We start from the raw sequence: 57671 nt of genomic DNA, 5'->3' as shown, positions 1-57671 counted from the left end.
AGCCCGACGGCGCCGTACACAAGCACCGTGATCGCGATCGCCACGACCACCAGGATGAACGCCCGGACCCACAGGGATTGGTCGGCCACCTCGTTCATCGAGATGACCATGATCTCGCAGGACAGGATGAAGTCGGTAGTGATCGCGCCCTTGGTGACCTTGGCTTCCGCCTCCGGGCCCTGTTCGACCGCCGGCGCGTGTTCGGCCTCGTGGTGGCCGCGGACCTTGTGCCAGACCTTCTCGGCTCCCTCGTAGCAGAGGTAGGTGCCGCCCAGCATCAGGATGAACGGGATGGCCCCGGGGATGAAAGCACTGATGAGCAGCAGCGCCGGCAGGATGATCAACAGCTTGTTCCGAAGCGATCCCCAGAAGATCCGCTTGATCATCGGCAGTTCGCGGGACGGGTCTGCTCCGGACACGTACTGCGGGGTAACGGCGGCGTCGTCGATGACGACGCCAGCGGCCTTGGTCCCGGCCCTGGCGGCACCGGCCGCAACGTCATCCACTGAGGCTGCCGCTATGCGGGCCAGGGCTGCGACGTCGTCCAGCAGGGCGACGAGCCCGCCGCTCACAGCACACCCCCGCACTGCACGACGGCGCACTGCTGGGCGAGGGGGACACGGTTGAGACACCTGATCAGCATGCTTTGAGTATATGACGACGGTGAAGCGCGCTGGCCGGTTCCTCGGTATTCCCGCCGTCGGAGACGCAGGCTACGTTCGTGCTGGGAGCTAGCGGATGGTGATACAGGCCAGGCGGTCTCCGGCCTCCCCTGCCTCACCTTCCTGCATGCCGGTGTGCGTCGCGTGGATGACCACAGACCGGCCTTCACCCTCGCGGAACTGCCAGTCAACGGTGCTTTCGACGTCGGCGTTCCCTTGGGCATCGGTGGTGAAATCCAGCCATATTTCGTTCTTGGGGTTTGCATACGCCGGATCCGTCGACGCTACGACGTCCTCACCTTGTGTCGCAGGATCCTGCTGATCCTGATAGTGCGGGCCGGCATCATCCGGATCGGATCCGCACGCCGCGACGTGGACATGCGAGCCGTACTCCGATTCCGGTTCAAACCCCTTTACTGACAGGCTCACCGTCGTTTTGCCGCCGTCGTCATTGACCTTGGCCTCGGCCGAACTGCCCTCGGGTACGCGCTCGTCATAGGTGACGGCGGTGGCACCCTCGGCGTAGGGAGCGAACTCGCCGGAACCTAGCTCGCCCGTAGGTTCCGGTACTTGGCTTTCGGTGGCTGGTGTTGGGTTGCCCGTCACCTCTTCCGTGGGCCCAGGAGCCGGTTCGTCCCCGGCGCCCTCCGGCGCGCCGACGCAAGCGGTCAGGCTCAGGACAAGGGCGGCGAGGGTGGTCGGAACAATAGTGTGCAGCGGTTTCACGATGCAATCCTCCGTGCCGTGGAATGGGCTGATGTAGGTTGGACGAGCTACAGCGAGGGTTCGTTTTTTCAGGGTGGCATGGCGGCTAACGAAGTGCCAGAGAGAACAGCGTTTTGGCAGACTTCAAAGAGTGGGTTCCAGTTGCGCGGCGCCACCCGCTTCATTGGTTGAGGACGTGGTCCTTGAACGGTGGACACAACTCCTGGGCGGTGCCACGATGTATCCACGCTTCAGCCGGCTCAGGTGAATTCGGATTGAAGCCGGAGGCTGGAGGATAAATGACTGGATCCGATTTTGATGCCGCCGTGGAGCAGTACCACCAAGCGGTAAATGCGATCGTCACGGGAGATGCCTCCCCTCAGAAGCAGGTTTGGTCAGGACAGAGTGACGTCACCTTGGCCAACCCGTTCGGCCCGCCCATTCGAGGGTGGAGCGAAGTCGAAAGGGTGATTGGTCGAGCAGCTTCCCACCTCAGGGGCGGCGAACCCAACCGCTTCGAGCGGATCTCCGGGCATGTCGGTACGGATATGGCTTACATCGTGGAGATCGAACGGACCCGGGTGAAGGTAGGCCAGTCGGATGAGCTGTCGCCCGTATCGCTTCGGGTGACGACGATATTCCGGCTAGAGGAAGGTCAGTGGAAGGTTGTTCACCGGCATGCAGATCCGATAACTTCTCCACAGCCAGTTGAGTCCATCATCGACCAGTAGGTTCCTGCTCACCACGCCACGGTCGTATTCTCAACAACCTCGACGATTCTGGTTTCGGGCGTTCCCAAAAGTGCCGGGGCAACTGGGCCTGAAGTCCAAACCTCTTCCTCAAGCCTGGCCAGGAACATCACAGCCGCTTCCTGCGTCTCGAAGTCCAACTCGATCATGACGTAGTCGTCACCTATGGGCCGATAAATCCTAAAGGCACGAACGCCGGATCCGGCGCGGTCGAGCGGGTCGCTGTCGAAAGCCTGCCGCCACATTGAAAAGTCCCGAACCTGATGCTCTATTTGCAGGGTATACATGGGATCATTCCCTTCTCCTCGGCATTGCTGCCGCCCAAGGCCGCGAGGGTACCTAGTGATCCCTATTCTCCGCCGTCCTGCTAGCTCAGACCAGACTTGAGCGCGCTGTTCCGCCCACCATCAGGAAACGTCAGCGGTTGATCCTGTGGAGCATTCGGAGCGCCTGGCGGGCGGTGGGTCTCTCAGCTGGCCGCAGGTCCGTCATGGCCTGCAGCAGTCCTGTCCATCTGCGTCCAAGGGAGTAAGGTATCCGGGGTTTCCTGAGTGTACGCGCGACCATCGTCTCCACTGGGGTTCCCGGGAAGGGTTTTGCGCCTGTCAGGCACTCGAGGGCGACGAGACCCAGGGCGTAGATATCGCTTGCTGCGGTAGCTTCGGTGCCGTGGACCTCCTCGGGACTCAGGTAGTGGGCGGTGCCGGAGAGGGAGGCCAGCGGTGCATACCGTCTGCTGGTCGCGATGCCGAAGTCGGTCAGTTTGGCAAGGGCACCGCTGCACTCGTTCCCGAGCGACGGGATCAGGATGTTCGCAGGTTTGATGTCGTTGTGGACGATGCCCTTGCGGTGGACATATGAAAGCGCGTGCAGAAGGGAGCCCATCCACGCTGCCGTGACAGCAGGATCTGCGGGACCTTTTTGCAGCACCTGCCGAAGGTTCCGGCCTTCCACGTACTCCATCACCATGAACGTACGGTCGGTGGCGCCGGCAGGCGCACCGATACGGCCGTAGTCGGTCATGGGCACGATTGCCCAATGGTCCAGCCGCCGATGGATGCTGACTTCGCGACGAAACCGCTCGCCTGAATGCGCGGCGTCAGAGCGGAAAATCTTGACGGCAACGGTGGATCCGGTGTGCGTGTCCAGGGCCTTGCGAACCACTGCTTCAGACCCATAGCCCAAAACCGGTCCCAACCGGTAGCGCCGCCCGGCAAGGTACGAGTTTTCCCACGCTGCCGCGTCCGGTGCCGGCTTGAGCGCCTCCTCAATGCCGGCGGTGATGGCGGGAGCGGTCACTTCAGTACGTCTTCAAGCTCGGATTCTGTCATGTCGGCCGCCATGCACAGCGCGGTCATGTCCGCGCCGGCTGCGGCAGCGTTCCGGATAGCCTGAACGAGCGTTAACTGCGCCGCGTCGAGTTCCCACTGCAAGCTTTCCTGCTTGGCTGCTGCCAGACGGACCAGGCCCAGCGTGTCAGCCGCTCGGTCCGGGACGGCGTCCATCTTGAAGCCGCAATCGCAGATCCACTTCCGGCAGCCGGCAACTGTTGCTGCCCAGGGCAGGAATTCCGTCGGCGCATCGTCCGCCAACACCATCGGCGCACCGCAATGCAAAGGGGCCGGCGGTACAGCCGCCACGTCGCTCATCCAAGGAAACGGGTCGTCTCCCTGCAAAGAAAACGCGCCGCCACGCAAGGCGTCTTTCCATCCGATGGCGTCGGGGGCATCAACTACTTGCGTCACAGCACACTCCTCAGACTACTGATAATTCGGATAAAAAGTATCTCGCCTGACTAGTTATATGACGGTTTAGCGGTTAAGTCCACACAGCGTTCAATCCTGACTGGAGGGATCGATGGCATCCACCGTGCCGCGCATACGCTCTAGGAAGTCCGCCACCGTTTTGGTCTCTTCCGGCGAGAGCGATGAGGCGATCTCAGCCATCCGGCGGTGCGTGAGGTCCATCATTCCCCGCACTTCCTGGCTCGACCCCGGCGCCGGGCGCAGCAGCAGCGCCCTTCGGTCGGAGGGATGGGGCTCGCGGCTGACGCGCCCGCTCTTGACGAGCCGGTCAATGAGCGCCGTCATGGACGCGGAAGTGACACCGAGCTTCTGCCCCAATTCCTTCGGCCCGATCGGCTTCTTCGCTGCATCAGCCTCGATCACATACCGCAGGGCCAGCAAATCCGTTTCGCCCAGATTCATGGACCCGCGCATGCGGCGCCTCATGGCAACTTCAGATGCCCCATAATCACTCAAGGCATTCAGCAGTTCCGACGCCTCCGGCCGCTGCTCCGTCTCGTCCATTTTTTCCAGGCCGTCTTGGGCCGCTTTGTCCTGCATAAAGCTGATCCTTCGATGGGCATATATCTTGGCTGTCTAGCTACCGCTGCAATTATGCCCGAAGAAGGCGATTCTTGTCAGTCGACCCGTAGATGAGGTGACCTCCGAGGGCAATTCATAGCGCAGATGCCTGGGGCAGCCTTGGAGGCTGTATCGGACCGTTCTGTAACGTCTGTGGTAGAACGGTGAGTCATGGATACCGGTGACACGAGCTCGATGATCGGCGGCTGGCTGGACTTCGAAACCCTCTTCAATCAGTCGCCGGTAGGACACATTGTGGCCGCTACCGACGGAACCATCCTCTTGCTGAACGACACGATCGAGAGCTGGACCGGAACGCCCCGGGAAGAACTACTGGGAACCCCTTGCAGCGACTATTTTCCTGAAGGCGGTTACGGCGAGCTGATGACGAGCCTGACAACGGCTGGCCAGGTATCCGGCCTCGTTGTGCAGTTACAGGCTCGAACAGGGCCCAGCCGATCCGTGGTCGTTTCGGCGGTCAGGAAGTCGAGCAATGACGGTCTCCTGGAGCTGGACCACGTTGTCCTATCTGAGCAAACACCCGCAGTCAGCAGCGCCGCCCAGGTCCGGCCCCTGCAGGGCACACCACCCGCAGCCGAAACTAGAGCGGACCAGGAGGACCGCCGGCATGAAGCCCTGCTCCGGGCTGTCCTGAATACCGTTGGCGTCGGGGTCACCGTCATCGATTCCGCGGGCAATCCCCTGCTCCAGAACGCGGAATTCGCTGCCATAGTCCGGCATGCCTCACCCGGCAATAGCGGCACAGCGAAGGAGTCGGACCTGCTGGTCTACGGCCCGGACGGAACGACGCCCATCCCGCCTGAACGGCGGTTCATACCGCGACTATCAGAGGGAGAATCATTCTCTGAGGAACTGATCTGGATAGGCCCGGAGGGCAAACGGCGCGCCATCAGCGTTACCGGCCGCTCCGCCAGGAATGAAGCATTCGAAGGATCCGTGATGGCCTTCGATGATGTCACCCAGCTAGCGACCGCTCTCACAGCGAAGGATGAGTTCGTCGCGACCGTCTCCCATGAGCTACGAACGCCGCTGACCTCCATCATGGGCTACCTCGAGCTTGCCCTTGAGGAGGATCTTGCCCCGCATCTACGCCGTTCCCTCGAAACCGCCATGAGAAACAGCGAACGGCTCCTGCAACTGGTCGCCGACCTGCTCGCTGTAGCGAGCGGGGCGCGAGAGGCAGAAAAGCAGGACGTCGATCTGGCCGTGATGCTCGCCAGCAGGATTAGAGCGATCGAACCGCGCGCGGTTGACCGGAACATCGGCATCATCCAGGACATCACTCCGCAACTCCCGCTCCACGTTGACCCCAAGGGCATGGCGCGGGCGCTGGACAACGTCCTGTCGAACGCGATCAAGTTCTCCAGTCCGGGAGAGCAAGTCAGAGTCCGTGCTATTCAAACGGGTAACGACGTCGTCATCACCGTCGCCGATACCGGCGTCGGCATGTCCCAGGACGAGCAGCGCAAGGTTTTCGATCCGTTTTTCCGTTCGACCACGGCCGTCAAGACAGCCATCCCTGGAGCCGGTCTGGGCCTGAGCATCACCAAGGCAATCATCGAAGCGCACCGCGGCACCATCTCGGTCACCAGCTCACCCGGGCACGGCAGCACCTTCACCGTCACGCTGCCAGGCAGTAGGCAGTAAGAACTCGCCGGCGTCCGGCCTAGCGGATCCGCTCCCCGCTGACGGCGTCGATAATCACCTCGTTGACGCTGCCATCCTCGGCCCTGATTTCCACTTCCCACACGGGCCTGTCGTCCTCATCCTCCAGTGACGCTTCCGACAGGTTCCCATTGATGACCTGATGGGCCGTACTGATCGCCTCGACCAGAGGAACGGCGGCTGATTCGACCGCAAGCCGGTCTTCCTCGTCCGCCGGGCCCTTTTCCCGCTGTTCCAGCACCTCGCTGCCGTCCGCCAGTAGCAGCACCTCGTACTCCAAGCCACCGCTGATGAGCTCGACTTCCCAGCCCAACCGGTCACTGCTGTAGTCAACCTCGATAGCCGCGCTGCCGGCCACCGCCGCTACCGCAGTTGCGACGGCGGCGTCTCCATTCGTATCGCCGGTCGGCGGAGTTCCGGTCACTCCCCCTGTCCCCGGACTCGTTGGCCCGGGGGACGCACTCGCTGCTGCCGGCGACGTAACCGTGGGCTCGGGAGTAGCGCCAGTAGTTTCCGGAGCAACTTGTTCTTGCGTGCCCTCGCCGGTGGTGGCCGGCCCGTCCTCGACAGAGTCGCACCCGGTCATGACGAAGGCCAGGCCCGCAGCAGCGGACAGGATAGGAAGCGATCTGGGCTTTTTCATGGTTTCATTGTCCGTTGCGCCACTCCACCCGTCGAGGGCCCAGTTCGTCGCTATACGTCGGGGCAGGTGCGCCGAGTGCGGCTACAGCCCTCCGGCAACGCTGATGACTGTTCCGGTCACGTAGCTCGCCTCGTCGGACAACGCCCATAGAACCGCGGCGGCAAACTCTTCAGGATTCCCAACCCGGAGAAGCGGCACCCGCGCCGCAATCCGGCCCGGCCGCTCCGGATCCCCGGCAGCGGCGTGAATGGAGGTGTGGTTGTCCCCGGTGAAACGGCGACCACCCGGATTCCCTGCGGACCGAGCTCTTTGCCCAATCCCCTAGTGAAGGTTTCAACGGCAGCTTTCGAGGCTGCATAGGCCAGGTACTCACCGGGAGCACCCGTCGTAGCGGCAACGGATCCAAGATTGACGACGACGCCGGCCGCCCCTCGTTCCAGCCACCGCTGTACTGCGAAGCGGCTGTAGGACATCGTGCCGTGGACGTTGACGTCGAAGATGCGTCGTGCCGGTTTCTGCATCAGAATCGGCGAACAGCCCCAGCGGACCCGTAACGCCGGCGTTGTTCACCAACAGGTCCACCGGCCCGAACTCCATCTCGGCCTGGTCGAAAAGGAACGGATTAGCTGCGTCCTCACCAGCTTGCAGAGCCTGGACGCGATGCCCCTTCGCTGCCAGTTCCAACGCAAAGGCGTGGCGTTCTCTGCATCGCTGCTGTAACTGAAGGACACGGAGTAGCCCCGCGAAACAGCACCCCTGACAACTGCGGCACCATTCCGCGGCTGCCGCCCGTAACTAGCAATGTTTATCCATGTGACAGCGCCGTCCATTGACTAGAGGTGGCTAATCTTGATGCCAGCGTCCGTACCGAAAAGGAGTTCCTACTCCGGGCAACCAGACGGAATCGAAGCCTGAAGCTCCACGAGTCAGGCCTGCTGAATCGTGGAACTACAGTCCCTACTGCCCAGAACCGGAATCGACGCCACTGCGTATGAAATTTTGGACTCCCATGGCACGGGGCCAACCAGGGATAAGCCCACGGACGCTGACCCTCCAAGCAAGATATCCAACAGCCCGCCACTGTAAGTTGTCGTAAACGTGTCCCCGGACGGGCCGGTAGTTGTTGCTCCGGTTGTGCGCGAGAGTTCACTCGGGTTTGATATCGCTTTGTTTACAAACCAGTACCGTGCATTCGCCAACTGGTAGCCGGACGGCAGCTTCCACGTCAGGACAATGCTCGGGCCGCTGAGGAGCGTATTATGCGCCGTACAGCCAGTGATTACAGGGGCGGATATCACACGCGCCTTAAATGATGACGCGGACATTTCCTGGTCCAACCAAGCCGCTTCAGTTGGTGCAGGCCCCGGAACCAGTCCCATAGTCAACAGGGTCAAAGCGGCAATGACTGCGAAGACCTTTGGCCGCGCGGCTCTTCCCTTCCTGGACCGCGACCCAGGCAAAGACTCAATCATCATCCCCACCTCGTTTCACTACCCGCGCAGTCAGTGCCAGCAGCAACCCGGTCACGATGGCACCAGCTCCCAGCCACAATACTCGTCCGGCTTCCGCTCCCGTTGTAGGCAGGTCTTGAGGCAGCCCACCCTCGAGCGCAACGCCAACCTTGTCCCCGCTGCCGTCGGCATGGATCTTCAGCTCGATGGAGTCTCCGGCCAGCGGAGCGGCTGCTTCGGGCAGGGCCACGTCGAACAGCAGCCAGCGTTCCTCATCGGCGGGCATCGTGGCGACGTGTTGATCGGGACCTCCCTGCTCCAACGTCCCGAACGCCTTCGTCGAAGTAATCCTCCCCGAACAGTTTCCGTCGACCCACGGCTCAGTACAGACAGCGACAGTTGTGTCCACCTGCATCGATTCCGCGCCCGATCCCGCTAGGCCGATCCTCACTTCACCGGGATGGGGAGCGTTGGCAATGACTCCCACCTGCCATTGCACAGGCACACCCGGCACCATGTTTCGAGTCTGCCCCGGGTCGCTGATAGACGTCAGTCGAAGATGCTTCCCTGAGACGACATGCTCGGACTCCGCTGCATGGGCCGGCGCCGCCGGATGGACAACACCGCCGATGACCACGGCGCAGAACACTCCGGTCAGGCTCGCGGCCCGCGCAGTCCGCGCGGAGCGCCGACCGTGCTTCCGCCGCCGGCCGGCGCCGTCTCCGCCGGTGCCTCCGTCGTCCTCGTCCCCATCAGTGTTCTCGTGATCCCGGGGCCAGAAAGCCCAGGTGACCAGTATTGCGGCGCCGGAAGTGAGGCCGCCGAGGATGTATGGGTTGCCGAACCAGACCACAATCTTGGCCAGCTCGGGCACGTGCGCCATCGTGAGACGGACGTTCGCGACGGTATAGGGAGCAGGGTCCTCGGCGTCGTTGGCATCGCCTTTCATGGTGATGATGCGTTGCTCTGCCGCCGGACCATGGGAAATCGAGGTGACGCGGTGCGTTACTGGCAGCATGGCCTCGCGGTCCACCGTGACGATGTCGCCGACGCTGATCTCCGATGCCGGGATCTCCTTTACTACGGCGACGGATCCAGCCGGAATCGTGGGGCCCATCGAACCGGTCTTGAACATGATCAGCGTGATGTTGAAGGCGTAGGCCAACGCGACCAGCACGATGCATGCCATCCCGCCTAGCGCAGCAATGTTGAGTAGCGCGTTGCCGAGGAAGCGGCGGATGCGATGAGTCGCCATCCCCCTCTCCTTCCCGTAGCTAGTTGTCCTGAACCCGAGGGGCTTACGGCGTTGCGGATTCGGCCGCGAAGCCCCACGAGATGGCGCCGGCCTTCCCCTGCATTGCATTGGGGGTCGCTGGGTCCAGACGAACCTCGAAGCAATAGCGGACAGTGTTTGTTGCCTTCGCGGCTACGCCACGAGCAACTTCGGTGGCGGGCAGCGTCCCGGTGCCAAGGTAGGCACCGGTTACCGACGAGGCATTGCAACCGGTCCCCGCCGGCACTAGTGCCACGCGGTAACTCAGATAGGGAGACAAGTCACCCGTTCCCACCGACGAGGCAAGCTTCACGGTGCCGGACATTGTAGATACGGCTGTGGTCCGTAGGTCGAGGTAGGCGTAGTGCAACGACGACGGATACATGACGGTGCCCGTACTAAAGTTCAATGTGGCCGCGAGCTGTCCCGTAGGGTGTTCGCCCCAAACCGTCCCGTTCGGGTTGCCCTCGATGCCAAAGACACCGGCTTCGAAGGTACCGGCCGCATGCTCCTGGTCCGTCCAGGCGGCCAAGGTCAACGCGCCGCCCACGCCGAGGACAAGACCCCCGGCGAGGACGGCGCGCAAACGGAGAAACCAGCGTCGATCGCGCCGGATCGCCACTGAATGGCGGCGCATGGCTGACTAACTTGCAGCGCTGGAGACAGCGTCGAACTGCCATGTGGCGGTGGTAGTGAGGCCCTGCTTGAACTTTGTCGCGTCCGCGGCCTCTACCTCGAGGCAGAGCTGGACCGCAGTCCCTGGGGTCAGGGTTATGTCCTTTACAGCCCCAGGCGCCTGAGTATTGAGGTGTGTCCCGGTAGCGACTACGTCCCCGGCAGGGCTGCTGCTGCGCAAGTGCCGCCGGCAGGAACCCGGCTGATGGTGTATTCAATAGCAGCAGCGTTGGTTCCCTCAGCAACTGCAACGACCCCAATCGGATTAAGTATGCCGTTAGTCGTGCTGTTCGCATCGAGGCGGAGCCAATAGGAAGCATAGGCGGTGTCGCCGGGCGAGAGATTGTTGATGACATTGCCGAAGCTCAAATCCAAGGCATCCTCGGAGATTGCATGCTCGCCGTAGGAGCCCACTGCCCCGCTAGCGCTGCCCTGCAGATTGAACGACCCTGCCGTAAACGTCTCCTGCGCGAACTCGGAGTCGTTCCACGCTGCCAGCGTCACCGCTGCACCCACCCCGAGCACCAGACCGCCGGCCAGGATGGCCCGTACCTTCTTTGACTTTTGCTGCTTCACGAATAATCCCCCAACGTAATTGCCATCCCTCTTTGGGATGCAATCAACACCTTAGAGACTGAACATGATTTGGTTAATCGAATTATCAAAAACTAGAGCAAAGTTATGGAGAAATTGAGCTCTTCTTGAGGTGGCACAGAAATATGGCAGTTGGAGCCACCCGTTCCCCAATAAAAGTCTATTTGGCAGATGCTGAATCCGGAGCGCTTCCCCAGTGATTCTCAGCCGCTAAACAATACGGCACTCACAGCCCTCCGGCAACGCTGATGACTGTTCCGGTCACGTAGCTCGCCTCGTCGGACAACGCCCATAGAACCGCGGCGGCGACCTCTTCGGGATTCCCAACCCGGAGAAGCGGCACCCGCGCCGCAATCCGGCCCGGCCGCTCCGGATCCCCGGCAGCGGCGTGAATGGAGGTGTGGTTGTCCCCGGTGAAACGGCGACCACCCGGGTTCCCTGCGGACCGAGCTCTTTGCCCAATCCCCTAGTGAAGGTTTCAACGGCAGCTTTCGAGGCTGCATAGGCCAGGTACTCTCCGGGAGCACCCGTCGTAGCGGCAACGGATCCAAGATTGACGACGACGCCGGCCGCCCCTCGTTCCAGCCACCGCTGTACTGCGAAGCGGCTGTAGGACATCGTGCCGTGGACGTTGACGTCGAAGATGCGTCGTGCCGGTTTCTGCATCAGAATCGGCGAACAGCCCCAGCGGACCCGTAACGCCGGCGTTGTTCACCAACAGGTCCACCGGCCCGAACTCCATCTCGGCCTGGTCGAAAAGGAACGGATTAGCTGCGTCCTCACCAGCTTGCAGAGCCTGGACGCGATGCCCCTTCGCTGCCAGCTCCAACCCAAAGGCGTGGCGTTCTCTGCATCGCTGCTGTAACTGAAGGACACGGAGTAGCCCCGCGAAACAGCACCCCTGACAACTGCAGCGCCAATTCCGCGGCTGCCGCCGGTGACCAACAAATGCTTATCCATGCTCACGTGCTCCATCTCTTGGGTATTGGCCGCGCACGAAGACAGCAGCTCCCTGCGAGGCCTCTCCTCGATTCTCACCGGAACCTAACCAGAGTGGCGCGGCTCCTCCGGGTTCACGGGCGAGTCCTCGCGCCGTTCCTTCACCAGCTTGCTGGCGCTCACCAGCCGCAGCGCGGTCACCAGCAGGATCCCGCCCAGCACGTTGAAGACCACCACATAGGAAAACCAGCCGAGCCACTCTAGGTAGTCGATGTCCGCACCTGCGTGAATGGCACCGAAGATCAGCAGCGAGTCCAGGATCGAGTGGAAGAGCTGCAGCCCGGCGAGCAGGAAAGCCCCGACGATGGCGGCCGCAATCTTGCCGGTGACGCTGTCCGTCCCGTGCTGCATGCGGGTCATCAACGTGATGGTGCTCCCCCCTAACACGGCAAGACACACGGTTTCCCAGTTGAACCCGGCGTCGAGAAAGTGGTTGGCTGCCGTCGTGGTCGTCTCGCTCCACTGCGGGAACGCCGTCATGATCAACGCCATGAATAGCCAGCCGCCCACCAGATTGGCAATGAGTGTGCCACCCCACAGCTTCCCAAGCTGCGCGTAGCTTGCCTCCCGGGCGATAACGGCGGCAATGGGGACCAGAAAGCCCTCCGTGAACAGCTCGCTCTTGGCTAGCAGGAGCGCGATGAGGCCTGCGCTGAACGCTAGTCCCGCGAGAAGGTGGTTCTCGGTCTCATGGAGAACACCGAGGTAGGCCATAATGCCAATGCCTATCTCAAAACCGCCGAACAAGCCTGTGATGAGTACGTCCCGAAAGGACCGGTTCAACCGCTGCGCGCCTTCCTCAACCGTGCGGTCGAAGGATTCCTCCACCTCCTCCTCAACCGGGCCTGAATTGTCGCCAAGTTCCCGCCGGCGTGCATCGCCTTGGGTGTCGCTCATTGGTGTCGCCTATCCGCCGGGAAGTGTGTGGTCAGTCTACTGTTTCCACGACCACGGACCCGACACCCGAGACCAGAGACGCGAGGCCCGAAACCCGGGGAGACGATGGGACCGCGGCGTGCCCGCCCCGTTACCCGCCCGGCGCTTTCCGGTCCGCTATCCTGTCCTACGGAAAGCTCCTTCCGGCGCCAAATCCACACGACTGCCGGCGGTGCGGAACATACCGACTGCAGCATCCCTGGTTGAGCATCCGCCCACCCATTCGTTCCCCCGCCCAAGGGGTGGCAAGGAGAGACGATGCACCGGCCCCGCACACAACTGCCTTTCGCCGAGAGCTTCCACAGCATCGGACTGCGGGCCCGGGTAGTGCTCTGCCAGCTGCCGCTGGTTTCCTGCATGCTCGTGGTTGCCGCAGTCTTTGCCCTGGTCGAGCCTGCCATGTTCGCCAATCCCTGGTTCCGCCTCTGCCTGCTGCTGCATGCTGTGGTCCTGGCGCTCTGTGCGCTTATCCCGTGGGAGCGGCTGCCGGTTCGGAGTTTCCACATCATTCCGATCATCGATTTCGCCCTGATCGCGCTGTTGCTCCATGCCGACGGCGAGGCGCTCAGCGGCTTGGGGATGCTGCTGGTTTTCCCGGTGATCTGGCTTTCCGTGAGCGTCCTGAAAAGCCGGATCCTGATCAGCTTTGCCGGAAGCCTGCTGGCTGTCCTCGTGCCCGTCCTGCTCTCCGAAGCCGTGAACACACCCCACCTGCTGCGCTTGGTGCTCGCGCCGGTTATCATGCTGGCCATCTCCGTCTCGGTGCACATTGTGGCCAACAATCTGGAGTTCCAGCGGGCTCAGATCGCTGCCGCCGAGGCCGAACTGCACAAGGTGCTGCAGGCCAGCCGGGAACGCGAGCAGCTGCTGCATGCAGTCGTGGACAGCATCGACGTCGGACTGGTCGCCGTGGACTCCCGCGGCGCCGTCACACTGGTCAACCGGCAGCAGGAAGAATTCGCGGTCCGCGCGTCCCCGCCGGGATGCGCAGCGGCGCCGGATCTGCAGACAGAACAGTCCAAGATTTACGACGACGACGGCGTAACTCCCCTGCCGCCCGAGGCTCGCGCCGTGTACAAAGCGTCCAGGTCGGAGGAATTCTCCGGTCAGATCATGTGGCTGGGCGATGGAGCGCAACGGATTGCCCTGTCGGCCACCGCACGCAAGATCTCCGGCCATCAGGCGCGCATACCAGGCCCACGGGCGGACGCGGAGTCGGCAGGATCAGTTGTCTTGTTCAAGGACGTGACAGACCAATTGGCCGCCTTGGCAGCCAAGGATGATTTTATGTCGGCCATTTCGCACGAACTCCGGACGCCGCTGACCTCGATCCTTGCCTACGTGGACCTGGCACTGGAACATCCTGGCCTGCCCGGCCAGGTTACAAAGCACCTCGCCGTGGCTGACCGCAACGCAGAACGGCTGCTGGAGCTGGTTTCGGACTTCCTCTCCTCATCGGCCGGGACGCTCGAAATCCAGACCGAAGCCGCAGACCTGGCGGACGTGGTCAAGAGAAGCATGCTGTCCGCAACAGCCGGCGCAGCGGCCAAGGGCATCGCCCTGGTCAACGAAGTCGACCGGGAACTGCCGGCGCACATAGACCCCGGACGCATGACGCAGGTAATGGACAACCTGCTCTCCAATGCAGTCAAATACTCCCCTCGGGACAGCATCGTCCGTATCCGCGGGTGGCAGGATCAGGGAACGTCGGTTTTGGAGGTCGAAGACACCGGCTACGGCATGGATGCCGCAGACCAGCGCCGTGTCTTTGACCGGTATTTCCGGTCCAGCTCCGCGCGAAGTTCCGGCGCCCACGGCACGGGGCTCGGGCTGGTGGTTACCAAGGAAGTAGTGAACCGTCACGGTGGCACCATCGAAGTTGCTAGCCGGCTGGGTGCTGGAACCAAGGTCACCGTGAAACTGCCAACTGACGTACAACGCGCCACCAGGGATGCCGGACGGTCGACGGTTGTCGGAGATTTGTGACGAATCATCGGCTCCGAGCCACTATGGACGTAGGCTCCTAGTTATCGAGATTCCTGAACGGTTTTCCGATGCTGCCCATGCGTTGATCGGGGCAGTTCCCTCGTATGTTTCGCCGTTTAGCCTTACCGGCTGTACGCGCCCACCTGGAATGAGTAATGGACCCGGTTATCTCCGATCTGAATGCGTCACCCCTGCGCAGGCTGTTACCCGGGTTGCTGGACGCCGACACACCTCATCAGGAGCGTGAGCGCATCTGGGACGCCCTGCAGCTGTGGCCGTCACGGCAAGGAGTCGTGCTGACCCTTCGGGAGAGGACACCAACGGGCGGACTGCTGCACCGGCTAACGGACGTCGACCCGGACTGCGTGGCCCTCGTCTGCGGCAGTGAAGCGGTATCCATTGTGCCCCATTGCACGAGCCTGCGTCGGTTCGTCCAGATGACAGCCGGGCTGCGTGCAGGCATCGGCAGCACGGCAAGCGTTGCCGACCTGCACCTTTCCTACGCGCGGTCCCGGGAAGCTCTCGCTTTCACCGACTACGGCAGTCCGGTTTCACGCGCGGCCTCGTATGCGGAACTCGGCGCCCTGACGCTCCTGGCGCGTGTGCCCCGGGAAGAGCTTCGGAGGCTCCCGGATCTGGCGGCCATCACGGTCCTGGACGAGGAAGAAAACGGCCGTGCGGAGCTCGAAGCTCTGGAGGCGCTCTGCCGGACCGGGACCCTGCGTAACGCGGCCAAGCTGCTGCACCTGCATCACAGCTCCATTGCCAAACGGATCCGCAATGTTGAGCGGGCGCTGGGTTACCGGCTGACCGACCCGCTCCCCAAAGGGAGCGCCTATATCGCGCTGCTGGCCTTGAGGCTGCTCAAGTCCGGGGTGCACAGTGAAGAAACTTGAGCCCATAGGGCTTGGCCAGACCCCGGTTGCCACTGCAGCAGGTCCCCCACGGACTGCAGCCGCAACCGGACGAAAGATGGACCTCGGCAGGCTTTCGCCGATCACCGAGGGTAGCCATCTGTTGCAAGGCAGGGGCCGGCGTCATCCCCAAGGCGCCGGCCTCTGGCCTGCCTCCTCAAGCCTTGGGACGGCACGTTGCTTCCGAAAGGCTGCGGGCCGGTGGGAACCCCCCCGGCCCGCAGCCTTTCGGAAGCAACAATGATTACACTGCAGCTCCCTGCAGGTCCTCCTCGCCGACAAAGGAAGCGCCCTTGTCCCGGTTGACCATCAAGGCCAGCAGGTCGAAGACCACCGTCGCCGCCGCCAGGGTCGTGACGTCGGCATGGTCGTAGGCGGGTGCAACCTCAACAACGTCGGCCCCGACAATGTTGATACCGTTGAGCCCCCGCAGCAGCGCCAGCAGTTCGCGTGAGTGCAGGCCGCCCATCTCCGGCGTGCCCGTCCCCGGCGCGAAGGCCGGATCCAGCACGTCGATGTCGATGGACACATAGACGGGGGTGTCTCCCAGCCGGTCCTTGACCCGCTGGATCGCGGCGGGAACCCCGATGACGTCCAGGTCCGAGCAGCGCAGGATCTGGAAGCCGAACTCGTGGTCCCGCAGGAAATCGTTCCGGTCGTACACCGGCCCGCGGATGCCCACGTGCATCGAGCTGTCCTCCACCAGCAGCCCCTCTTCGAACGCCCGGCGGAACATCGTGCCGTGCGTGACCGGCTGATCGAAGTAGGTATCCCAGGTGTCCAGATGTGCGTCGAAGTGCAGCAGCGCCACCGGTCCGTGCACCTTGTTCAGTGCCCGCAGCATGGGCAAGGCAATGGTGTGGTCCCCGCCGATCGAGATGAGCCGCTTATCCAGTCCCAGCAGCGGCAGCGCCTGCTCTTCAATCTCCCGCACGGCCCGAGTGATGTCATACGGGGTGCAGGCGAAGTCGCCGGCATCCACTACCTGGGTTTCGTTCACCGGTTCGACGTCGAGCTCCACGTGATAGCCCGGGCGCAGCAGCCGCGAAGCTTCGCGTACGCCGGCCGGACCAAACCGGGCACCGGGCCGGAAGGAGGTGCCGCCGTCGAACGGCACGCCGACAATGGCGATGTCGTAGTCGGGGACGCGGTCGATCTGGGGCAGCCGGGCGAAGGTGCCAAGGCCTGCGTAGCGGGGAACTTTAGTGGCGTCGACGGGTCCGATGGGATCGTGGGTGGTCATAGCGAGGATCCTTCCTTGGTACGTTCTGCCGGAAAGGCCGGCTTTTTGTCGGAGGTGAGTTCGGAAAGGGTCTTGTTGGCGGTTTCCGGCGCGAGCAGGAACGTTGCCACCAGCCCCACCAGGGAGATCACGGCCCCGATCAGCAGCGAGCCCGCGGCGCCGAAACTGAGAATCGCCACCGGCATCAGGTACGTACTGGCGGCGGAGCCCACCCGGCTGATCGCGGTGCCGAAGCCAACCGCCGTCGCCCGTATTTCCGTGGGGAAGAGCTCGTTCGGGTAGACCACCTCAAGGAAGCTGGAGGCACCCGAGGCGATGGCGAAGATGGCGAGCGCCAGGAACAGCGGGCCCGCCTGCACGTCCGGAATGAAGGCCGGGATGGCCAGCGCCACCGCGATGACACCGAAGGACCCCAGCAGCAGCTTGCGCCGCCCGATCTTCTCCACCAGCCAGAGTCCCGGCACTCCCCCGATCACAAACAGCATGGAGATCAGGAAGGAGCCGCCGTAGAGGTTGGCATCGCCGGTCAGGCCGAAGGATGCCAGCAGGTCCGGCGCAAAGGTGTAGACGGCGAACAGCGGAATCACCTGGGCCGTCCAGAAGATCGAAACGAACAGGGTGCGCTTCCACAACTGGCCCTTGAAGATATCGGTAAAGCTAGCCTTCTTGGCCCCTGCCTCAGCGTCCGAGGAGATGTCGCAGATGTCGTACTGCTCCCCGTACACCTTCTTGATCACCGCACGGGCTTCGTCCTGCCGGCCGCGGGAGAGCAGCCAGCGCGGGGATTCCGGCGTTCCCAGCCGGCACAGCAAGGTAACGACGGCGAAGATCGCCGGGCTCGCCACCATGAACCGCCAGGCGTCCGGCCCCATGTCGCGCAGCAGGTAGCCCACGGCGAAGGCAGCCGCAGCCCCAACGGCCCAGACCACAAACGTGGCGCCGAGCAGGCGGCCGCGCACCTTGCGGGGCAGGAATTCCGCGAGCAGCGAGGTGGCAATCGGGTAGTCCGCGCCGATCGCCATGCCGAGGAGGAACCGGCACAGGACTACCTGCCAGACTTCGGTCGCCAGACCGTTCAGCAGCGAGAACAGCGCCAGCGCGATCAGGTCGGCGATGTACATCTTGTGCCGGCCGATCTTATCCGTCAGCCAGCCGAAGATGCCGCCGCCGAAGAAGATACCGATTAGGCTCGCCGCGCCGATCAGTCCGATTTCCCCGGTACTCAGCTCCAGCCCCGGCGTCATCGTAATGAAGGCAATGCCGATGATGGACAGCGCGTACCCGTCAATGAACGGACCGCCGGAGGCAAAGAAGGTCAGTTTCTTATGGAATGTGGTCAGCGGGGCATCGTCAATGAGATTGCTCGTTGCGCTCATGGCCGCCCTCTCTCGTGAATGCTCATCGTTGAGCTGGATCGTGATGGTTCAATCATTCGTGATCCGGCTCACTGCCAAAACCCATAGAATGGCTACAAAGAAAGAGGACGCTTAGACATATGTATAAAAGCCACAAAGAACGACGGCGTTCTGCCCGCCTCCAGGAGTGCGCATGTCGATAACAGTCGCCGAACTGCTGGCCGAGCCGCAGCTGGGTTTGAGTCTGTTGGCGGGTGAGGACGGTTTGCAGCAGCGGATCACTTGGGCGCACACCTCGGACCTGCCCAGGCTGTGGGAGTGGGTGACCGGCGGGGAGATCATGATGACCAACGGTCTCTCCATTCCGGCGGAACCCGCAGGCCAGGTCGCGCTGGCCGAGGCCTTGGTGGCCGCGGGGGCGAGCGCGCTGGCCATCGGCGAAAAGATGCACGCACCGGAACTCACGCCTGAATTCCTGGCGGCGTGCAACCGGCTGCCGCTGCCGGTGATCAATGTGCCGTACCCGCTGCCGTTCATCTCCATCGCGCGGTCCGTCGCCGAGTCCTCGCTGCTGGAGGAATCGCGCCGGCTGCGGCAAACGGCGAGAATCTACGACCTGCTGCGGTTGGCCGGCCCGCTCGACGAGCAGTGGCAGGCCCTGGTCCACGGGGTGGCCGCCCAGCTGGACTCTCAGCTTTATGTGGTGGACCGCCGGTGCCTCGATCCCTGGCACCCCGGCGGTGAAGCCCTGCCTGCCGACCTCGCCGGGCAATTGGAACCGCTGATCGCAGCCGCTCCGGCGTCGGGCAAGAAGTTCCAGTGGCACCACGTGGACGGCCGCCACGTCCTGATGATGGACGTTCCCACCCATGACAACGCACTGCTGCTGGTCCTGCCGCGGTCCGAGCCGCACCCGGATGCGGTGGTGCTGCTGCACGCGGCATCCGTCCTGGGCCTGGAGCTTTCCCGTACCATGCTCGCGTTGGAAGACCAGCGGCGCCTGGGCGCGGAGTTCCTGGCCCAAGCGCTCGAAGGCCGTTATGCCCTTGCTGATCTGGAAAGCCGTCTCAGGAGTTTCCAGCTGCCGGCCGAGAAGTTTCTCATCGTGTCCGTCTCGGGTCTGGATGAAGGAGTCTTCGCGACCATCCATGCCGAGTTGTGGCGCCATGGTCTGGCGCATGTCAGTCTCCGCCAGTTCAATACGCTGCACATCGTCCTGCCGCCCGAGTGCAGCGAGGACCAGCTGCGGCACTCCCTTCCCCACGGCGCCAAAATCGGCATGAGCCGGCCCACCAGCCCAGCCGGCATGCAGCGCGCTTTGCAGGAATCGTTGTGGGCGCTGGGCACCGCGGGCGACACCGGCCAGGCTCTGGTTCGCTACGGGGACGGACCCTCGTGGTTGGGCCTGACCAGCATGGAAGAAGGACAGGCGATGGTCCAGCGCCTGCTTGGACCGATTCTCGAGTATGAGCGGGGCAGGCAGCCGGACCTGATCAAGACCTTGCAGACGTACCTGGACCAACAACGGTCGTGGCAGAAGGCCGCCGCGGCCCTGTTCACCCACCGGCAGACCGTCATTTACCGGATCCGGAAGATCAGCGAGCTGACCGGACTGGACATGGCCGAAACATCGTCCTTGGCCCAGCTATGGTTTGCGTTGCAGATCCACCAGACGATGGATCTGCAACATCACGCCATGAACCGGCCAGACTGAACGAAATTAGTTACAGAAGTCGAGCTGCTCGGTGTAGCCGTAAGGAACCGAATCACTGATTGCCACGGTGAACCGCCCGGGCTCGTGGCGGGTCACGAGGATGCCGCCCGTCCGGCACATCTTCGCCAGCCCCGTCATTTCCTCGACGGCGGCATTAAGCCTCTCGTCCCTGGCGGCCCGGCTCTCCGCTCGGACCTCGATGGTGGTGTCACAGGGAGCGATCATTGGGCAGCCAACTCGGTCTCGTCGGACAGCGGCCAGGCGGTATAGCCTTCCGCCTTCTCAAAAAGGGTCCGCATCTGCGCCCCGTGGTTTTCCAGCCACAGCGCATCGGCCCCGCGGGTGACTGCTCCTACGTAACCGGTGCGGACGCTTCGCCCGTCCTTCTTGATCTCGACTTCCAGACCGGGCAATTCGCTCCAGTCCCGATACAGAACGCTGCTCATAGTGGTGCCTTTCATGCTGACGTTGCCCTCCCCAATCACGGCTACCGCGGGCCAGCTTGAACACTATTAGCTGGTCGAAGTTCCGGATATGTCCGGTGGAACGGAACCCGCCGGGCGGAGTTGTACAGACGCCCAGCCTTACCCAACTTTAGGTACCCAATGGGGATTGACTATCCCCCGTTCTAAGGACTCGGATTTTTCCAAGCAACCCCCGGCAGACTTACCTCATCTTGATCGGCGGGAGCTGGCACCCGCAGGAGAACGATCGAGTCTCGGTGCCCGGCTTTTCCCCAACGAGGCCGGGCACCTCCCACCCTCAGGTGGCGCCCATTGGCACACCGACGAGAAGGAAACCGCGCTAAGTGCTAGGATTCCCTGCACACATGCTTTGAAATACTTTCCTCGCCCATCCGCTCACCGCCGGCGGCATCGATGACCACTTCGGTGCTCGAACCCTCTGCCGCCTCAATCTCGATATCCCAGACCGGCATGTCGATTTTGTCGTCCAGGGAGGCCTCTTCAACGCTGCCGGAAACCTCGTCGAGCTCCGTCGTCATCGCCCCGGCCATCGGCACAGTGACACCTTCCAAATTAGTGACGTCCTCAGCCTCGGCCGGGCCCGGCTCGCCGTTCGAGTACCTGCGTCCCGTCGGGGAAAACGCGCACTTCGTGCGCTACGGCATCAGGGTCGATTCATACGCCAACACCACTAGACTGACACAAGCCGTGACTTCTCGATAGACTTTTTGATGCTTCGAGCCAACAGGTGACTCGGCCTTTCGACGAGAACCAAGAAAATTTGGGCGAGTAAGAGAGCCAGCGGAAATGTAAGCATTGCAATTAGAACAGGTTGAGCGGGTAGCAGGAAAGCGATAGCAGTTAGAAGCGGTTCATGAGTCAGATACAGACTAAAGGAAATCTTTCCTAGCCATTGAATGACAGCAGACTCAAGCCACCTTTTCATGAACGGGGCCCCAACAGCGGAAAAGACCAGCAGGACAGCTCCCATGGCAGATAAGGCGTTCCCAATAGGCAATAACTCCGATCTAATACCGATGGCTACTCCATACCAGCCAGCCTCGAGCAGAACGACTCCTAAGATCGCGATTGCCAGCCATGCTGATGACGCTCGCCTGTTCTCGTTGATGCGAGTCACCGATTTGGAAATCGTTTCCCATCCAGCAGCCATAACGCCGCCTATAAGGAAGTATGGGAAAAACCGGAGCACAGAGACATGCGTGAGTTCCCCAACGCATATGGCGATTAAACAGCCACAGATCAATATCCAGGGCCGTCCCCTGAGTCTAAAGGCGAGCCACACAAAGGCTGGAAGGAGGATGGAGAAGGCTACCTCCCACCTAAGTGACCACAACGGAGTATTGAGTACTCCACCCCCTAGGAGTAAGGTCATATCTTCAAGAATTGCAGGAATGGTAGGGGAGACAATGTGGCCATCGAGCCACTTAGACCCCACTGATCCCGATCTCGGTACCAACATGATTGAAACGACAGCTAGAACGACTGATGCGATTACGGGAACATACAGCCGGACAATCCGTGATGGGTAGTAGGCAAGCCACGAGAATCTTGTATTTCTAACCACGGGAAGGGTCAGAACGAATCCCGAAAGAATGAAAAAAATGTAAACAGCTCCGGTGCCTTCCCAGAAAATGTGAAGCGGTGTGTGTACCAGCCACCACGGCCAACTCCAGACTGGGCCTGCTAAACTCTTGTCCAAGGCGACTGTCGAAATCCAGGGCCCTAGTAACATTAGGTGGCTCAGCAAGACCATTACGGCTGCCACGCCCCGAAGGCCGTCAAGTGAGGTTACGCGGCCCAACGATGAGTCACGTCTTTTTGCCGAAGTCATGCCAGAAGCATAACGTCCTTCAGCACGAGTCTCTCAATTTAGGCCGCTGTGTTTCTGGCTACTCATATAGAGCTATACTCCGACAGCCGTAAGACAAACATTAAGGTCCCCACAGATAATCGAGGCTGCCTTGCTTTAGAACTCGGGAGCTTCCGCTTGATAACCCTCGATTATGGGATTGGTCCGGGCTGATGGGGCTCTTCACTTGGCAAATTTCTACATATTGCCGAACAGATTCTTCCTGCTGATGTGGCTTAGAGGCGCTTGCGGCCGGAAAAGCATCGTTTTTGCTAATAACTCGCTGCGATGACGATGACTGCTACGAATACAGCTTGGCAACCCGAATCGTCGCTGGCGACGGGGTCGGCTAGCGATCTAAGTTCAGCTGTCAATCGAACCGCAGGGGACCTATTGACTAGTTGTATTCCCCTGAGAGGTTGGGTACGTGGGCGGCGGGCGTCTGACTTTTGAGTGAGGTCCGGCCTCGGTGATGATTGTGGTGATAGGGCCAGGCCGGGATCGTTGCAACACGCCCGGCTTCCGAGCCGTCGGCCTTCGCATAGGCCCATTTCTCGAGGATGGTCCGGTTGAAACCGGCGGCGGTTTCCTTTTTTCGTCGGTTTAGGATCTCGCTCGGTGTACCGTTTGGCGACCGGTGCGGCCCCCTGAAACAGTCTGTCGTGCGAGTTATTAAACCCTTTTACAAGCCGCCGCTAGGAATCGAGCTTGGGTTCGAACACGACCTGCGCCCCTGCCGGCCAATCAATCGGGAAGGTCGCTTAGACAGCCTCTTAGAGATGATCTCGCTAATTCTTCTAACCCCTCAGGGCAGCTTGTATGTGGGGAGTGATCATTGCTGCCATGTAAGCGTGCCCCTCGTCCGTGGGGTGGACTCCGTCTGCACCGATTAGGTTAGATTGCCCAAAGAACCAGGCATTCTCAACGGGGTCCACGAAGTTCCCGCCTGCCGCTTCCGCAGCGATACCCAGCCTCTCGTTGATTGCGTGGATCTCTGTCGGAACGTTCCCATCGACCCATGGCGCACCTATCGTTAACAGTTCGGCCTCGGGCGCCATCCGGGCTGCGTCCTCATAAGCTCGTGACACCTCCGTCGATAGGCCAGTAACGTGTCGTATGTCATTACGGGAACCAACGAACACAATCAGATCAGTATCCTCGTTGGCTGCGCGCGCCAGATTGCTGACGAACGTCCCTCCTTGATTGCCCACCTGAACATATCCAGCCCCGCCTTCAGCCGCCTTGGTGATAGTTACGCGGAGCCCGTTATCAGACAGCTGCTTGTGGCTGACGTCCACCCAGTTCTTTTCGTGTTGGCCCCCGATGCTTGTACCACTGCTGTAGGAATCACCGATGACGGCAATAGCGAACGTTTCATGGTCCTGATGATGAAACGGGGCCCTTTCCGGCACAGGAGTTGCCTCCTGACAAGCCGTTGACGTTAAGATTACGAGGCCCATCGCCATCGCAGCAAAAACCGGTGAGAACCGACGGTGTTGGAGGGTTCCCCGGCGTTGCCGATTCAGATGCTTTGCATACCAGGACCGACGCATCCAGCCGCTCACAGCGATCTCCCTTCTTTGGCCAACCATTGAATAAAGCCTGTTGACATTTGGCAGCCTCATTGGTGGAGGGCCAGACAAGTGCACCAACCAGTAGTAGACCGGGAACTGTATCTGGCGGCCATTGGAACACTTCCCTCTAAAGAAACACGGTCTACCATTTCGCGCTTTGTCGAGCCAATGAGTCGGCGAACACCATAAAACGATAGCAATATTCCGGACGAGTTAGAAACGACTACTTGCAATTATGCCGCCGCTTACCTCCGAAAAGTCACGTGAGGGGGATGGCATACCCAATTTCATTATATCCTCGGGATCAAGTTGTGGAAGTTGGCGACCTCCGCATTTCCGAGGTGCCCAAGCTTGCTTCTGCGCTTATTGAAACACATAATTTGCTCTATTGGTAAATCTGCGGATGATTCATTGCTTGATTCTGAACTGTATCGATCGCTTCGACTTTGCTGGTGGCGACTCCGGTGACCGTGATGGACATTGGCCTGCATTAGACGTCTACTGATTCGCACCTTTGCCAACTCTATTTTATTGTAAAACTGATATCAGCAACACAATTTGGAGCATCATGAGTTGAAGCACACAATCACACAATCGGTTTCTTGGCGTTTGACCTCCAAAGTAAGAAGAGTTGCGCGAAGAATAGTAGTTGGCCACCCATTGCACCGAGAGCCACCCCGACTAATGAGCCCGAATAGGCGCTAATGAATATTGCAATCATGCTCAAAGATGTGGATATTCCGGTAGAGCGGGCAACAGCCTTGGCAGCACCTTCGGCAAAAAGCAATCCGGAAAAAATTTGGTTCATTACGCTAATGGCACTATTTATGATCAGCGTGCCAAACAGCCAGGAAAAGGCCGAGAAAGCATCACCCAGCAGTATAGGGCTAACCCATGCGATGACAGGAGAAAGCAATACCAACGTGACCGCATATGCAAACCCAATTCGGATAAAAGTTCTACTTGTGGCGTTACGCCGGCCCCTATCCTGTTCAGCGCTGATTCTAGGGACCATCAGGGACGTAATAGTTCCAGTAATTAGATGAACAGGACTCGCAATTCTAAAAGCAGCCGCGTAACCGCCGGCAGCTGACGGACCTATCCAGAAGTTCACCGCAACTTGGTCTAGTTGTTGGGCCATGTTCCACAAGCTTGCGGTCCAGAAGTGTCGACTTCCCCCTAGAACATTTTTGAAGTTCCAGCCGGCCCACTTTCGTTTACCAAAAAGAAATAAACACGTGAGGATAAGGGCAGCAGATCCTACCGTGACCGCTTGGAACATCAGATGCGGTGCATAAATTGCGGCACCAGCGACAGGGACCAGCGGAATCAGCCGCTTCAAGACTATTGAAAGTTCAGCTCGGCGTAGCCTCTGTTCTCCGAACAGAGAACTCTGAGTGAAAGTAGATATCATTTCTGCTGCAACATATAGGGCAGCAGCTGGAGACCAAACATCGAAGGCACCAGGTTGCGCCAGTCCGAACAGTATTATTGAACCAACGCATATAACGGCTGACAGGAAGGTGCATGCCATAAACGAAGGCAACAGCTGTTCCCTATCTATATCGGCTTGAATCCTAAGAACTCGCGTCGTCAAGCCAAAACCAAGAATGCCGATGAGTATGGACCCGACTGCGATCGACACAGAGTAGAGGCCGAAGTCAACCAAATCTGTATTGCGAGCCAGCAGAACCAACATGACAGCTTGCATTAGCGAACTAGCAACACGGACGAACACGAGACGCGCGGCTCCCGCACCTCTAATCCTCGTATCACGCTTCACGGATTCTGACATATGCGATCCTTGCAATCTCGAAGGTTTGTTCGGCTAAACTGACAACGCCAATAAGACTACATAAAAATAGCTGCCTGCCTCGCTTACATGCATGGCTATTATGAGATCGACCGTTTGGGGACAGGCCTCTTGACCAATCTGGTAGCGCTGGCAAGCGAAGCTCCGCACAGCAAAGCCCAGTAGTCAAACCTCTCGGCGAAGCTGTTATTGAAAATTCCCATGGCTAAGAACGCTATGGCTGATATAAGGCATGCGGCTATCAGCGAATCATTGCGCGAGGCCCACATCTGCCTGAGCGGGACAGCTACGAAGATGGCATATGCCACAACAAGCACCAATCCACCAGACGCGGCGAGAACCACTGGAACAACTACACTCGAGCCGGAAGCGAGTCCCACCCCAAATAGAGGACTGCTGGCAAACTGATCAAGTCCATCACTAAGAAATTGGCTCCGGCCAGCGGAACTTTGAGCAGCACCTGCGTCGGAAGCCGCTAACCTCGTATTGGAAATTACCGGACCCGCCACCGATGCCACCAATAATGAGGCCAGGAGAGCAACTGGAGGAATCCAGTGCATCCGGCGCTTGGACAGCATAAGAAAGAGACCCGTCGCGATTAGAACGATGAAACCAACCACCAAGCCACCGCGAGAGTCAGCATAAAACAACGCGAAGAGGTTAACGATAAGGGCGAAACGCCAAAAGAACTTCTTCCATCCTCGGGAATTTGATGACAAGGAAAAATAACCCAGAAGCGGGATAGAGATGACGGTTGCCAGGGCTAGTGAATTCGGATGAAAAGCCAGTCCACTCGCCCTCTCCGATTCGATTTGATAATTGGCCGCGTCAAAGGACAGTCCCAATTCAGCTAGCACCGCTACGAGCGAACTACCAAAACTACCCAACATTAACGCCTGCATTAACGATTTCCCACGAAGCGAACCGTGAGTCACGACTTCAGATCGAATAAGAACACCAATAATTGAGGTAGCGATAACAAAACGCACACAATGGACAATAACGCCCGAGATACTGCCATCATTCGTCGCCGGCGAATCAATCGCGACGACGGAGGTAGTTAATCGCCCACTTAATGCGTGGACCGCGAAAACGACCATCAGAGCAATAGGCAAGGACAGGATCCAGAACGGAATGCTGAAGGTCCTGCTTCTAGCGAGATACTCAAAGAAACCAACGATCAACGCCCCAGCGAGAAGCACGTCGCAAAGTGTAATCTCTAATACCTTTATACCAGTCCAAGTAGATGTCGTCGCAGCGAGCAGAATCAAGCTTGAGGATAGTTTCATACGCGTCGAACCTTCTGAATGGAGCGGATGGGAAACCAACGAGCGAAGAACGCAGGTGAAACAACGCTGCAACTCTATTCGTATCCACGCAAATACCTAAAGACTGACAGTTACAATGGCTAGAAGTCAGAACACACCCGCCTAATCGTGCGCCCATGGTGAAACCAAAGGTTAAGATGCGGACTGTGTGTTGGCCAAACAAATCATTTGGGAAGGCCCAAAAGTTCATCGTCTATACGGTCCATCAAGGTCGCGCTGACATGACTTTCAACCTTTCTAATGAAGAACTTTTCGGTTCCCTTCACGGTTGGCCAATCGGATAATGTAAAAGTCTTGGCAAGACTGGGGTCGATATGATGGAAATTGGTGTAGCGCCAGTTCCCCCGACCAGCGAATGGTACCGGTCCTCCGTCTAACATTTTACTTCTGAATCTACTATTCACAACTAAAGTGTGAAAGAACTTTTCATCCGGCGAGAAACATCTCCTGAAAAAACGCTCAATTGCAGGATTCACAGAATTGTTTAACTCAATTGCACATTCTGCAGTGAGCGCCCAGTGAGTCTGACCGTGAGTAATAACCAAATCCGCAGGCTTAGTCGGAGCGACTAGGGTAAGGAGATCAGCAATTCGAATAACAACATTCCGTAACCTCTTCAATCCGCCTTGAGCCTTACCAAGTAATTTCAAGTCACGGTGGTGCCGACCGTTGACTTGCTGACGATAATGATCATTCGATTCATCAACCTTAAAACACTTGATATATTGCGTACCTTGATTTGCCGTCAAAAAACGCTCAAACTCCGAAACCGGCTTCACGGGGTAATCCTGGCCAGATAGCATTACAAAATAATCGCCAGGCTTCGCATAGCTGCCTGCCTCCTCGATCAAGATCCGCATTGCCTCTACTTGAGAATAGCCCGCCCAGAAGACAGGCACACGTCTTTGAGTAAAAACAATGTTGTCCGCATTAGCCTTGATAGCTTCAGATTCAAAAGCTTTGATTTCTGATTTCAAATCAATATGTACGTGCACTGCATACGGCTTCAACGCCGAACATAACCGCGCAGTCATTACAGGATCGGTATGAGCGTATAAGAGAAACTTGATCACGTCACCTATAATAACCTATAAAAATAGACGTCACTTATTCGGGCCCAGAATATACATTTGAAGATTAGAAGTCTGACTAGAAGTCTCAAACAACATCTAACTTACGGTTATGAGAGCAAGGAAAGTACACCGTTTGTGTAGTTTGAGACCATTCGGTCAATGGACGGATACGCCCAGCGATCAACCGATCCACTAGCAGGCTTTTGGCTCAGGCCGTCTAGAAATTCGACTATTTTAGAAGCATAAGCAGTCGGAGTGTTTTCCGCAGTGATTTTTGACTTTCCTTCCTCAAGATAAGATTCTTCTGGCGCGTGGTACGGCCACTGAGTGGTTATGATCGGCAGCTGAAGGACTAGTGCTTCAACTGCGACTAGTCCGATCCGTCCCGGCATAACGATACAGTCAGCCACTTTACTCACGAGCGCTTTTTGTTGCTCATTTACGTAACCGAGCATAGTGACCTGGCCTCTTGCAACAGCAAACTTTAGTAGGGAGGACTGAGCTCCTTCCCCTCCTATCAGTAACCGGATTTCAGGGTCTAGTCGCCAGAGTATATCCAAGACGTCACTAAGAAAATCAATTCTCTTGCTTTCATCAATCCCGCCGAAGAAAGCTAACGTCTTACCTGGATGCACTCCCATTGAGCCAGTCACTCGTGCGACGTCATTATCGGTCACGGTTTGCAAAGCTTCCTCCAGCTTTGTCGTGTCCACCGTATTCATTACTGTCGTAACTGCCGTTGCACCTACTTTCCTAGCATATTCACCGCCATCCGGGGTGTAGGCAAAAATGTGGTCAGCGTGCCGGATCTGCCACCTTTCTAAGGCTGCATCGATCGCGTTCTCGGGTTGAACGAAGGTCTTTATGTGTCCCCAGAGCCCTACTCTGACTTTTCGCCGCTTGCCGTCCAAAATAGCCTTATAAGTATCAAGGGAGGAACCTTGCAAGCCAACGATTACCGCATCAGCCCGGTGCCATAACGGACGAGCACCACCCAGTATCAATGAGCGACCGCCGACAGGGATACGCCTGTTGTCGAACGTCTCGACCCAGGTAGGAGTCTCCTGATCCCCTCGTAGGGCCTGAGTTGCATCAGGAGTTCCCGCCGCAACAACGCAATCAATTTCCATACGATCGAGCTTATGTATTAGCCGTCCAAAAAATGGCACTCTATACTTCGCTACATAAGGTTGGACTATTACAATCTGTTTTCTCATAGTCATTCTTATTTCTTGAATTCAGGAATTGGAACGATCAGGACGTATAAACTTCGGCGTCTCGGCAGAGGCCTTTCTCTGTTGTTTTATCAATTCTACCCATCCGAGCACGACACTTTCCCAGCTAAAATATTGCAAAGCATGTGAATGCGCTGCTAGCTGAGCAATGCTGTAATCTTTATTCAGAGCCTCAACGATCCCAAAAGTAAGATCCTCGGGTGTCAACTTCTCAATTTTGACTCCGGCCTCTTCAGGCATTGATTCCGCTGAACCGACGTAAATGCTCACGACACTTGGCAATCCGTAGGCCATTGCCTCCGCAAATCCGATTCCGAAGTTCTCATCCTCGCTGGGCAGCAGGAAGAAATCCGATTCCAAAAAGGCCGATCTCTTTTCAGCTCCTGCCAATTCCCCTGCAAATACAATCTTGTCTGCAACACCCAAGCTATGGGCCATCTTTTTGAGAGTCTGCAAAAGCTTGGTGTCGCCGCTTCCCGCGACGAGCAACTGGACTCCTATATCCATGTCAGACAGTTGTTTCACCGCAGCAATGGCAAGGTCGATTCTTTTTTTTGGCGCAATGCGAGACATAGATAGCAAGCGAACAGGAGAATGAACCACATTATCATTCATGCGCTGAATCGGAATGTCGATTCCAATAGTCGAAAGTACGATTCGACTATCCGGGAATTTTTGCCCTAGGTCATTCAGCTCACTCTCTGAATAAACTATGAACGCTTCTGATTTTGTTCGGACATACCATCCCATGAGGAATTCAAACAACGCTTTTTTTCTCTTGCTAATGCCCTGTTGGCGAGCAGTCAACGATCCATGCGGAACGATAACAAAAGACGTGCCAAATAGAGATAAAAGCGCGCTTAGAATAGGAAGCCACCATAGAAAATATCCGTGCGCTATGACAAGATCTGCCTGTTTCGCGTGACGCAAAAACTGAATAAGGCTGCACCTCGTGGATTTCGACTTTCCAGCCAATCTAAGCCTTAGAGGTCGCTGTGGGGCAAGGGGGGAAACCCCGCGAGCGATCACAGTCTCTTCGTCGGTACCTGACAACCAAAACAACCTCGAATCGACGTTGCCATACGTTTGTAAAGCGTTATCAAGATCGACCGCGTTTTTTGCTGGTCCCCCATCAGAAACAGATATTCGCTGAGCTACCTGGATTACAAGCGGTCGGTTGTCCATTTTAGATTCTGCCTCACTCAATTTACTGCGTTCTGCCTCTCGAGTTCGCGCACCTTCATTCCGATTTGCCAATAATACGAACTCAACGCGAAGGCGTAGTCGAAGCCGGCGCGTCCGTCACGAAATCCTCCACGAATTAAGTATGCGTAGAGGAAAAACACGAGAGGCTTAAGTGGGACCTTGTCAAAAAGCCGGCCTTGAACGCTCCTGCGAGCCGCGGCATCTTTTTTCACCGACGGATGGGTTCGGAGATATGCTTCCCACTCGGAGTACTTATTGTGTCTCTCGAACCAAGTGTGGACGGGGTCCTTATCGTCATGCCGTATCCTTCCCTTGAGCGCGGCTACATCCCCCTTCGAAACAGGCTGATAATGCCCTTCGAGCTCGCCCATGCCCGGAGCATTTAAATCATTGATCACAGGGAAACTAACTTCACCACGTTGTACTAGCGCTCTTTTGACAACCCGATGACCATATTGAAGCTGTTTACCGGCAAAGACATAATCTAATTCGATGTCGTAGGCAGAAAACCGACCACTTTCAAGTTCGTCGCACCTTTTCCACAACTCCGACACCAGCTCATTGGTCGGCGTTTCGTCGGCATCAATAAAAAGAATCCATTTGTACTTAGTGACGAGGTTGTCTAGCTGCCACTGTTTCTTCTTTGGATACCTTCCATCCCAGTCAAAATTCTCTACTGCAAAGCCTAGCTCGCGAACTATTCCAACCGTGTTATCGGTGCTGTTTGAGTCCACAACTATTATTTCAGCGAAATCGGAAAGGCCTGAAAGGCAATCAGCAATGCCGCGCTCTTCATTCTTTGTTTGAACTAAGACGGAAATTGGTAACTTTTTTGTCAACGGTCTTTTCTTTCCGAGTCTGAACGAGTTCTAGGTTCGTCTGAAAATCTTGTACCTAGCGGTCCGGGTGGCGGTCCCCCGTACAACACTCCAGGTTCGACGGCCCCCGACACGACGGTCATGGGAGCGATGACTGCGGAACTACCTATTCGTGCTCCGCCAGTCACCATGCAACGCGACGTGACCCACGCCCCAGCTTCGATGAATATTGGCCTAGTGATTAGGGCCATGTCGCGACGATGCGCATGACTTCCGGTGGTGATGAAAGCTTCCTGAGAGATTACTACGTCGTCGCTGAGATATACGTGATCTTGATTGTGGATCCAAGCACCTTCACCGATCCAGCATCTGTTACCTATATGCAATTTCCAAGGAAACTTGACCCGGGTCCTGGGACGGAATATAACGCCTTCACCGATCTCGGCACCGAATAGACGCAATATTCGTACACGTAGTGCTGAGCTGATTTGTATCGGGTTGGTTACAAAGATGAGCTCGAAAATAGGCCACAGATAGATGACAATCTTTGAACGATCCCAAGCAACATGCTCACCGGGCGCCTTGGATAGATCTATAATCCGCGGCCGACCAGGGCTATCATTCATCCCTTCAATCTCGCTCATATCCACCAGTTGTCCCTCGAGCCGTCCTCATGGAGTCTATTCTTGCATGTGTGATCACGAAGAAACTCCGCATCACGGTTCTGGGACTGAACTACACACCCGAACCGACAGGCATCGCCCCCTACACAACGAAGCTTGCTGAGCAACTGGCCGCAGAGGGCCATAATGTTCAAGTCCTTACCGGTTTTCCACATTATCCTGAGTGGAAGTTGATGGAGGGATACTCCGGCTGGCGGAAGCACGAAACCATCAACGGCGTCCGAGTTACGAGACTCCGCCATTACGTCCCCAAACGAGTTAGGAGTCTTCAACGCATCCATATGGAACTCAGCTTCGGGCTTAGGATTTTTTTCGCTCGTTGGGGGGCACCAGACATAGTGTTATTGGTCACTCCATCATTATTTTCCACAGGTATTGCACTATTACGGGCACGATATGGCCGCCACCAGGTACCCGCGGGGGTTTGGGTGCAGGACATCTACAGTCGTGGTCTTGAGGAAACCGGAACCGCCGGTTCAATGGCAGTTGTTGTGATGAGGAAAGTGGAGGGCATGATTCTCCGAAGTGCTTCAAGAGTGACTGTCATCCACGAGCGCTTCCGGTCTTATATAACGGACTCTCTTGGCGTGCCGCATGAAGACGTTGCAGTCATCCGAAATTGGACTCATCTAAAGCAGCAGCCAACGGTTGACCGCAAAAGCACCAGAGCTCAATTTGGGTGGAAGGAGAACGACATTGTTGTTCTTCATGCGGGCAACATGGGTGTAAAACAAGGACTCGAGAATGTGGTTGAAGCAGCACGCCTTGCTGACCGGAGCAGTTCCAGGGTTCGTTTCGTACTACTCGGAGATGGAAACCAACGCGATCGCATCCAGAAGTCTTCGATTGGCCTCGAGCGTATCCAGTTCATCCCACCTTTGCCAGACCAACAGTTTATGGATGTACTTCGGTCCGCCGATATACTTCTGGTCAATGAAAAGCCTGGGCTAAGAGAAATGGCCGTTCCTAGCAAATTAACTTCGTATTTCTCCTCTGGTCTCCCGGTAATTGCTGCTACGGACGCGCAGAGTACGACGGCTGAGGAAATTCAGATCTCTCATGGGGGAATCTGTGTCAAGCCAGACTCGGCGCGGGAGTTACTTGCAGCGGCAGAACGACTTGGGACAGACCAAGAGTTCGCTGACGAATTGGGGCAGTCAGGTCTTCGCTTTGCCAAGGAAAGCCTTTCGCAACAGGTAGCTATAGTCAAGTACAGTCGCTGGCTAGAGGAGATGACAATTGCTGGAAGCACTGTCAAAGACGCTGACAAATAATACAGAACAAACGATTTAGGGGGTCCACGTTGACGAAACGTGCTTTAATCACAGGAATAACGGGGCAAGACGGGTCTTACTTAGCAGAGCTGCTCCTGAAAAAGGGATACGAGGTCCATGGACTAATTAGGCGTGCATCCACTTTTAATACTGCTCGTGTTGACCACCTTTATGTCGATCCGCATGAGTCTGGAGCTAAACTGTTTCTACATTACGGAGACTTAAGTGACGGTGCGCGCCTAGTCACCCTTCTGGCTCAGATTCGTCCGGACGAGGTCTACAACCTTGCGGCACAGTCTCATGTTCGAGTTTCTTTTGACGAGCCTGAACACACAGGAAATACCACAGGCATGGGGTCCATCCGTCTTTTGGAGGCCGTTCGCATGGCTGGCATCGAGACACGCTTCTATCAGGCGTCCTCATCTGAAATGTTCGGTGCCACTCCCCCGCCGCAAGACGAAGACACCCCGTTTTATCCGCGCTCCCCCTATGGTGCTGCCAAGGTATACAGCTACTGGGTGACGAAGAATTACCGTGAGGCTTATGGCATGTTTGCAGTCAACGGAATACTCTTCAACCATGAATCTCCACGGCGCGGGGAAACATTCGTCACCCGCAAGATCACACGTGCAGTAGCGGCCATCAAGGCAGGGAAGCAAGAACACCTGTTTATGGGCAACTTGGATGCTGTCCGAGACTGGGGCTACGCCGCTGAGTATGTAGAAGGAATGTGGAGGATGCTTCAGGTGGACGAACCGGATGACTTTGTGCTGGCGACGGGCGTAGGCTACACAGTCCGCGATTTCTTACAGGTTTCCTTCGAGCATGCAGGATTGAGCTGGGAAGACCATGTGAAGTTCGACGAGCGTTACTTGCGCCCCACTGAGGTCGATGCTCTCATTGGCGATGCTACTAAGGCCCACGAAAAGTTGGGTTGGAAGGCTACAGTTGAAACTCCGGAACTAGCGCGGATCATGGTCGATGCCGACATAGAGGCTCTGAAGCACGTGGGTAATCATTGGATCGATGACGTGAAGCTCGGAAGCTGGGGGGCCTAGGCGTGGCAGTCAAGAACGCCAGCGTCACCAGTGCGGGTGATAACGTCAACTTCGCGCCGGCGCCCCTGGACCGTGAGGCAACTTTCTTCGTCGCGGGCCATCGTGGGCTAGTGGGTTCCGCCATCTGGAGAAAACTTGTATCCGAAGGATTCGGCAATTTAGTCGGTCGAACATCGGCCGAACTGGATCTCAAGGATCGTGACGCAGTCTTCGCTTTTTTTGCGGCGACGAAACCACGCTACGTTGTTCTGGCTGCAGCTAAGGTTGGGGGGATCCTCGCGAACGACACCTACCCAGTTGACTTCCTCAGCGACAACTTGCGGATACAGGTCAATGTTCTGGACGCTTCCCGAGAACATGGCGTGGAACGTCTCCTGTTCTTAGGCTCGTCATGCATCTACCCGAAGTTCGCTGAGCAGCCGATTAAGGAGGAATACCTACTCACGGGCCACCTTGAACCCACCAACGACGCCTATGCTATAGCCAAAATAGCGGGTATAAAGCAAATTCAGGCTCTCCGCCGGCAGTACGGTCTGCCCTGGATTTCTGCGATGCCTACCAATCTGTATGGACCGGGAGATAACTTCTCTCCGGAAGGATCTCACGTATTGCCTGCTTTGATCCGTCGTTATGACGAAGCGGTCAAGTCTGGGCAAGCAACAGTAACCAATTGGGGAACAGGTTCTCCACGGCGAGAATTTCTTCATGTTGACGACATGGCAGCTGCATGCCTCCATCTGCTGGAAAACTACGATGGGCCGGATCAAGTCAATGTGGGCACGGGAAGAGACGTCACTATACGAGAGCTAGCTGAAATCGTGGCAAAAACCGTGGGTTTCGATGGCAGGATTGAGTGGGATATCTCCAAACCGGATGGCACACCCCAGAAGTTATTGGACGTTTCTAAACTTGCGGCCGCTGGTTGGGAAGCACAAATCAGTCTCGTTGAAGGCATCGCCGATACCGTGAAGTGGTATCGAGCGAACGTCGACAATATCCGAAGATAATCTTATTAGGGCATGTGCAGTTACGGCCTCCACGTGCCCTAATAAGCACCACCGGGAAATAAATAAATGTAACGAGTCTCGATCTTAGTGTCTCTCCCCATAAGTCCTTCAACGCGTACGAGATGGGCGGCATCGTGGGCGACACGATTGCTGCGGCACGGTGGAGGCCACCGGAAAGGGTGTTTGTGCACGTCTTGAAACTGGCCAGGCAGGCCGGCCTGGTTGTCGGGGACATGTGCCCGCCCTCCACCGAGTTCGTACAGGCCTCCACCCCCGGGTACCGCGGCCCTCGGAACGAACCCCAAGATGCCGCGCCTGATCTCTACTGACCATCTTTACTTCGCCTGTGGCGTACTGGCCGCGGCCGGTCGTCTTTACCGCCTCGCACGGCCCGGCCGAACACAAGGGCATGAATATGGCCCGGCCGGTCCTGGTCTCCTCCAGCACAGGCGTCTTCGGGATCCGTGACACCGCCGCCCGCTATATCGCCGGAGAATCCCCGCGTCCGGCCCCGGCCCCCTCAGCGCACAGGACGTTCTTGCCGACCAGGCAGCCAACCCGCTCCGCGATGGTTCGTGGTGAGTCAACCTGCGCCAGTCCATCACCGAACCCTTCCTACGCCTGAACGCAGAAGCCATCGACACCGCAACACTGGACGAGGTCCGGGACACCGTCCTGGGACTGGTAAGGGAATAACTACATGAACAACAATCGGTGCCGATAAGTCGAGTGCACTTGACCTGTTTTACGGTGTTATTCCGGCCGGCGGGGTGGGGACCCGGTTGTGGCCGCTCTCGCGGGCGGCGGCGCCGAAGTTCCTGCATGACCTGACTGGGTCCGGGTCCACGCTGATCCGGGCGACGTATTCGCGTCTGGAGCCGTTGTGCGGGGACCGGACCATGGTGGTCACCGGTACCGCGCACCGCAAGGCGGTGCTGGCGCAGCTGCCGGAGCTGACGAAGAACAACCTGGTGCTGGAGTCCGAGCCGAAGGACTCGGCGGCCGCGATCGGTTTGGCCGCGGCGATCCTGTACCACCGGGATCCGCGGATCATCATGGGTTCCTTCGCCGCGGACCAGGTGATCAACCCGGTGGAGAAGTTCCAGGACGCGGTGCGCGAGGCGATCCATACCGCGGCCGAGGGCTACATCGTCACGATCGGGATCACCCCCACCCACCCCTCGACCGGGTTCGGGTACATCCGCACCAACGGGAACCTGGGCATCGGCTCGGCGCCGAACGCGCTCGGGGTGACCGAGTTCGTGGAGAAGCCCGACGCCGAGACCGCGCAGGCGTACCTGGCCGAGGGCGGGTACTCGTGGAACGCGGGCATGTTCGTGGCCCCGGTCCAGCTGCTGCTCAAGCACCTGGAGACGAACGAGCCGCTGCTCTACGCCGGGCTGATGGAGATCGCCGCGGCCTGGGACACCTCCAAGCGCCGCGACGTGGTCCGCCGGGTCTGGCCCGGACTGCCGAAGACCGCGATCGATTACGCGGTGGCGGAGCCGGCGGCCGCGGCCGGGGACGTGGCGATGATTCCGGGCGACTTCTCCTGGGACGACGTGGGGGACTTCGCCGCGATCGGCCGGTTGAACGCCGCGTCCGAGACGAACAACCTGACCGTGCTCGGCGAGGGCGCACGGGTGTATGCGGAGAACTCCACCGGGATGGTGGTCTCCGATACCAAGCGCGTGATCGCGCTGATCGGCATTGACGACGTCGTTGTCGTGGACACCCCAGACGCGCTGCTGATCACTACCAAGGAACACGCCCAGCAGGTCAAGAAGGCCGTCGAATCACTCCGCGCCAGCGGCGACACCGACGTCCTCTAAACGTTTACCTCTCCAATTGGGGTGCGGCATCCCGGATGGGTACCATTGTCGAGGTCTCACTCACGCTTTCACAAAGGACGTTTATGCCAGGCGCCGCAGATGCCACCACGGAAGCACGTCAAGGAAGCTCTGTGGTGACAGTGAAAAGGCGGCGGTCAGGGTATGGGCGCAAACGGTCGCGACAACGGATGTTTCGCGTGGTTCTTCCGCTCACGGCGCTAGCGCTACTACTCCTCTTGGCCGTAGGGTGGTTGGCCTTCCGTGCAATGCAGGTCAAAGACAATTTGGAAGCTACCACCCAACTCGTACCCGCCATGCAATCCGCTATCGCTGAGGGCAATATCAAAGAAGCGGCTGCGTATCTGGATCAGATAGAAACGCACACAGCCGAAGCACGGGGTGCCGGGACCGACCCGCTTTGGCGCGCAGCCGGCGCGTTGCCGTGGTTTGGTCAAAACTTCTCCGCAGTTACCGACATCACAGTTGCGGCCGACGTCGTTGTTAGCGCTGCTGCTCCCCTGATGGGGTCCCTCGGGCCAGGAGTCCTTGAAGTCTTTGTCCCGAAAGACGGGAAGATTGAGCTGCAGCCCCTTCAGGAGCTTTCACCGAAACTGATGCGCGCATCAGCTACCGTGGACGCCGCACACGAGAGCCTCGACCAGATCGATCAGGAACAGCTCCTTCCGCAGCTGTCAGAGCCCCTTAGCCAAGCCACGTTAGCGCTCGAGGGCGTCCAAAGCACCCTCAGCGGCGCGGCCTCAGCGGCGGACATCCTCCCGGCAATGCTTGGAGGCGCAGGTGATCGGAACTATCTGGTTCTGGTACAGAACAACGCTGAGATCCGTGCAACGGGTGGCATCCCGGGGGCCCTGGTTGTACTCAAGACAAGCAACGGTCAAATCGAGTTCACCGACCATGGCAGCGCCTCAGCTTTGGGCAGATTCAAGCCGCCGCTGGAAGTGGATGAACAACAGGAACGCATCTACACCACGCGCCTTGGGGGGTATATGCAGAACGTCAACCTCACCCCAGACTTCCCTACCGCAGCCTCTACTGCCCAAGCTATGTGGGAGAAGGAGAACCCGAAGAGCAAGATTGACGGTGTGGTTGCATTAGACGCCGTTGTCTTGTCGCATCTCTTGGTTGCAACTGGCCCGGTGGAGCTGAGTTCACTCGGTTCCCTACCTGTAGATACTGGGGAACTGCCCACAACGCTCGACAGTGCGAATGTGGTCCAGACCCTGATCTCAGATGTCTATCGGGAAATCGAAGAGCCGCAGATGCAGGACGCTTATTTTGCTGCGGTAGCAAGCGACATTTTTGCTGCTGTCACCGAAGGCAGCACTGACCCCGTAGAGATGCTCAATGCAGTGCGGAAGAGCGCGGAGGATCAGCGCTTGTTCGCGTGGTCTGGGCACAAACATGAGCAGACAGTCATAAGTGCTTCGTCTCTTGGTGGTTCCATCGTGACCGAAGAGCCGACTGTAGGCGTGTACTTCAACGACGGCACCGGCGCCAAAATGGATTACTACGTAGCACGCGAGGTACAACTCATTGAGCGATGCGAACCGGACGGGTACTACCGGTATGCAGTCCGGGCGACATTGACCAATAATGCGCCGGAGGACGCAGCGGAGGCTCTCCCTGAATATGTAACAGGGGGAGGGTATTTCGGCGTGAGTCCAGGAACGGTTAGGACAAACATTTATGCCTATGGTCCCTCAGATTGGCTGCTCGAGTCAGCAAGTGTCGACGGCGAAAAAGCACCATTCGGCTCCTACCGTCACGGCGATAGCCCGGTGGCTGGACAGACTGTCGCGCTCAAGCCTGGAGAATCGACTACTGTTGAGTTCGAATTCTCATCTTTGTACGAAACGGTCGAGCCCCAACTGCGTGTTACACCTACTGTTCAGGCTAGATCTGAAGTAGTGATTCCGGAGCAATCGGGCCCGGATTGCTCTTCCTAGTGTTAACATGAGGTTAAACGTTGATTGGAACGCCAATGCCAGCTTGCTTCAAACGTTTCATCGATGTACCGTCAAAAATGAACTAAGTAAGTTGTCTTCACGCATGCACCTATACATCTGACCCACGGGGGATCACATATGAAAAAGACCTTGACCGCATTGGCCATCGCCGGATCGCTGACCTTCCTGGGCGCCGGCGCTGCACAGGCCCGCGACGCCGCCTACCCGCAGCCGCCCGTTTCGGCCACCGTCAGTGAAGGCCGCGTTGGCATCGGGGCCACCATTCTCTTCCAGGGAACCGGCTTCGCTCCCGGTTCACGTATCGGCATCCTCGTTTCCAATGAGGCGCGGAATGGTGCGGGCGCAAGCTTCGGCCCGGGTGGTGCCTCGGCAGCAGTGAGCGGTCCCATCATCTTCGCCGAAGTTCAGGAAGACTCCACCACGGCTGACGCAGAGGGCGCATTCTCTGTGCCCGTCACCTTCAACGAAACCGGCACCTACACGCTGACCGCTACCGGCGTTGATGTGAACGGCGATCCCGTTACCGTTGAGGCAACCGTAGTGGTTGAGGGCGACGTAGACGGTGCTGCCGGCGGTATCGGTGGCGGCGCTGACAATGCTGCAAACGATGACGCTGTTGCCAATGGCGACCGCTTGGCTGACACCGGCCTGGACTCCAGCGCGCTCCTCTGGGGCGGCGCCGGCGTACTCGCCCTCGGCGCAGGTGCTACCGCAGTGGTAGTTTCCCGCCGCAAGAATGCCTAGTCAAACCTGAATTAGCAAGAATGCCCGGAACCAAACGGTTCCGGGCATTCTTTTGTTGTAGATCTTAGTTTGCGGCGAGAAGTGCCTCTTCCAGTGCCACCCAGGCGAGCATGGCGCATTTTACCCGGGCCGGGTACTTCGAAACTCCTGAGAATGCTGCTGCGTCACCGAGAATCTCTTCGTCCACCGCAATGCTGCCACGGGACCGCATCACTTCGCGGAACTGGTCTATGAGCTTGATCAGCTCACTTCTTTCCATGGACAGCGCCATGTCCGAGAGTACGGATGCAGAAGCCATAGAGATGGAACAACCTTGTCCGTCCCAGCTAATGCTCGAGAGCATGCGCTCATCCCCCTCGGCATGCACAGACGCCCGCAGGGTGATTTCATCGCCACAAGTGGGGTTGAGCATGTGGGACTCCCCCACATTGTCACCCTCAGGCGGCTCTGCGAGGCCAGCTCCGTGCCTAAGCTTCGCGTGCTCCAGGATGATCTGCTGGTACAGCTGCTCTAGCTCGGAACTCACTTACTTCACTCCAAAGAACGGGCGGACTCCGGCGACGGCTTCCAGGAAGGCATCGACGTCGTCCGTGGTGTTGTACAGATAAGTGCTGGCCCGGGTGGTGGCTATCAGTCCGAGCCGGCGGTGCAGTGGCTGCGCACAGTGGTGGCCTACACGTACGGCAATGCCCTTGTCATCCAGGAATTGGCCGACGTCATGGGCATGGACGCCGTCGACATCGAAGGCTGCCAGGCCGATCCTCTCAAAGCCTGCGGCCGGCCCGAGGACACGGATACCTACGATCTGCTCCAGACCAGTTACGAGTCGCTGCCCGAGCTCAACTTCCCACGCGTGGATACGGTCCATACCGGTTTCCTGTAGGTAGTTCACAGCGGCCGCCAGTGCCACAGCCTGCGAGATGCGCTGTGTTCCGGCTTCGAAACGTGTAGGTGAGGGAAGGTAGGCTGCGTGCTCCATGGTGACTGTAGTGATCATGGAGCCGCCGGTCAGGAACGGCGGCATCGCATTGAGCAGCTCTGCCTTGCCGTAGAGTGCACCGATACCGGTGGGGGCGAGCATCTTGTGGCCAGAGAACACTGCGAAATCGACGTCGAGCGCCTTTACGTCCACAGGGAGGTGCGGCACGGATTGGCAGGCATCGAGCACCACGAAGGCACCTACTTCCCGGGCCATGGCAACTAGCGTTTCGACCGGGTTGATTGTGCCCAGAACGTTGGAGGCGTGCGTGAAGGCCAGGATCTTCGTCTGTGGCGTAATCACGGTATTGGCGCGCTCAAGGTGCAGGGCACCGTCGTCGTCCACCGGCAGGTAGCGCAACGTAGCGCCAGTGCGGAATGCCAGTTCCTGCCAGGGGATCAGATTGGCGTGGTGTTCCATCTCGGTCACGACGATTTCGTCCCCCTGCTTCAGTACGAAGGGCTCGGCTTCCTCTCCTCCGCGACCCGCGGTGGCGTTGGAAAAGGCATAGGTGATGAGGTTGATGGCCTCTGTGGCATTGGAGGTCCAGACCAGTTCGTTGAAACGGGCGCCGATGAAGCCGGCGACCGTTTCCCGCGCCGCCTCATAGACGTCGGTGGCTTCGACCGCAAGACTGTGCGCACCGCGGTGCACGGCGGCGTTACGCTGCTCGTAGTACTCCTGCTCGGCTTCAATAACACTCAGCGGGTTCTGCGAAGTGGCTCCGGAGTCGAGGTAGACCAGCGGGCGTCCGTTGACTTCCCGGTTCAGGATGGGGAAGTCATTGCGGATACGCAGCACTTCCGTGTTGTCGATGGCGCCGACGGAGTGCTTCAGCGTTGATGGAGTGGAAACCACAGGCACTGCGGGTGCTCCTTGTTTGACTGGGCAGAATCAGCTGTCCGCAATACGCAAGACAACCCTGTCCTAATCTTCCCATGCTCGGCCCGCAGAGGTCATGTGAGTGGCGCCTAATCTGCTCCGGGATGAATTGAATCCGGTCATGAAAAAGGGACCGACGATGGGATGGGGGTGGCCCAGTCTCAGAGGCCGCCCATCGTCGGCCCCCGCTTTCGGAGCCACTAAGGCTATGAGCGACAGACGCGCTCGGCAGGATGGCTTTCGCACTCCCGACAATTGATCTTAGACGTTCAAGTTAGTTTCGTCTAGCTGATCTTCGCATGGAACTGCTGCTGCGCTGCCAGCAGCCCCTCGTCCACCAGCAATTCGACCGCATCAGCGGCGTAGTCGAGCAGGAACGGCAGTTCCTTCTTCTCCGCTGTGCCAAAATCCCGGAGGACATAGTCTGCCGTATCCATCGTGCCAGGTGGGCGACCTACACCAACACGGATCCGATAATAATCCTTGGTTCCGAGGGCTTTGGACATGTCGCGCAGGCCGTTGTGGCCTCCTTCTCCTCCACCGATCTTGAGCTTGAGGGTGTTGAAGGGGATATCGATCTCGTCATGCACAGCTACGACGTGGTCGGGCGTAATGTCGAAAAACTTCGATAACGCCGACACCGGACCACCGGACAAATTCATGAAGGTGAGCGGTTTGGCCAGAACGACTTTGGGGCCACCTAGGCGGAGCCTGCCTTCGAGGACCTGGGCATGGGCCTTGTGGGACTTGAACGATCCGCCAACTCTCGAGGCGAGCTCGTCAAGCACCATCTGACCGATATTGTGCCGGTTACGGCTGTAGCCGGGCCCGGGATTCCCGAGCCCGACTACAAGCCAGGTGTTGCTATTCACTGAAAAGGATTACTCAGCGGATTCTTCAGCCGGAGCAGCAGCAGTCTCGCCAGCGCCCTCTTCGGCCTCGGCTGCGACAGCCGGAGCCGAGACAGCAGCAATGAGGGTGTCGCCCTCGATCAACAGCGTGGTGCCCTGCGGCAACTCGATGTCGCGAGCATAGATGTGCTCGCCGACCTGACGTCCCTCAACGTTGATGGTCAGCGTCTCCGGCAGGGCCGTGGCATCTGCTTCAACAGCAACGGTGAACTCTTCCAGATCGAGGATGGCGCCGGGGGCAACTTCGCCTTCGATGTGGATGTTGACGTCGACGTGAACCTTTTCGCCCTTGCGGACGGTGAGCAGGTCAACGTGCTCGATGATCTGCAGGAGCGGGTCGCGCTGGATGTCCTTGGCGAGCGCAAGGTGCTGTTCACCATCCACGTCCAAGGTCAGCAACGCGTTGGAGGTACGCAGCGCAAGGGTGGTGGCCTTGGCCGGCAGCAGGATGTGCATCGGCTCGGCACCGTGGCCGTAGATCACTGCGGGGATCTGTTCGTTGCGGCGGGCACGGCGCGCAGCGCCCTTGCCGAATTCGCTGCGGACTTCGGCAGCCAGCTTCTGATCAGACATATCTGTCTCCTCTTGAAAGTAATAGGATTCTCAACGGTGCAATGGCCGGAGCTACAGGAAAATGTCTAGAAAGATCTCATCTAGCCACCGTCGATAACGGACACTCCACAAGAACTGTGGCGTTCCCTCGCCTAGGCATCGCTGCACAGTCTATCAGCGGCGTTGCCCCGCAACCGAATCCATGTCCTGCACTGCAGGGAATGAAATCTTTAACTCGTATCGGGCTAAGCGAGATCTGGTTACCTTCGGTTCATGTAACCTGCGTTAGACTTTAGGCTGACTTGGGGCCAGATGACCGCCATTGGAAGGACTGCAAGAGTCTCGTGGAATTGAACCAAACCGAAGAGCAGCCACAAGGGCTGGAACTCCGGGACTATCTTAGGGTCCTACACACATACTGGCGCGGCATTGTTGCCATCACTCTCTTGGTGACCCTCCTGGCTTTCGGCTGGACGTTCCTTCAGAAGCCGGTCTATGAGGCGCAGTCGACCGGCATGGTTTCGGCAGGCGGCGGATCTGATATCAACGAAGTCCTCGCGGCGGATAACCTGGCAAAATCGAAGGCGACGGCTTATGCCAGCATGGCGACATCGCGCCCGGTAGCCCAAGCAGTAGTTGATGAACTAGAACTCAACACGACGGCAATGGAACTTCTCGGACAGGTCCAGGTTGAAACGCCGCTCGATACGGCAGAGCTTCACATCACGGTTTCCTCCGGCGATCCGGCTGAGGCACGAAATATGGCGGATGCATGGGTTACTGCTTTGGCGGAGCAAGTAGAAAAATTTGAGACTTCCGGTGCCGGGGCTTCCGAAGCTGCAGTTCAGGTCGTCCCAATGGCGAACGCCACTTTGCCCACATCCCCCGTATCGCCCAACATGAAGCTCACCCTGGCCATCGGGGCTGTCATTGGTCTGATGCTCGGCCTTGCCTACGCACTAATTCGCAACCATTTGGACCGGCGGATCCGCTCGGCAGAAATGATCGAAAAGCAGTTCGGTGTACCCGTCATCGGCACCATACCGATGGACAAGAGAATGCAGGACCGCCGCAAAGTCGTCGAAACGGGAACCGTCGAGTTCCAGAGCGATCGCGCAAGTCACGCGATGTCGGAAGCTCTGCGTGAACTTCGCACGAACCTTAGTTTTGTTGATGTAGATAATCCGCCACGGATCATTGTCGTTACCAGCTCCATCCCCGGCGAAGGCAAATCCACCGTCACCGCCAACCTCGCTGTCACGATCGCTGCCGCGGGCAAGCGCGTGGTTGTCGTGGACGGCGACCTGCGCCGGCCGGTTGTAACCAGCATGTTCGATCTGGTTCCCGGCGCTGGCGTCACCGACGTGCTCAGCGGCCAGGCGGACCTCGAAGACGTGCTACAGGTATGGGGTCAAGTACCGAACTTGGCAGTCTTGGGAGCCGGCCGCGTACCGCCGAATCCCAGCGAACTGCTTGGCTCCCGCGCCATGGCCGACATGCTTGAGCAGCTCGCGGCCCATGCCACGGTCCTGATCGACGCTCCCCCGTTGCTGCCCGTCACCGACGCCGCTATCCTCTCCAAGGTTGCAGACGGCGCCATGGTGGTCCTCAACGCTGGCAAAACGACCGTGGACGCCTTCGACAAGGCGTTGGGGAACCTCGCGAGAGTGGATGCACACGTTCTGGGAGCCATCCTCAACCGGGTCCCAACCCAGGGCGCGGACGCGGCCCAGTACGGTTATTACGGCCAGTACTACCAGCAGGACGAAGAAGAGGTTCCGAACAAAGGCGGTCGCCGCAAGTTGAAGCAATCGCGTCGCCCTGCTGCTCCGGATTCTGCTCCCGCCCCAAGTCCCAGCTTCGCTTCAGAGTCCGAAGAGGAGTTCACGGCGCTGCTAAGCGGCCAGCCGATGCAGGCTCGGCGCGCTCCCCAGACTCGACGCTAGTTGTTTCCCATAACATTCGCCCCCGGTATCCTCAGATGCCGGGGGCGAACTGTTTTTCACGACGAGGTCTTGCGCCGCAAAATCGGCTTCTGCGTGGCAATTTGGTGCCAGCTAGTATTTACCGGGGTGGCTGTCTTCTGCGCCGTCCGGGACCAGATGCGTTCCGCTATCTAATCCGCTACCGCTTCCAGCATTACGTCGTCGAATGCGGGCATAAGAAAAAGGCTCCGGTTCTCTGCGTTCAGAGAACCGGAGCCTTCGCGCTCCCGGTACCGATGAAGGTAACAGCGTTGCTGAGCTGTCTACCGCCGTCGTTATATTAGTAGGCTCCGTCTTTGGCGACGACTGCCTTGATGGTGCGGATGATGATGGTCAGGTCGCCGGCGAGAGACCAGTTTTCAACGTAGTAGAGGTCGAGGCGGACGCTCTCTTCCCAGGAGAGGTCCGAGCGGCCGCTGACCTGCCACAAGCCGGTGATTCCGGGACGGACCAGCAGACGGCGGTGCGTGTGCTGCTCATACACGGCGACTTCCCGCTCGAGTGGGGGGCGCGGGCCCACGAGGCTCATATCCCCAATCAGGACGTTCCAGAGCTGCGGGACTTCATCCAAGGAGTACTTACGGATGAAAGCACCGACGCGGGTTACCCGCGGATCACGCTTCATCTTGAACAAGGTGCCGTTGCCCTCGTTGTGCTCCGACAATTCCTTCAGCCGCGCCTCGGCGTCGACGACCATGGAGCGAAACTTCATCATGTGGAACCGGCTGCCCTGGATGCCTACGCGCTCCTGACGGAAAAACACCGGGCCTGGATTGTCTAGCTTGATCGCGATGGCGATGGCCAGAATGACGGGCGAAAGAACAATAAGGCCGAAGGCAGAGGCGACAACGTCGAGGGAGCGCTTCCAGGTGAACTTGGCGCCGTCGTACTGCGGCATCTCAACATTCATCAACGGAAGGCCTTCGACCGGCCGCCAGTGAATTCGCGGACCAGCAACGTCGACCAGCTTGCTGGCTACAACGAGCGAGGTGTTGGTCCCCTCGAGCTCCCAGCTCAGTTCCTTGAGGTAGCGCTGGCCGTTCTGTGCTGTGCCGGCGACGATTACAGTGTCAAAGTTATTGTCCTTGACCGCCTGCACTACGGATTCCGGAGAGCTGATGACGGGAATCCTGTGGCCTGTCGCAAGCGTGACCTCGGATTGCTCAGTTCCGCGAATGGCTGCGCCCAGCAGCCGGTAGCCCGTCTGCGGGGACTTGAAAATTTTGTCGCCCACGAAAGTAACGTCCGAGACCGAGCCGACGATGATGGCGCGGTCTGTGTAGTTCCCCTTTGCACGCTGCCGACCTAGCCACAAGCGCCAAGCATGCCGGGATAGGAGGAGCAGACCGAGGCCTACGGGCAAGGCGATGGCGAGGTAGCCTCGTGCGACGTCGTACTTCAGCAGCATGGCCGCGATGGCGAAAGCGCCGAAGGTTCCGATAGTTGCGTTAATTACGCGGCGGTACTCGTCATTTCCCACTCCGAGGACCGGCAGCGCGCGGCTTTGGGTAATCATGAGGGCCACGAGCCACATGAGCCCGAGAACCACCGAAACCATCGAGTATGTCTGGGCGGCCCCAGCCAACTGGAGTTCCTGCTCAGTGACGCCAAATCGCAGGAGCTGGGCGAGGAACAGAGAAGCCGCGACGACGAGCGTGTCAGTCAGAACCAGTCTGTTCTTTAGGGATCTACCCCAACTTCGGTCCTGGCCAACAGAACCTGCAGACATTGGCGATGGGGCCGGCAGTGGACCGACCGTTTTCTGTTCTGGTTCCACGGTGCGAATGTGTTCCCTGATGTCGTGACTCGGTTCCTCGACGGTTGTACGCATTAAATTGAAGCTCCCCCTACGATGCCTGCCTTTCCCCGACAGGCCATTCCCGTAGTGAAGTATACGGGCGATCAAAGGGTTTATCTAAGGTCGGGAGTAATTCTCGCTTCAAATTCGACTAATCGTTCCACCGCAGGTACGAGGTCCCTCACCATCTGCTGGTACACGGAGTCGTCGCGGCGGTACGGATCCACGATTTCGTCCTCGCTTTGGGCTGCTGCGCGAGCCTGATAGCGCTTCAGCGCAGCCAGATGAGGGAGCCGCTTCCAGCGGTATTCGACTTCTTCGTCCGACGTGCCGCCGGGGATCTCGGTGTCCGGGTCTGCTTCGAGGGCGTCGATCATCCGGGCGAGTTCACGTACCGTGAAGGTCCGCTTCAGCAGGCGGGGCATCAGGTTGAGGATCCGGTCCCGGTGCTCGATGCTCATAGCCAGCACCAGATCCACGTCTGCCAAATGGGATTCATGGAGCTGCCTGGCGGCGAACCCGTCCGATGATCCACCGAGGACATGAAGCAGCCCTGCGGCACGGGTATCCATAGGCGAATTGACGAGGGCCTGGATCCCGGCGCTTCGGACGTCGAAGACGCCGGGGCGGATCTGGTCCAGTTTTTGCTGCAGCAACCGCTCCGCCATTGGAGAGCGGCAAACATTCCCGGTGCAAATGGTCAGAATGCGGATCATTCCAGCACTCTAGCGGCTGGCTCCGCCTGCGGTCATTCCGAGTCGCCGGGCGCCTTCATGTTCGCCTGGGCGAGAGCACGATCAACCCAGTCCAAGTCCCGCGACTTTTCGCGTAGCAGCAGGTAGCGGACAGTCATCAGGAACGCGCCGCCGAGCGGCAGGGCGATCAGGAAAAGGCCAGGAGCAACGTCGATCTCGACCAGCAGCACCCACGCGGCGAAGAAACTGAAGGCCCAGAACGTTGCCTTGGCTGCACTCCAGCACTCCGCCATTGCCCGGCGTGGAAACAGGATGTCGCTCCGGTAGGTCAGGACCAGTGCGCAAAACCACGCGAAGCCGAGAACGAAGGCGGCCCAACCGGACCCGCCGTCGGCTCCAACCTCGGACACGGGCACTAGGAACAGGCCGACAGCAACCGAGACAGTGATGGCGATGGCGTCGGACATCCGCAGAACAGAGCCGGTGCTCAGGTGCCGGCGGACGGACTTGGTGATGGGGACAGTAACCATGTGCACACCGGACCTCTCTGGATGGTGACGAGATGCTTTAGTTTTAGCAACGGGTGGTTGGCGAAACCTTGGAGTCCGCCGCTCCCCGGCCATTCAGCCAATCGACCGGTGCATATTGTCGCGGTCATGCTGGGCTCATAATGTTGAAGACCGAGTCATGATCCATCAATTACGAGAACGGCCGGGCTGCATGCGTACCTTCGGAGTCGAAGAGGAACTGTTGTTGGTGGATCCCGACAGTGGACAGGCTGTGCCGCGCGCTCTGGCGCTGATGGACTGCTACCGGCAACTGCTGCCGGAGCTTGTGCGGAATAATTCCGCTGACCCGCCACTTCCGGAGTTCAAAGGCTCACAGCTGGCAACGGAATTCCAGCAGGAGCAGATCGAGATCATCAGCAGGCCGCACAGCTCCCTCGCGGAGCTGGCCGCGGATATCCGGGCGGGAAGAGCTTTGGCCGATGAGTGCGCCAAGGAGGTTGGGGCCCGCACGGCTGCCCTGGCAATGGCTCCCCTGCCCACGGTCCCCCACCCCGCACCTGATGAACGTGTAGGCATCATGATCGCGCGTTATGGCCTGACGGCGCGGGAGCAGTTGACGTCCGGATGCCACGTCCACGTCAGTGTGGAATCGGATGAAGAAGGCGTGGCCGTCCTGGACCGCATCCGGATTTGGCTCCCCGTCCTGGGGGCTCTGGCCAGCAATTCCCCATTCTCGCAGGGCATCGATACCGGCTATGCCAGCTTCCGCGGCCAAGCCTGGTCGCGTTGGCCGTCCACCGGGCCGCTGGAAATCTTCGGCTCGGCGGCTGCCTATTACCGCACTATAGAGCAGATGCTCGCAACCGGCGTCGTGCTGGACAAAGCGATGCTGTACTTTGACGCCCGGCTGTCCACCAACTACCCGACGGTGGAAATCCGGGTCAACGACGTCTGCTTGGACGCCGACGATACCGTGTTGATCGCCGCCCTCACCCGGGCCCTTGTAGAAACGGCTGCCCGGGACTGGCGGTCCGGAAAGGCTCCGGAACCCGTACCCGTTGCCATCCTACGGCTCGCGGCCTGGCAAGCGAGCCGGTGGGGAATCGAAGGCGATCTACTGCACCCCGTGACGGCCAGGCCCTGCAACGCCTTCGATGTAATCGACTTGCTGCTGGAGCACGTTGGCGAGGCGCTTTCCGAGAGCGGGGATGAGGCGCAGGTACAGCGGCTGTTTGGGCAGTTGCGTGGCAGGGGAACCGGGGCGCGGCAGCAGCGTGATGCGCTGGAGCGGACGGGTTCTCTGGAGGGTGTTGTTACGGAAGCGATCCGCCGCACGCATACGCCAAGCGTTGATGTCATGAGTGCAGAGGTGGGGCCGACCGCAACCGTGTGACGGTGCCGCTTCGGGGCGGGGGCTACTCGCCGTCGCTGTCCCGGGCGGCGAGTTCAAGCTCCACGAGCGACTGCCGCAGAAGGGTTTCCGGGTTGGCTTCACCCGCCCCCGCGTTGCACTCCCGGAAGACTTCCTCCTGCAACTGCTGCGCCAGCAGATCCAGCTCCTCGCGGGAGAGGGTCTCCAGGTGCGCCGGGAAGGCTTCCTTCGGCGAAAGGTAGGGCTTGCCTGACATTCCTGCTCCTTATGCTCGATGCGTCCCCGGAGTGCGCCCCCTGCGAGGGTGAATCCACCCTACGCCACTGCTCGGCTTGCTGCCTAGCATCAAGATTGCGGGAAAGCGAGCAGCAGGTGAACTACCTGCCCACGGCCGGGTTCAGGAGCGTTTGCGGGCTGCGAAGAGCACTGCGCCATACGCGCCGATCAGGAGCATCGCCGCGGCGAGAGCGGAGAGGGTTCCCGCTTGAGACAGTGCGAATGCGGGATCCAGGCGGAGCAGTTGCGGCCGGATCGTACCGTCTGCTGCCAGTGACGGCTCTGCCTCCGCCTGTGACTCCCCCGGGCCGGCGGGCTGCTGGTCCTCAGTGGCCTTCGTCGCCTCGGGAGTTTCGGGCAGGCCGCCGAGCGGCGGAACCGGCATGAGGTCCGTTTCCGCACGTTCGATATCAGGTGCGCTGGCTCCCGACTGGCCGGCTCCAGGTGCTGCGGTGAAGACCGGCTCCCCGCCGGGCGCGGGAATGCAGATGCTGCCGGCGCCCTCTTCGTCGAGCTGCACGGTGTTCCTCAGCCCGGTTCCGAACGCAGCGTCCGCCACGCAGTCCAGATGCTCAGCCGGAATGTTCGGATCCAGCTGGATCCGCACATTGACCAGGTAGAGGTGGCTGTCCAAAAGTTCCAGGCTGCGGTCGGTGGCGAGCACAGCGGCAGGATCCGCTTCGGGATTCGGCCATTCGCCGCTCTCGGACGTTCCCAAGAGCATCCAGCGCGCCTTCAGGATGTCCACGCCGTCGCCGAAATCAAGGGTGTCGGTCAGGTTGTAGATGGTGCCGGCAACGACGGAGGGGTTCTCCACGGAGACCTCGTACACCACATCCCAGACGCCTTCCCCGGCGCCGGTAACCTTGACCGGCTCGCGGGCGGACTTGGTGACGTTCAGGGCCGGCGCTTCCCAGCTGCTGACAATGGAGCAAACGATGCTCTGCCCGTAGGACGGGACCACGACGGTTCCTTCCTGGTACAAGGTGCCGCTGCCGCTGGCCAGTTCGCAGGACCACTCGCTGGCGAGGAACTCCGTGCCGCCGATGAACCCGGCCGTTTCGGAGAGATCATAGGCGGTGCCGGCGGCCACGCTGCCGACGATTCCGGTGGCGCCGGCGACGGCGGCGGCTTCGCCTCCGGCCGGGGTGGCGGAGAGCTTCCAGTCAGCCGGGCTGATGCCGGTCGGCGGCTGCGGGCCGACGGCCTTGATCAAGGTGAGCTGCTGCTGGCAGTCGATGGTGTTGGTGACGGCGACCTCGTTGGCGACCATCAGCTTGGTGATCTTGCCCAGGCCCTCCGATTCGGCAACCGCACAGCCGGTCGGCAGCGTGAGGTTGGCTCCGAGCGCAAGGCGGGTGCCGGCGTCGTACGCATACACGGTGCCCCACTTGCCCGGAGCCGGCTCTCCCTCGCCGTCCGGCAGGACCAGCTCGGCCGCGAAGCCATCGGGCTGGCTGCCACCGGCGTACACGTTGCCGTTGATGTTCCAGCTGTTGGTGGCCTTGAGCGTCACGGGCAGCGGCTGGCAAGCCTTGGCGCTGAGCCCGTTCAGCTGCACGGAGCTGGTCAGCCCGGTGCCGCTGCCGCTGTCGATCCGGCAGTCCAGGTGGGCGGCGCGGGTACCGGCGGGCACGCCGACCACGGCGCGCACGCTGTAGGTGTGGACGGTGTCGCCGTCCGGGCTATGGCCGATCACCGTGCCGGCCGGGGCGAGGACGGTGGTCCGGTTGGCATCGGGGCTGGCCCAGGATCCCGACGCCGGGGCGCCACCGGTGCGGGTCCAGGTGGCGGACTTGATGGTGACACCGGGGCCGAAGCTGAGCGTGTCCGAGAGGCTGTAGGTGTTGTCCGCACTGCGGGAGGTGTTGGTGACGGTGATGTCGTAGCCAATGCTCCAGCTGCCGGCCTCGCCCGGAACCGGAGTGCCCGCGGTCTTCAGCAGCTGCAGGTCACCCTCCTGGTTGCTGCAGTCCAGCGCGTTGGTGATGGTGAACGAGTTCACGCCGGCTTTGAGTGCAACGGTGGCGCCGCTGTCCGAGAGCGCCTTGCCGGCGAGGGAGCGGGAGAGCAGGCGGCACTGCTGGCCGGGCGAGAAGCCCTCTTTGATGGTGACGCGGCCACCGTCCTCGAAACCGATGGCGGGGACGCCGAAATGCGCGCCGTTGGTGGAGGCGGGGGCCAGCAGCAGGTGGGCGTTGACGCCGAGGCTGGAGACCTCCTCGTGGCTGGCGGACCGGCCGTTGACCTGCCAGTTGACGTTGACCAGGACGTCCGCGTTCTTGATGCCGTCATTGTCATCGTCATCGCCCCGGGGCTCGGGCTTTTCGAGGCTGTTGCCGTTGGCGTCCTGCTTGGGCGTGGGCTTGCCTTCGACGACGGTGACGTTCGGGGCGACCGCGACGGGCTCTGCGCCGTCCGGGCTGCCGGGGGTTTCCGGGACGGCTTCGGCGCCGGTGTTGTCCGGGTTGTCCTGGCTGCCTTCGCCGTTGTCCGCGGGCGGGGCCTCGGGTTCCGTGGGCGTGCCCGGATCGATATTGTCGACCGGCGGCGGAACGGGAATGTCGACGTTGCCGCCGTCCGTGGCGGGCGGGGGCGTGGTGGTTCCGCCGGTGGCCGGCGGGTCCACCGTGGCCGGCGGGGTGACCGAAGTGGGCGGCGGGGTGACGACCGGCGGCGTGGTGGTGGGCGGAGGTGTGGTCGGGACGACCTCTACCGGCGTCGTCGTCGTTGGTGGTGGGGTTGTCGGGGGCGTGGTGCCTGCCGGAGCCGGGCCCGGGTTGGGCGTGGTTGTCTCTGCCGGGGCCGTTGTGTCTGGAGCGGTGGGCGAGGTCTGCGGCGTGGGCGATGGCGAGATGCCGGAGAGCTCCGGCGCCTGAGTGCTCAGCTCGCGGGTGGTGGAATCGTCCGTGGGTTCCTTGACCGTCCTGGCGGCTCCATTGTCATCGGCCGGAGCTGTTGCCGAAGCGGTGGCGGTGGGCGATGGCGTTGCCGTTGGTGTGGCCATCGCGGCGGCAGGCCAGCCGAGCACGAGCATGGCGAACATTAGTGCCGTGGCCAGGGCGGTGCGCATTATCGTGAGCACGGTATGCCGGCCGGATTTCGCGCGGACACTTCCGCGGCTTCTGGCTGCTGCGCGCCGGTGGTGCCGGGGCACAGCGGAACTGGACCTCTCACCTCCGGTTCCCCGGAGAGGGAAATACCTCATGAACTCCCCCAAGCGGTTGTCGCAGTCACACCGGGCGGCTTCGCTGCCTACCGGTTCGACGTCAAACCTCTACCTCATATGCCCCGCGAAACCGCGGGGTATGGTGCCTTGGTCCTCCCCCACGAAGGGCCGCAGCGGATGGTGATGCGGTACGGTGCGCGTTCCCGCATCACGCCAACTGGTGCCGCCCCGAGCACCGCGTGCGAGTGTCCTGCTCCCCAGCAGGACCCTTTCCAATACGTCCAAGCTACCAATCGCCACTTGTAAAAACCATAGTCGTTACCCGACTGTGCCGCGTAAACACGCGGAAAAACTGGTTATACGATGCGTTTTACGAAGGGTCACGGCGCACCGGATCAGTGGCAGCTGGGTCGCCGTTTCCCGCTGGCGCGATCAGTTGCAGACGATGTTCAGCTGGCCGGTGAGCGGCTGGCCGGTCCAGACGTTGGTACTGCCGGGGACCTGGTACTTGCCGCGGAGCTCCCACCGCCATGTGCCCGACATAAGGTTCTTATCCCCGATCTGCGAGTATTGCCGGCCTATCGGGGTGGCAGGGTCACCGTTGTGGACGATGATCCCGCTTGGATTGATGACGGTGAATTCATGGACATTGGCGTGGAGGACCTTGCCGTAGCTGGTGGCAGTGATAACCAGCTGGCGAGATGCCTGCTGGTATCTCTCGCATGTGGCCGTAATAGTCGTGGCGCTGGCAGCCGGCGCGATGAGTTTGGCGGCGCTGACGGTGAGCGCACCGTAGGCCTGGCCGGTGAAGGCAGCCTGGGCGATCGCGGGAATGCCGAGGAGGCTGGGAACAAGCAGCAAGACAGCGATGAGCCGGCGCCACAGAACCGCCGCGCCTTTCCTGCTGGTGCTCGGTTCCATGTCCTGCCTCTCGCATGTCGAGCGGGCCCTTCGGCCGGAAAATGATCGTGTGCTTCAAGTCTGGCTGCCGGACCTCAACCGCCCGTGTTGAGGCTCAGGAATGGCTCAAAGTTCCTGCGTGGTGGCGAACAACGGCCATAGTAAGTAGGGTTAGGAATGTCCGGCCTGCCGACGAAATATCGGCAGCAACCACCGACCGAAGGAGAAACACCATGGGTTTGGATGACAAGATCGGCAACGCCGCAGAAAAGGCAGGCGGCAAGGCCAAGGAAGCAGCCGGAAACGCTACTGACGACGAGAGCCTGCGGGCCGAGGGCCAGACGGACCAGACCAAGGCAGACCTCAAGGGCGCCGGCGAAAAGATCAAAGACGCTTTCAAGAAAGACTGATTAATTTACTGCGAAAAAGGGGTGTGGCCACTTCGGCTGCGCCCCTTTTCGCTGCTTAGGCGGGCATCCCGCCGGGGTGAGCACCGGCGTCGTTATTCGTATTCGTTTCTGCTTCCGGATCTTTGCGCCAGATAGCGGCCAGGGCGCCGATGACCAGCACTGCGGGAGCGCCGTACATCAGCGTGTTCAGGACTACCGGCTCGCGCAGGGTGCGGATGGCCGTGCCCAGATAGGGAACCGTGAAGGCGTGGCGGTAGACCTGCTCGCCCTGCAGGGTGGCCGTCCACGGATCCACGCCGTTGTTGGCGTCGCCCTTGGTGCGTACCGCCGTGGCGCCGCCGTCGGTGGTGATCTCGACGATCCGGTGCGTCTCTACCCGGTGGTCCTCGATGGGAATGTGGTAGGTGATGATGTCGCCGACGGCCAGGTCCGCCACATCAACGGGAGCCGTGACGACGACGTCGCCCGGATTGATCAGCGGCGACATTGAACCGGTCAGCATGGTGGCTGTCTGGTAGCCGAACACTCGGGGCCCGACGGCCAGCAGCAGGAAGACTGCGGCAGCCAGGACGAGGAGCAGGGTGGTGATGACAGTCAGGATCCGGTTCAGTATGCGGCGGGCGCGACTCGTATGAGGTTCAGTGCTGTGGGCTTGCTGGGCGGGTGGTACCGAGACGGTGCTCATTGTCGCGCTTTCCCTTTGTTTTCGCGTGCTGAGGATCTGATGCGGGCCGGGTATGACCGGTTGATCCGCCCTCCCCCAAGAAGGGCGGATCAACCACGTTAGGTGCAGTCAGGCTTACTTGGTTTGCGCGTTGCGGCCGGTGGCATTGAAGGAGAACGCCACCTTGCTCTGGTCACCCTGGAAGTCATCGTTGGCCGCGGCGGGCAGGACCAGCTGGATCTTCAGACTGTCGCTCTGACCGGCAGTCAGCGACGTCAGCTGAGCCAGCTGACGGTCTACCCCGATGACGGAAGTGCTGGCCAAAACGGTTTCAGCAGTGCTGCCGCAGGTGTATGCACCGGGAGCGCCGGCCCAGCCTGCGGGGCAGCGTTCGATCCTCAGCTGCAGACCGGTTGCAGCATTGCTGGTCAGATCCGTCGGCGTGGACGTTGAAGTGGTCAGCATGACGCCGCCCAGCTGGGACGAACCGGTGTTCTTCAGGGTGACGACCCGCTCGATGGTGTCTCCGGGGAGAATGTCGCTGGCCGGAACGATCAGGCCACCGGTGGCGCCTTCGGTGAGATTGACCTTCACCGTGCCGGCTGTGACCTGCTGATCAGCTGCCGTGGAGCTGGTGAACGCGCCGTAGGTGCCGAGGCCGGCGACTCCCGCCGCCGTGGCGACGAGGGCTGCGGAGGCGAGGAGCTTGCCGGAGGTGGTCTTCATGCTGATGCCCATGGTGTTTTCCCATTTCGTAATCCGGACCGTCCAGGTCCTGCCAAAGTTGTCTCAGCCCCGCTGGCTGACATTGATTACTCTGGCGGGCGGACCTCAAGGAATAAGCGGAGCTTCACGCAACATCCGTGCAGGGTTTGCTCAAGACTTTGACGCTGCTCAAGTTTTCCTCAATCCAACCGCAAGTGCACTTAGTTTCGCTTGCCTGCGCCCGGCTGTAAGCTTGCTTACTATTATTGATTTGCCAGATTGAACCACCACCAGCAGGAGGCCGACATGAACCAGCCGAAGCAGCAGCAGGATGTGCCCGGGATCCAGTCCAAGATGACGCCAGTGCCCGACTGCGGCGAAGAAAGCTACCGCGGGATGGACAAACTTAAGGGCAAAGCCGCGGTGATCACGGGCGGCGACAGCGGGATTGGCCGGGCTGTGGCCATCGCCTTCGCCCGGGAAGGTGCGGACGTGCTGATTTCCTACCTCAGCGAGGACGAGGACGCCCGAGACACCGCCCGGCTGGTGGAGGAAGCCGGCCGCAAGGCAGTCCTGGTGCCCGGCGACCTGGACACCGCGGAGCACTGCCGCAAAATCATCGACACCGCCGTACAGGAGTTCGGCAAAATCGACATCCTGGTCAACAACGCCGCTTACCAGATGACACACGAGACGATCGAGGAGATCAGCGACGAGGAATGGGAGCACACCTTCAAGGTGAACATCAATGCGATGTTCTACCTGGTCAAGGCGGCACTCCCCCACATGGGCCCAGGCTCCTCGATCATCGGCAGTTCCTCGGTCAACTCGGACATGCCGAATCCCACGCTGGCACCCTATGCCGCCACCAAGGCGGCGATCGCCAACTTCTCCGCCAGTCTGGCACAGCTGCTCGGCGAGAAGGGCATCCGGGTCAACAGCGTTGCTCCCGGACCGATCTGGACTCCACTGATCCCGTCCACCATGCCGCCGGAGAAGGTGGAGTCCTTCGGGAGCAACACCCCGCTAGGCCGGGCGGGCCAACCGGCCGAACTGGCACCGACCTACGTACTGCTGGCATCCGACGACGGCAGCTACATCTCCGGCGCCCGCATTGCGGTCACCGGCGGACGACCCATACTGTAGCAAACCCAAAAAAGAGACCGAACTGTCTTGCATTCAGGTTAGTAAGCATGCTTTGCTTCGAAGTACGAAATAGAAAGCATGCTTACGAGAAAGGCGATTCCCCCATGAAGCCTGTAGTACGGGACAATTTCGGCGCCTCACAGTTCGATGCCTACATTGACGGCGTCGTGGTGGCGTCTCTGCATTACCAGATCCAGGACGGCGAGATCTGGTTGCTCTTTACCGACGTGCCCGGCGGACGGATCGGTAAGTCCTTGGCCTCCAGCCTGATCACCACGGCACTATCCGACGCCCAGCGCAGGCGCCTGGCGGTCCGGCCGTTCTGCCCCAAGGTCCGGCATATGATCGCCACGCTGCCGAACTACCTGATGCTGGTCCCCCATGAGGAACGGCTGCGCCTGCACTCGTCCCTCATCGCAGACAAGCAGGAAGCCGAACGCCAGCAGCAGCTGGCACGCGTACAGGAACAGCGGAACGCGCGCCGCCGGGCAGTCCGGGAACACCAGCCGGCTGCTGCCTGAGGAACTGCATGAGCAGCCACGTCAGCAGGCAGGACGAAACTTCCCCAGGACGACGTGTGTGGCAGGACGGATTGGGGCGCACGGGAAGCCGCTGCGCCCAGATCCTGCTGATCCTGACGTTGGTGTCCGTCTCCATCTACGGGCTGCTGCAGATCCGGCTGCTGGTCATCCCGATAATGATCGCGCTGATCCTCGCAGCAGCCATCGGCCCGTTTGTGAATTTCCTGCGCCGGAAGGGTGTGCCGGGAGCACTGGCCACGGCGATCGCCTTCCTGAGCC

General features: G+C 59.7%; 55 protein-coding genes and 2 pseudogenes (2 of these 57 only partly in view). 17 read left to right on the top strand and 40 right to left on the bottom strand.

Annotation, left to right across the window (positions count from 1 at the left end; genetic code table 11):
- On the bottom strand, window positions 1–572 hold the 5' portion of the coding sequence (locus tag J5251_RS11355; protein WP_208574033.1) for a DUF808 domain-containing protein. It extends 457 nt beyond the left edge of the window; the window shows 572 of its 1029 coding nt (coding positions 1–572); its start codon is at window positions 570–572; its stop codon lies off the left edge, out of view.
- A gap of 159 nt (window positions 573–731) precedes the next feature.
- Complete coding sequence (locus tag J5251_RS11350) at window positions 732–1388, bottom strand: superoxide dismutase family protein (RefSeq protein ID WP_244250636.1); 657 nt, start codon at window positions 1386–1388, stop codon at window positions 732–734.
- Window positions 1389–1666: 278 nt separating this feature from the next.
- Here J5251_RS11350 and J5251_RS11345 point away from each other — a divergent pair, with 278 nt between their 5' ends.
- The gene (locus tag J5251_RS11345; RefSeq protein WP_208574032.1) at window positions 1667–2098 is read left to right on the top strand and encodes a YybH family protein; all 432 of its coding nucleotides are present in this window, start codon (window positions 1667–1669) and stop codon (window positions 2096–2098) included.
- A gap of 8 nt (window positions 2099–2106) precedes the next feature.
- Here the strand turns inward: J5251_RS11345 and J5251_RS11340 are convergent, their stop codons facing one another.
- The 4 genes from J5251_RS11340 to J5251_RS11325 form a co-directional block, all read right to left on the bottom strand.
- Entirely contained in the window at window positions 2107–2403 is a 297-nt protein-coding gene (locus J5251_RS11340; protein WP_208574031.1) for a hypothetical protein, read from the bottom strand.
- Window positions 2404–2533: 130 nt separating this feature from the next.
- Window positions 2534–3415, bottom strand: coding sequence for a serine/threonine-protein kinase (locus tag J5251_RS11335; RefSeq protein WP_244250635.1), 882 nt, complete (start codon window positions 3413–3415; stop codon window positions 2534–2536).
- Window positions 3412–3861: a hypothetical protein gene (locus tag J5251_RS11330; RefSeq protein WP_208574030.1), complete on the bottom strand. Its 450-nt coding sequence runs from the start codon at window positions 3859–3861 to the stop codon at window positions 3412–3414. The genes J5251_RS11335 and J5251_RS11330 overlap by 4 nt, the downstream gene beginning before the upstream one ends.
- 90 nt (window positions 3862–3951) lie before the next feature.
- Window positions 3952–4461, bottom strand: a complete 510-nt coding sequence (locus J5251_RS11325; protein ID WP_208574029.1) for a MarR family winged helix-turn-helix transcriptional regulator — start codon at window positions 4459–4461, stop codon at window positions 3952–3954.
- 192 nt (window positions 4462–4653) lie between these two features.
- Between J5251_RS11325 and J5251_RS11320 the strand changes: the two genes are divergently transcribed.
- Window positions 4654–6150 (top strand): PAS domain-containing sensor histidine kinase, encoded by a 1497-nt coding sequence (locus J5251_RS11320; protein ID WP_208574028.1) that lies wholly within the window; start codon window positions 4654–4656, stop codon window positions 6148–6150.
- A gap of 19 nt (window positions 6151–6169) precedes the next feature.
- Here J5251_RS11320 and J5251_RS11315 read toward each other — a convergent pair whose 3' ends face one another.
- The 9 genes and pseudogenes from J5251_RS11315 to J5251_RS11285 all read right to left on the bottom strand — a co-directional run bounded on the left by J5251_RS11315 (window position 6170) and on the right by J5251_RS11285 (window position 12700).
- The gene (locus J5251_RS11315; RefSeq protein WP_208574027.1) at window positions 6170–6811 is read right to left on the bottom strand and encodes a PepSY domain-containing protein; all 642 of its coding nucleotides are present in this window, start codon (window positions 6809–6811) and stop codon (window positions 6170–6172) included.
- Between the two features lie 81 nt (window positions 6812–6892).
- A complete protein-coding gene (locus J5251_RS20515; protein WP_279633590.1) occupies window positions 6893–7009 on the bottom strand; it encodes an SDR family oxidoreductase in 117 nt (38 codons plus the stop codon).
- Between the two features lie 110 nt (window positions 7010–7119).
- Window positions 7120–7284 (bottom strand): annotated as a pseudogene (locus J5251_RS20510) (SDR family NAD(P)-dependent oxidoreductase); the annotation flags it as partial.
- Between the two features lie 991 nt (window positions 7285–8275).
- Window positions 8276–9517 carry a signal peptidase I gene (locus J5251_RS11305; protein ID WP_208574026.1) on the bottom strand — a complete coding sequence of 414 codons (1242 nt, stop codon included), beginning with the start codon at window positions 9515–9517 and terminating at the stop codon, window positions 8276–8278.
- Window positions 9518–9560: 43 nt separating this feature from the next.
- A complete protein-coding gene (locus J5251_RS11300; protein WP_208574025.1) occupies window positions 9561–10172 on the bottom strand; it encodes a SipW-dependent-type signal peptide-containing protein in 612 nt (203 codons plus the stop codon).
- A 188-nt stretch (window positions 10173–10360) separates the two neighbouring features.
- Entirely contained in the window at window positions 10361–10786 is a 426-nt protein-coding gene (locus tag J5251_RS20365) for a SipW-dependent-type signal peptide-containing protein (protein WP_244250634.1), read from the bottom strand.
- A 244-nt stretch (window positions 10787–11030) separates the two neighbouring features.
- Window positions 11031–11147, bottom strand: a complete 117-nt coding sequence (locus J5251_RS20505) for an SDR family oxidoreductase (RefSeq protein ID WP_279633589.1) — start codon at window positions 11145–11147, stop codon at window positions 11031–11033.
- A gap of 110 nt (window positions 11148–11257) precedes the next feature.
- Window positions 11258–11422: pseudogene (locus J5251_RS20500) on the bottom strand (SDR family NAD(P)-dependent oxidoreductase); the annotation flags it as partial.
- A gap of 426 nt (window positions 11423–11848) precedes the next feature.
- On the bottom strand, window positions 11849–12700 hold the full coding sequence (locus J5251_RS11285) for a formate/nitrite transporter family protein (RefSeq protein WP_208574024.1): 852 nt from the start codon (window positions 12698–12700) through the stop codon (window positions 11849–11851).
- A 297-nt stretch (window positions 12701–12997) separates the two neighbouring features.
- On the opposite strand from J5251_RS11285, the gene J5251_RS11280 reads away from it, so the two are divergent.
- Window positions 12998–14725, top strand: coding sequence for a sensor histidine kinase (locus J5251_RS11280; RefSeq protein WP_208574023.1), 1728 nt, complete (start codon window positions 12998–13000; stop codon window positions 14723–14725).
- Window positions 14726–14880: 155 nt separating this feature from the next.
- The gene (locus J5251_RS11275) at window positions 14881–15621 is read left to right on the top strand and encodes a LysR family transcriptional regulator (RefSeq protein WP_208574022.1); all 741 of its coding nucleotides are present in this window, start codon (window positions 14881–14883) and stop codon (window positions 15619–15621) included.
- 262 nt (window positions 15622–15883) lie between these two features.
- Here J5251_RS11275 and speB read toward each other — a convergent pair whose 3' ends face one another.
- Complete coding sequence (gene speB / locus J5251_RS11270; RefSeq protein ID WP_208574021.1) at window positions 15884–16882, bottom strand: agmatinase; 999 nt, start codon at window positions 16880–16882, stop codon at window positions 15884–15886.
- On the bottom strand, window positions 16879–18258 hold the full coding sequence (locus tag J5251_RS11265; RefSeq protein WP_208574020.1) for an MFS transporter: 1380 nt from the start codon (window positions 18256–18258) through the stop codon (window positions 16879–16881). Before J5251_RS11265 ends, speB begins: the two co-directional genes overlap by 4 nt.
- Before the next feature lie 172 nt (window positions 18259–18430).
- Between J5251_RS11265 and J5251_RS11260 the strand changes: the two genes are divergently transcribed.
- Window positions 18431–19951, top strand: a complete 1521-nt coding sequence (locus tag J5251_RS11260; RefSeq protein WP_208574019.1) for a PucR family transcriptional regulator — start codon at window positions 18431–18433, stop codon at window positions 19949–19951.
- 6 nt (window positions 19952–19957) lie between these two features.
- Here J5251_RS11260 and J5251_RS11255 read toward each other — a convergent pair whose 3' ends face one another.
- The 11 genes from J5251_RS11255 to J5251_RS11205 form a co-directional block, all read right to left on the bottom strand.
- The gene (locus tag J5251_RS11255) at window positions 19958–20176 is read right to left on the bottom strand and encodes a hypothetical protein (RefSeq protein ID WP_208574018.1); all 219 of its coding nucleotides are present in this window, start codon (window positions 20174–20176) and stop codon (window positions 19958–19960) included.
- The gene (locus J5251_RS11250; protein WP_208574017.1) at window positions 20173–20397 is read right to left on the bottom strand and encodes a hypothetical protein; all 225 of its coding nucleotides are present in this window, start codon (window positions 20395–20397) and stop codon (window positions 20173–20175) included. Before J5251_RS11250 ends, J5251_RS11255 begins: the two co-directional genes overlap by 4 nt.
- Window positions 20398–20762: 365 nt before the next feature.
- Entirely contained in the window at window positions 20763–20987 is a 225-nt protein-coding gene (locus J5251_RS11245) for a PepSY domain-containing protein (protein ID WP_208574016.1), read from the bottom strand.
- Window positions 20988–21106: 119 nt separating this feature from the next.
- Window positions 21107–22267, bottom strand: coding sequence for an acyltransferase family protein (locus J5251_RS20660; protein WP_208574015.1), 1161 nt, complete (start codon window positions 22265–22267; stop codon window positions 21107–21109).
- An 815-nt stretch (window positions 22268–23082) separates the two neighbouring features.
- A complete protein-coding gene (locus tag J5251_RS11235; protein WP_208574014.1) occupies window positions 23083–23697 on the bottom strand; it encodes an SGNH/GDSL hydrolase family protein in 615 nt (204 codons plus the stop codon).
- Window positions 23698–24445: 748 nt separating this feature from the next.
- On the bottom strand, window positions 24446–25654 hold the full coding sequence (locus J5251_RS11230) for a lipopolysaccharide biosynthesis protein (protein ID WP_208574013.1): 1209 nt from the start codon (window positions 25652–25654) through the stop codon (window positions 24446–24448).
- A 98-nt stretch (window positions 25655–25752) separates the two neighbouring features.
- Window positions 25753–26961: an O-antigen ligase family protein gene (locus tag J5251_RS11225; RefSeq protein WP_208574012.1), complete on the bottom strand. Its 1209-nt coding sequence runs from the start codon at window positions 26959–26961 to the stop codon at window positions 25753–25755.
- 203 nt (window positions 26962–27164) lie between these two features.
- Window positions 27165–28073, bottom strand: a complete 909-nt coding sequence (locus J5251_RS11220) for a beta-1,6-N-acetylglucosaminyltransferase (protein WP_208574011.1) — start codon at window positions 28071–28073, stop codon at window positions 27165–27167.
- A gap of 107 nt (window positions 28074–28180) precedes the next feature.
- A complete protein-coding gene (locus tag J5251_RS11215; protein WP_208574010.1) occupies window positions 28181–29203 on the bottom strand; it encodes a glycosyltransferase in 1023 nt (340 codons plus the stop codon).
- A 108-nt stretch (window positions 29204–29311) separates the two neighbouring features.
- Window positions 29312–30514: a glycosyltransferase gene (locus tag J5251_RS11210; RefSeq protein WP_208574009.1), complete on the bottom strand. Its 1203-nt coding sequence runs from the start codon at window positions 30512–30514 to the stop codon at window positions 29312–29314.
- Window positions 30511–31353 (bottom strand): glycosyltransferase family 2 protein, encoded by an 843-nt coding sequence (locus J5251_RS11205; RefSeq protein ID WP_208574008.1) that lies wholly within the window; start codon window positions 31351–31353, stop codon window positions 30511–30513. Before J5251_RS11205 ends, J5251_RS11210 begins: the two co-directional genes overlap by 4 nt.
- A gap of 673 nt (window positions 31354–32026) precedes the next feature.
- Between J5251_RS11205 and J5251_RS11200 the strand changes: the two genes are divergently transcribed.
- The 6 genes from J5251_RS11200 to J5251_RS11170 all read left to right on the top strand — a co-directional run bounded on the left by J5251_RS11200 (window position 32027) and on the right by J5251_RS11170 (window position 39918).
- Complete coding sequence (locus tag J5251_RS11200) at window positions 32027–33289, top strand: glycosyltransferase family 4 protein (protein ID WP_244250633.1); 1263 nt, start codon at window positions 32027–32029, stop codon at window positions 33287–33289.
- Between the two features lie 29 nt (window positions 33290–33318).
- On the top strand, window positions 33319–34347 hold the full coding sequence (gene gmd, locus J5251_RS11195; protein ID WP_208574006.1) for a GDP-mannose 4,6-dehydratase: 1029 nt from the start codon (window positions 33319–33321) through the stop codon (window positions 34345–34347).
- Between the two features lie 2 nt (window positions 34348–34349).
- The gene (locus tag J5251_RS11190) at window positions 34350–35354 is read left to right on the top strand and encodes a GDP-L-fucose synthase family protein (protein ID WP_279633588.1); all 1005 of its coding nucleotides are present in this window, start codon (window positions 34350–34352) and stop codon (window positions 35352–35354) included.
- Window positions 35355–36064: 710 nt separating this feature from the next.
- Window positions 36065–37186 (top strand): mannose-1-phosphate guanylyltransferase, encoded by a 1122-nt coding sequence (locus J5251_RS11180; protein WP_208576138.1) that lies wholly within the window; start codon window positions 36065–36067, stop codon window positions 37184–37186.
- A 266-nt stretch (window positions 37187–37452) separates the two neighbouring features.
- The gene (locus tag J5251_RS11175; protein WP_244250632.1) at window positions 37453–39153 is read left to right on the top strand and encodes a DUF4012 domain-containing protein; all 1701 of its coding nucleotides are present in this window, start codon (window positions 37453–37455) and stop codon (window positions 39151–39153) included.
- Window positions 39154–39291: 138 nt separating this feature from the next.
- Window positions 39292–39918 carry an LPXTG cell wall anchor domain-containing protein gene (locus J5251_RS11170; RefSeq protein WP_208574005.1) on the top strand — a complete coding sequence of 209 codons (627 nt, stop codon included), beginning with the start codon at window positions 39292–39294 and terminating at the stop codon, window positions 39916–39918.
- Between the two features lie 64 nt (window positions 39919–39982).
- On the opposite strand, the gene sufU is transcribed toward J5251_RS11170, so the two are convergent.
- The 4 genes from sufU to J5251_RS11150 form a co-directional block, all read right to left on the bottom strand.
- Window positions 39983–40444 (bottom strand): Fe-S cluster assembly sulfur transfer protein SufU, encoded by a 462-nt coding sequence (gene sufU, locus J5251_RS11165; RefSeq protein WP_208574004.1) that lies wholly within the window; start codon window positions 40442–40444, stop codon window positions 39983–39985.
- A complete protein-coding gene (locus J5251_RS11160) occupies window positions 40445–41761 on the bottom strand; it encodes a cysteine desulfurase (protein ID WP_208574003.1) in 1317 nt (438 codons plus the stop codon).
- A gap of 302 nt (window positions 41762–42063) precedes the next feature.
- A complete protein-coding gene (gene pth / locus J5251_RS11155) occupies window positions 42064–42651 on the bottom strand; it encodes an aminoacyl-tRNA hydrolase (RefSeq protein ID WP_208574002.1) in 588 nt (195 codons plus the stop codon).
- A 9-nt stretch (window positions 42652–42660) separates the two neighbouring features.
- Complete coding sequence (locus tag J5251_RS11150; RefSeq protein WP_208574001.1) at window positions 42661–43263, bottom strand: 50S ribosomal protein L25/general stress protein Ctc; 603 nt, start codon at window positions 43261–43263, stop codon at window positions 42661–42663.
- Window positions 43264–43586: 323 nt separating this feature from the next.
- Here J5251_RS11150 and J5251_RS11145 point away from each other — a divergent pair, with 323 nt between their 5' ends.
- On the top strand, window positions 43587–45188 hold the full coding sequence (locus tag J5251_RS11145) for a polysaccharide biosynthesis tyrosine autokinase (RefSeq protein WP_208574000.1): 1602 nt from the start codon (window positions 43587–43589) through the stop codon (window positions 45186–45188).
- Between the two features lie 319 nt (window positions 45189–45507).
- On the opposite strand, the gene J5251_RS11140 is transcribed toward J5251_RS11145, so the two are convergent.
- The 3 genes from J5251_RS11140 to J5251_RS11130 all read right to left on the bottom strand — a co-directional run bounded on the left by J5251_RS11140 (window position 45508) and on the right by J5251_RS11130 (window position 48250).
- The gene (locus J5251_RS11140; protein WP_432264397.1) at window positions 45508–46956 is read right to left on the bottom strand and encodes a sugar transferase; all 1449 of its coding nucleotides are present in this window, start codon (window positions 46954–46956) and stop codon (window positions 45508–45510) included.
- Between the two features lie 182 nt (window positions 46957–47138).
- Window positions 47139–47741, bottom strand: a complete 603-nt coding sequence (locus J5251_RS11135) for a low molecular weight phosphatase family protein (RefSeq protein ID WP_208573998.1) — start codon at window positions 47739–47741, stop codon at window positions 47139–47141.
- Between the two features lie 32 nt (window positions 47742–47773).
- Window positions 47774–48250 (bottom strand): hypothetical protein, encoded by a 477-nt coding sequence (locus J5251_RS11130; RefSeq protein WP_208573997.1) that lies wholly within the window; start codon window positions 48248–48250, stop codon window positions 47774–47776.
- 190 nt (window positions 48251–48440) lie between these two features.
- Between J5251_RS11130 and J5251_RS11125 the strand changes: the two genes are divergently transcribed.
- A complete protein-coding gene (locus J5251_RS11125; RefSeq protein ID WP_244250631.1) occupies window positions 48441–49622 on the top strand; it encodes a carboxylate-amine ligase in 1182 nt (393 codons plus the stop codon).
- A gap of 22 nt (window positions 49623–49644) precedes the next feature.
- Here J5251_RS11125 and J5251_RS11120 read toward each other — a convergent pair whose 3' ends face one another.
- The 3 genes from J5251_RS11120 to J5251_RS11110 form a co-directional block, all read right to left on the bottom strand.
- Window positions 49645–49857, bottom strand: a complete 213-nt coding sequence (locus J5251_RS11120; RefSeq protein WP_169990901.1) for a hypothetical protein — start codon at window positions 49855–49857, stop codon at window positions 49645–49647.
- A 141-nt stretch (window positions 49858–49998) separates the two neighbouring features.
- On the bottom strand, window positions 49999–52950 hold the full coding sequence (locus J5251_RS11115; RefSeq protein WP_208573995.1) for a hypothetical protein: 2952 nt from the start codon (window positions 52948–52950) through the stop codon (window positions 49999–50001).
- Between the two features lie 528 nt (window positions 52951–53478).
- Complete coding sequence (locus tag J5251_RS11110; protein WP_208573994.1) at window positions 53479–53967, bottom strand: hypothetical protein; 489 nt, start codon at window positions 53965–53967, stop codon at window positions 53479–53481.
- A gap of 212 nt (window positions 53968–54179) precedes the next feature.
- Here J5251_RS11110 and J5251_RS11105 point away from each other — a divergent pair, with 212 nt between their 5' ends.
- Window positions 54180–54356 (top strand): CsbD family protein, encoded by a 177-nt coding sequence (locus J5251_RS11105; RefSeq protein ID WP_139005311.1) that lies wholly within the window; start codon window positions 54180–54182, stop codon window positions 54354–54356.
- A 55-nt stretch (window positions 54357–54411) separates the two neighbouring features.
- Here J5251_RS11105 and J5251_RS11100 read toward each other — a convergent pair whose 3' ends face one another.
- Both J5251_RS11100 and J5251_RS11095 read right to left on the bottom strand, forming a co-directional pair.
- Window positions 54412–55041 carry a signal peptidase I gene (locus J5251_RS11100; protein WP_208573993.1) on the bottom strand — a complete coding sequence of 210 codons (630 nt, stop codon included), beginning with the start codon at window positions 55039–55041 and terminating at the stop codon, window positions 54412–54414.
- 114 nt (window positions 55042–55155) lie between these two features.
- The gene (locus J5251_RS11095) at window positions 55156–55758 is read right to left on the bottom strand and encodes a TasA family protein (RefSeq protein ID WP_208573992.1); all 603 of its coding nucleotides are present in this window, start codon (window positions 55756–55758) and stop codon (window positions 55156–55158) included.
- A 273-nt stretch (window positions 55759–56031) separates the two neighbouring features.
- Here J5251_RS11095 and J5251_RS11090 point away from each other — a divergent pair, with 273 nt between their 5' ends.
- The 3 genes from J5251_RS11090 to J5251_RS11080 form a co-directional block, all read left to right on the top strand.
- On the top strand, window positions 56032–56871 hold the full coding sequence (locus J5251_RS11090; RefSeq protein ID WP_208573991.1) for an SDR family oxidoreductase: 840 nt from the start codon (window positions 56032–56034) through the stop codon (window positions 56869–56871).
- Between the two features lie 104 nt (window positions 56872–56975).
- Complete coding sequence (locus J5251_RS11085) at window positions 56976–57392, top strand: GNAT family N-acetyltransferase (protein ID WP_208573990.1); 417 nt, start codon at window positions 56976–56978, stop codon at window positions 57390–57392.
- An 8-nt stretch (window positions 57393–57400) separates the two neighbouring features.
- A protein-coding gene (locus tag J5251_RS11080; protein WP_208573989.1) for an AI-2E family transporter crosses the window boundary here: on the top strand, window positions 57401–57671 show its beginning. 857 nt of this gene lie beyond the right edge of the window; the window shows 271 of its 1128 coding nt (coding positions 1–271); the start codon lies at window positions 57401–57403; the stop codon falls past the right edge of the window.

It is taken from the genome of Arthrobacter crystallopoietes (genome assembly GCF_017603825.1).
Taxonomy (GTDB): Bacteria; Actinomycetota; Actinomycetes; order Actinomycetales; family Micrococcaceae; genus Crystallibacter; species Crystallibacter crystallopoietes_B.
Note: the sequence above shows the minus strand (reverse complement) of the source record. Positions and strands in the feature narration are given on the sequence as shown.

Coding starts and splice junctions, on each gene's coding strand:
- J5251_RS11345 (WP_208574032.1), top strand. CDS start 1,667: ATGACTGGATCCGATTTTGATGCCGCCGTGGAGCAGTACCACCAAGCG.
- J5251_RS11340 (WP_208574031.1), bottom strand. CDS start 2,403: ATGTATACCCTGCAAATAGAGCATCAGGTTCGGGACTTTTCAATGTGG.
- J5251_RS11325 (WP_208574029.1), bottom strand. CDS start 4,461: ATGCAGGACAAAGCGGCCCAAGACGGCCTGGAAAAAATGGACGAGACG.
- J5251_RS11320 (WP_208574028.1), top strand. CDS start 4,654: ATGGATACCGGTGACACGAGCTCGATGATCGGCGGCTGGCTGGACTTC.
- J5251_RS11315 (WP_208574027.1), bottom strand. CDS start 6,811: ATGAAAAAGCCCAGATCGCTTCCTATCCTGTCCGCTGCTGCGGGCCTG.
- J5251_RS11305 (WP_208574026.1), bottom strand. CDS start 9,517: ATGGCGACTCATCGCATCCGCCGCTTCCTCGGCAACGCGCTACTCAAC.
- J5251_RS11300 (WP_208574025.1), bottom strand. CDS start 10,172: ATGCGCCGCCATTCAGTGGCGATCCGGCGCGATCGACGCTGGTTTCTC.
- J5251_RS11285 (WP_208574024.1), bottom strand. CDS start 12,700: ATGAGCGACACCCAAGGCGATGCACGCCGGCGGGAACTTGGCGACAAT.
- J5251_RS11280 (WP_208574023.1), top strand. CDS start 12,998: ATGCACCGGCCCCGCACACAACTGCCTTTCGCCGAGAGCTTCCACAGC.
- J5251_RS11275 (WP_208574022.1), top strand. CDS start 14,881: ATGGACCCGGTTATCTCCGATCTGAATGCGTCACCCCTGCGCAGGCTG.
- speB (WP_208574021.1), bottom strand. CDS start 16,882: ATGACCACCCACGATCCCATCGGACCCGTCGACGCCACTAAAGTTCCC.
- J5251_RS11265 (WP_208574020.1), bottom strand. CDS start 18,258: ATGAGCGCAACGAGCAATCTCATTGACGATGCCCCGCTGACCACATTC.
- J5251_RS11260 (WP_208574019.1), top strand. CDS start 18,431: ATGTCGATAACAGTCGCCGAACTGCTGGCCGAGCCGCAGCTGGGTTTG.
- J5251_RS11255 (WP_208574018.1), bottom strand. CDS start 20,176: ATGATCGCTCCCTGTGACACCACCATCGAGGTCCGAGCGGAGAGCCGG.
- J5251_RS11250 (WP_208574017.1), bottom strand. CDS start 20,397: ATGAGCAGCGTTCTGTATCGGGACTGGAGCGAATTGCCCGGTCTGGAA.
- J5251_RS20660 (WP_208574015.1), bottom strand. CDS start 22,267: ATGACTTCGGCAAAAAGACGTGACTCATCGTTGGGCCGCGTAACCTCA.
- J5251_RS11230 (WP_208574013.1), bottom strand. CDS start 25,654: ATGTCAGAATCCGTGAAGCGTGATACGAGGATTAGAGGTGCGGGAGCC.
- J5251_RS11225 (WP_208574012.1), bottom strand. CDS start 26,961: ATGAAACTATCCTCAAGCTTGATTCTGCTCGCTGCGACGACATCTACT.
- J5251_RS11215 (WP_208574010.1), bottom strand. CDS start 29,203: ATGGAAATTGATTGCGTTGTTGCGGCGGGAACTCCTGATGCAACTCAG.
- J5251_RS11175 (WP_244250632.1), top strand. CDS start 37,453: ATGCAGGTCAAAGACAATTTGGAAGCTACCACCCAACTCGTACCCGCC.
- J5251_RS11170 (WP_208574005.1), top strand. CDS start 39,292: ATGAAAAAGACCTTGACCGCATTGGCCATCGCCGGATCGCTGACCTTC.
- J5251_RS11150 (WP_208574001.1), bottom strand. CDS start 43,263: ATGTCTGATCAGAAGCTGGCTGCCGAAGTCCGCAGCGAATTCGGCAAG.
- J5251_RS11140 (WP_432264397.1), bottom strand. CDS start 46,956: ATGTCTGCAGGTTCTGTTGGCCAGGACCGAAGTTGGGGTAGATCCCTA.
- J5251_RS11135 (WP_208573998.1), bottom strand. CDS start 47,741: ATGATCCGCATTCTGACCATTTGCACCGGGAATGTTTGCCGCTCTCCA.
- J5251_RS11130 (WP_208573997.1), bottom strand. CDS start 48,250: ATGGTTACTGTCCCCATCACCAAGTCCGTCCGCCGGCACCTGAGCACC.
- J5251_RS11125 (WP_244250631.1), top strand. CDS start 48,441: ATGCGTACCTTCGGAGTCGAAGAGGAACTGTTGTTGGTGGATCCCGAC.
- J5251_RS11120 (WP_169990901.1), bottom strand. CDS start 49,857: ATGTCAGGCAAGCCCTACCTTTCGCCGAAGGAAGCCTTCCCGGCGCAC.
- J5251_RS11115 (WP_208573995.1), bottom strand. CDS start 52,950: ATGCGCACCGCCCTGGCCACGGCACTAATGTTCGCCATGCTCGTGCTC.
- J5251_RS11110 (WP_208573994.1), bottom strand. CDS start 53,967: ATGGAACCGAGCACCAGCAGGAAAGGCGCGGCGGTTCTGTGGCGCCGG.
- J5251_RS11105 (WP_139005311.1), top strand. CDS start 54,180: ATGGGTTTGGATGACAAGATCGGCAACGCCGCAGAAAAGGCAGGCGGC.
- J5251_RS11100 (WP_208573993.1), bottom strand. CDS start 55,041: ATGAGCACCGTCTCGGTACCACCCGCCCAGCAAGCCCACAGCACTGAA.
- J5251_RS11095 (WP_208573992.1), bottom strand. CDS start 55,758: ATGGGCATCAGCATGAAGACCACCTCCGGCAAGCTCCTCGCCTCCGCA.
- J5251_RS11090 (WP_208573991.1), top strand. CDS start 56,032: ATGAACCAGCCGAAGCAGCAGCAGGATGTGCCCGGGATCCAGTCCAAG.
- J5251_RS11085 (WP_208573990.1), top strand. CDS start 56,976: ATGAAGCCTGTAGTACGGGACAATTTCGGCGCCTCACAGTTCGATGCC.